Raw genomic sequence first — 55,446 nt, 5'->3', positions numbered from 1 at the left:
CGGTAACCCTCTGCCTGTCAGATCTAGAGGGCGATCCGATTGACCCTCAGGTGGTACGAAAGGCCTTTGAGGCTGCGGCTAAGGAAGCCAAGATGTATCTCTCCCCGTAGGAGGAGGAGAAATTTCTCCCAAAGATTCAGTCCTTTATTCAGTACCATTCGAACATTGATTTTTCCGTGGAGTGACTCATAAGGTGGCGCTTGGGTTCTCGCTGAGGTGGAGGCCTCGTATGAACGTTTGCACGGACTGTCGACCCGACAAGGTTACGGCCAAACACCTTGTTCACGAGCTAATCCTACAAGCCCGTCGCGGCCAAATCATCTCCGTAAAAGATACTATCGCTGCGGTGCGCCGAGACGGGCCACATTTGGCGGAAACTGACTGCGAGTTGGTGGAGCTTATTGTCAATGTTGCCCCAGCCTTTGGCCTGTTCGTGGCGTTCGACGTTCTCGCATAACCTGATGGCGCTCCATTGGTTCTCCCATCCAGTCTACGGCAGGACCGACAGCACCCTGGTTGTGGGACGAAAGGCGAATCGGGGCGCGCTCTATAGGTCGAGAGGGGTACGGGGTCTTCGCGCGAGCCAATTACCCGATCATCCGATCAGAAACCCCTTCGGCGTGCCCCTGGGGAGGGCTGGATGAGCGTCGCGCAAAGGGTCGGTCCACTTCTAGAGCAAGCAATCACTGTACTCCTCAACAGGGCGGACCGTCGCAACACGGTCTCGATCAAAGCGGCATTACGCGAAGCTCGGGAGGCTGCCTCATTTGGTGCCCTCCGACGAAGAACTAACCGAGGCGATCGTCGAGGCAGCAACTGCCATGGGCCTCTGCGTGGCTTTCGACGCCCAAGAGTAGCTGTCAGCCAACTTCAGTCACTGTGGCATCGCAACGGAAGCGCGCCGTCCTGCGCCATTTTCAACAGTCAGAGGTAATCCGCAATTACCTTCGCAAGCTGCTAAATCTGCCTGTAGAACGGAAGCTGCCGGCTGAGCAAAGGTATTTGCTGGAGAAACTTGATCGGGCCGACAAAGAGTGACGTATGGCTCTCCACTGGTTCAACCCTCCGGTCCCGGTCAAGACCGAGCGTCCCGGGATCATCCACAATGTCAACAACGCCGAGACAGCCGGCGAGGAGCTGATGAAGTGGACCAAGCGTGGCCCTTGTTGGGACCTCGCGGTGCGCGTTTGCATGGCCGTGATTTTCGACGAGATGGAACCTGAGGAGGCCCGCAAGGCATTCCTGGCTGCTGCAAAAGAGGAGGGGACATTACTCCCCCAATGAGAACTAGCTAAATTGGATGCGGTATAAGGTTCTAGGTGTCTATTACCAACACCGCCTTCGCGAAAGGAGCCCGCCGCCGGTGAGGGAGAGGCGACGGACCCCCCCCACAGCGGCTGCACATCCACGAAGAATCCCGCTGCCACCTCTAAACCCGCGAGGGCCTACATCGTTCCCTTAGCTGCGGCTAAAGCGGGGTTGGTCGGCGGGCTCTTGCCGCTCTAAGTTCCCCCTTATGGGTCCTGTCTGGTTCTCTCCGCCGGTCTACGTGAAGACGAAACATCCGGGCATTCGCAATGGGGTCAGCCACGTCGAGGGAGCCGCCGAGGAACTCATGGGGTGGGACACAAAGGGCCCGAAGTGGACCAAGGCGGTCCAGTCCTGCGTGGATGCATTCGAGGGCAGAGCCTCCCCCCAAGAGGTCCGTGAAGCCTTTGAGGCGGCTGCCAAGGAGGCCAACATGTATCTCTCCCCTGAGTAGGAGGTATCATGGCAACCCATTGGTTCGTCCCTCCGGTGTTCGTGAAGACTGAAACCGGCGTCAGGCATGGCTGCAACAATGCGAGGGCAGCCCTTGAGCAGCTCAAGACGTGGACCCGGAGAGGACCTCGCTGGCACAAGGCGGTGACCCTCTGCCTGTCAGATCTGGAGGGCGATCCGATTGACCCTCAGGTCGTCCGAAAGGCCTTTGAGGCTGCCGCCAAGGAAGCCAAGATGTATCTCTCCCCTGAGTAGGAGGTGTTGTGGCAACCCATTGGTTCTCCCCTCCGGTGTACGTCAAGACTGACCGACGTGGGGTCACCTACGGGTGCAACAATGTCGAGGGTGCCGCCGAGGAACTCCTGAAGTGGACCAAGATGGGGCCCAAGTGGCGGAAGGCTGTGCAACTATGCATCGAAGCCGTCGAGGATCGGGCGACCCCGAGGAGGCTCGTAAGGCCTTCGAGGCGGCTGCCAGGGAGGAGGGGGTGTTAGGCTCCTCGGGTTAGGTCTCCTGTGTCCCTGTGCCCCTCGGCTACACCCTGAGGAGAACTTCAGGGGAGCGTTGGGGATGCCGGCCTAATCGTCACTCCATGTCGGGCACGTCGCCCCGAACCAAAGAGCGTCGTTGGCTCCTCGTATTCGCCCAGCGCCGGGTTAGCATCACGCGACCACGCAATGACACCGGCATGTTTCGTCGCCAGAGCTTTTGGCGGTCCTTATCGCTCGGGCTTCGGTCTGCTGCTCGGCTGGCCATAGGCTGCCTGGAAGTCGCCGCTCTCATCGCGGGTCGAAGGCTGTGACGACAATCAGCTTGGGGGCCTTCTGCTGAAGAAGGAAGCTGTCTGACATGTTGGTGCCTTTTCGGATTGGTTAAGCCTAAGCAGAGGGCATGAAAGTTTCTCCAATCGCCCAAGTCCAGATCAAAGGCCGGCGACCAGATAATGCCAACGATCTGCTGATCGCATTCCGGTGAATGAGGGTGCTACACCGGAAGGGAAATCGGCCGCACACACGCATGTCGCAGGGGATGACCAGCAAAGCCGGCCTTGAAGTAATCTAGCGTCAAATAATCGTTGTTTGCAATTGCGCAGGCCGAATTTTCCAAATAGGAACGCCGGAGATCAACAAGGGAACGATTTTGATGGATGAAGCAATTGGGCAGCGAAGGGCTGATCTGCTAGGGATGACAGCAGATATCGTCGCAGCCTATGTCCAGAGCAACGCGATGCCCGTGGCGGATCTGCCGAATTTGATCGCCAGTGTTAATTCTGCGTTGTCTGGCCTGGCTAAGCCGGTCGCTGCACCATCGCCAATACTTACGCCCGCGGTAAATCCTAAGAAGTCGATCTTTCCCGAATACATTATAAGCCTTGAGAACGGGCGCAAGTTCAAGTCGATGAAGCGCCACCTTGGCTTGCTTGGCATGACACCTGATGAGTACAGAGCCAAGTGGGGTTTGGCGTGGGACTATCCTATGGTAGCGCCCAGCTATGCGGTTCAGCGGTCTGCGCTTGCCAAAGCTGCTGGTCTCGGCCGCAGGGCGGTTGCCAAAACGCCGCCAAAGAAAGCACCAGCAAAGCGCAAGGTCAAAGCCTGACAGTGCACGAATTCGGGTCATGCCATCAGGTCTAGATGGTCCAGGTGGCGTGGCTGGAATGAGCTGCATGGCTTCGCGGTTCAGTAAGCGCCGCTCACGCCACAACGCAAGCTTCAGCACGGCTTGCGTCTTCACGTCCTTGTATCCTAGCGGGGGGCAGGAGAGGTCGACCAATGTGCGATCGACAAATAGAGCCGATACATCGTCGCCCTCGACAGACAATCAAATCATATCGATAAAATCGCACTACATCGACACCTCACGCTCTGCTCGATGCCACAAAGCAACAAAGCCGCTGAATCCAGCACCGCTCCGTGCTTGAAGGGCATGGCCATACGGGTGCTGGGTAAGCCTAAATTTCTTCCCCGAGCAATATCCTGGCCTCCTTGGCAGCAGCGATGAATGCCTGGCGCGCTATCCTTGGTGGTTTTTCTCCACGGATTACGGCAAGGCATGCTTCGATTGCGGCGAGCCGCGACTTGCCCTCCGGCCTCGGCCAATCCCTCAGCAGAACTTCGGCCGCGTCGGATACCGACGTAACAACTCTGTCGCGATCGATCCGGCCGGGTTGAACGACGACGGGCTTTCTGAAACGTCTCGTACGCACGACAGCCTCCAAGAACAAGCTATGCTAGCTTCTGATGATCCTTTGCGCCACGTCAATTGTCGGCAAGTAGCAGAAGGCATGCGCTTGGCCAGAAGCTTTTCGTCGAGCCATCCCTGCATGGTCGCGGCATCGGTGGCGCTCTGATGAAAGCTGTCGCGGTCGGCCGACCAGAGAGATTTGCCGTCCTGAGGCTCTTCGAGAAAGCGCGCCAAGTCGTCGATGTCCGGCGCATATTCGCGCAGGCCGTTCAACGAGCGCACGCCCACGGTCGGGCACGATCGCTGCAAGTTTTGATTTGAGCCTGTCGCTTCGGATTGACAACCAGCGGACTGGCCTATTCAGGTCCTAAAGACTTTCAACAAACTCACCAAATTGTCCCGCTGGCGTCTGTCCCTTTCGCACGCGGTCGCGGTTGATCTGTACGACCATGCGCCTGGCACGCTTCCTTAACGCCCCACGGTCCCAGATCCTTCACACCAATGAAGTAGTCGATGAACACGAAAAATGCGGCTGGGCCAAAGGCCCGTCAGCGAATCGGGGCCCGCTGCCACCCCATCTGCCGCGCGTGGCGCGTGTTGCGACACAGTCCTTGGCAGAGCCAAGTCTTCCAACGCCTCGCGCCCCATCATCCCCAATGAGACACTGAAGAGCATAGCAATACCTTGAGATGCGCGCCTCGCCGGGCTCAGTCGGTATGCATGAGCTGGGCCGCCGCTCGTATGGCGTTGGGTGGCATGCTATCTGCATTTCACACCTGCGCCTTCCAGATAGATGATGATCGCCGCGCGCTGGGCGGCATTGGAAACGCCGACAGTCATTGTGGTGCCAGGCACCATCTGGCGCGGCGCTGTGAGGAAGGTGTCGAGCGACTGACTGTCCCAGACGATATTCGACTCCCGCAACGCGGCTGAAAAGCGTGCTCCCTCGATGCTGCCGGCCAGGCGGCCGATGACGCCAGACAGATGCGGACCGGCTCTGTTCTGGCCGGCTCCATGCTGTGGCAGGCTCCGCAGCGCTGCCGGAACAGCCGCTCGCCCTCGGCCTGCTGCGCGGAAGTGGCGGCAGGCAACAGCAGGCCGGCGGCCAACAGCGTAGCCAGGGATGTACGCGCTCGCACGATGGACGTCGCCAGGGATGCGGTTGCAACTCCAGCGGACATGAGGGCGTTGCGTGTCGTGGCTTGTGAATGGTTCATCGGATGACCTCTGCGAAACGTTGAGGGAAGGAGCTTTGCTGCAGGCCGGAGGCTTCCGGCAGGACCATCCGCTCAACAGCGGTGGCTGGGCAGGCAAGGTGCTGGAGAGGATCCAGGTGGTGACTTGTCCTTCGTTGCGGCGGCGATGATCTAATCGTGGCGCGGCAGCGCGCGAGTTCCGATCGCGGGACGGTTTCGGTCAAACCGGCAAGGATCGTAGTCCGGTCGGAGGGTTCGTCTCAGGCACAGGCGCCGGGGCAAGGTGCTTGGCCATGTCGATGAGCGGCAGCCTGATGACAGCGCGAAGGCCCTCGCTCCGGTTCTCCAGCACGATATCGCCGCCGTGGTGACGGGCGATGGCACGGGCGATTGACAGGCCGAGCCCGACGCCGCCAGTATCCCGGTTGCGCGACTGCTCCAGGCGGAAGAAGGGAGCGAACACCTGTTCCATCTTGCTTGGCGGAATGCCGGGTCCTGCGTCCTCGACCACAATGTCCAGGCTGTCGGCACTCCGGACCAGGCTCACCCTTGCCTGTTCGCCGTAGCGGATGGCATTCTCGACGAGGTTGCGGATCGCCCGGCGCAGGGAGTCCGGCCGGCCGCGGTACAGCACCTTGGGTCCATCGCTGACGGTGATGTTTTGGCCGAGCTCAGCGAGATCGTCGCAGAGGCTGCCGACCAGCGCCGAAAGATCGACGGTTCGCGTCTCCTCTACCGTGGCGTCCTCGCGCGCGAAGGCGAGCGCCGCTTCCGTCATCGTCTGGATCTCCTCGATGGTCTTCAGCATCTTTTCCTGGAGTTCGTGATCCTGGACAAACTCCGCGCGCAGCCGGAGCGAGGTCAGCGGCGTACGCAGGTCGTGGCTGATCGCCGCCAGCATGCGCGTGCGGTCCTCGACGAAGCGCTGCAGGCGCTCCTGCATGCGATTGAACGCCTCGGCGGTCTGGCGGATATCGTCCGGCCCCGATTCCGGTAGCCGCGGCACGGCCTCGCCGCGGCCGAACAGTTCAGCGGCATTGGCGAGCCGTCGCAGCGGACGGGCGATTGCCTGCGCCCCCAAAATCGCTATGGCGGACAGGATGAGTGCGGTGAGAGCCAGCGATATCGCCGATTGCGTCGTCCAGAAGGCGTTTGGCATCGCCTTGGCGTAGGCGGCATTCAGCCAGGTGCTGTCATCGAGGCGGACCGAAAGGCCCATGCCGTTTGGGGCGGCGTCCATATAAATAAACTTGGCCGGCCGCGAGAAGGGTTGGCCACTGCCGGACAAATCCATCATGCGCGGCGGCACGGAAGGATCGGCGGCATCGACGGCGGTCGAGGCCTGTCCGTTCATATAGCCGGCATACTTGCCGGCAATCCCGGGCAGCGGCTTGGCGAGCTCTGTCAGGGCCTCCTGTTGCCAGGCGAGGGGATTGTTCGGTCCGTCGTCCGAGGTCCAGAAACGCGTATAGGCGGTGCCGCTGACGTTGAGTATATCAGGCCGAAGCGAGGGCGGCGTCGTGTCAAGCAGAAGCGCAAGCGAGGACGTGCGGCTGACGAACTCGCCCTTGGCCGCCGCGTGCAGGGCCTGGCCGCGCTCGTCCCACGAGATCAGGAAGGTGATCGCCTGCGACAGGGCGAGCGCAAGCAGTACTAGGATGAGGAAGCGGGCCGCCAGGCTGCGTCTCCACAACAGCATCATGCCTGGGCCACCTCGGCGGTGAAGCAGTAGCCGCCGCCCCAGTGGGTCTTGATCAGCATCGGACTCTTCGGATCCGCCTCGATCTTCTTGCGTAGCCGGCTCACCTGGTTGTCGACGGCCCGATCGAAGCCGTCGGCAGTGCGCCCGACCGTGAGGTCGAGCAACTGATCCCGGCTAAGCACGATTCCGACATGCTCGATGAAGGCAGTGAGAAGGCGGAATTCAGCCGTGCTGAGCGCGACCGCCACGCCGTCGAGCCCAACCAGCTCGCGGCGGCCGACATTCAGCGTCCAGCGGTCGAAGCGCAGCGCGTTCGATTTGAGCCGACCGCGCTGCGGCGGCAGGCTGTGGACGCGCCTGAGTACGGCTTTGATCCGCGCCAGCAGTTCCCGCGGATTGAACGGCTTGGTCAGGTAATCGTCGGCCCCGATCTCGAGGCCCACGATCCGGTCGATCTCCTCGGCCATGGCGGTGAGGAAGATGATCGGAACGTCGACCGTCCCGCGCACGTGACGGCAGGCGGCAATGCCATCCTCGCCAGGCATCATGACGTCGAGGACGATGAGATCGGGCAGGCTGCGGTCGAGCAGCCGCTTGAGCGCGGCCGTGCTGTCGGCGACGCTGACGCGATAACCCTGCTGGGTGAGGTATTTCCCGACCAGGTCGCGGATGTCCCTGTGGTCGTCGACGACCGCGATGTGCCGCGCCCCTTCCATGCAATGCTCCAAAAGCCGCTACCAAATAGTCGGTCAGTATCGACGACATCTAGTTTGCGTCTACACGGATGATCACCTTTCGCACATGGCGGCAACTCGCGCGACATCAACAAACCGTGAGAAGTGTAACGAAGTGTAACAGAATGCCTCGTCTGCGACAGCTTGCGATGAACTGCCGTTCAACGGGACAAGGTTCTGCGACAGGTCCTGGCTAATTTTGGCCTCGTCGCTAGCCGGGACTTCCAGTCTCTGCCGCCGGGCCACGCCGCGCGGCATCCAGACGGGCGGTCCTCGCCAGCCTTTGATCGAAAAGGGTTGCACAATGGCCAGATTGATCGTCAACGGCACGCCAAGGGACATCGAGGTGGATCCGGACACGCCGCTGCTGTGGGTGATTCGCGAGCAGATCGGACTTACCGGGACGAAGTACGGCTGCGGGGTTGCCGCCTGTGGAGCCTGCACCGTCCATATAGACGGCGCCGCCACGCGCTCCTGCGTGCTTCCGGTGAGCGCGGTCGGGCCGGATCAGCAAATCACCACTATCGAGGGGCTTTCACCGGACAGTTCGCATCCGGTCCAGCAGGCATGGCTGGCGCTCGATGTGCCGCAATGCGGCTATTGCCAGGCCGGCATGATCATGGCTGCGGCGGGGCTACTCATGCAGAACCCGAACCCCACGGACGAGGACATCAACGGCGAGATCACCAACATCTGCCGCTGCGGCACCTACAACCGGGTGCGCGCCGCGATCAAGCTTGCCGCCAAGGGCGGCGAAGCCACCCAACGCGGTTGAGGAGGACGATCATGACCGCCATAATTTCCATCTCCCGCCGCAGCTTCATCATCGGCGCGGCCTCCACGGCCGGCGGCCTGTCCCTCGGATTCAACGTGCCGTTCATCAAGCCGGCACTTGCCGAGGCCGCCGAGACCGCGCCGGAGATCAATGCCTGGGTGGTGATCAGGCCCGACGACACGGTGGTCATCCGCATCGCCCGCTCCGAGATGGGGCAGGGGACGCTGACCGGCCTGGCGCAACTCGTCGCCGAGGAGCTGAATTGCGACTGGTCCAAGGTCACGACCGAATATCCGTCGCCGGCCCAGAATCTCGCGCGCGACCGCGTATGGGGCAATTTCTCGACCGGCGGCAGCCGCGGCATCCGCGAATCGCACGAATATGTGCGCATTGGTGGCGCCGTCGCGCGCGAGATGCTGATTGCCGCTGCGGCCGCCGAATGGGGGGTGCCGGCCAGCGAATGCACCGCAAGGATGGGCATGGTCACGCATGCAGCATTAAATCGCGCCACCTTTTATGGACAGTTGGCCGCTGCCGCCGCGCGGATGACGCCACCCACCAACGTCACGCTGAAGGACCCGAAGGACTGGACCATAGCCGGCAAGCCGCTGCCGCGGCTCGACACGACCGACAAGCTCAATGGCAGCCACGTCTACGGCGTCGATCTCAAACTGCCGAGCATGCTCAACGCGGCGATCCGGGCCTGCCCGTATTTCGGCGGCAAGGTGAGGAGCTTCGACGCGGCGGCGGTGGCTGAAATGCCCGGCGTGCACACCGTCGTTCAGGTCGACGAAACCGCTGTTGCGGTTGTCGCCGACACGTGGTGGCGGGCGAAGACCGCTCTCGATGCCCTGCCGGTCGTCTGGGACGAAGGTCCCAACCGGCAGGTCACCAGCGCCTCGATAGCGGCGATGCTCGAAGAGGGGCTCGGGGCCAATGACGCCTTCATCGGCGCCGCGCAAGGCGATGCGGGTGCTGCCCTGTCCGCCGCTGGTCGGACGGTTACCGCGACTTATGCATTTCCCTATCAGAACCACGCGACCATGGAGCCGATGAACGCGACGGCACTCTACACGCCGGAGCGCTGCGAGGTATGGGTGCCGACCCAGAATGGTGAGGCGAGCCTGGCTGCAGCGGCCGAAGCCGCCGGCTTGCCAGTGCAGCAATGCGAGGTGCACAAGATCCATCTCGGCGGCGGTTTCGGCCGGCGCGGCAACTTCCAGGACTATGTGCGCCAGGCGGTCAGCATTGCCAAGCAGGTGCCGGGAACGCCGGTAAAGCTCATCTGGTCGCGCGAAGAGGACATGCTGCACGGCGCCTACCACCCGACCACGCGATGCCGGCTGACGGGCGCGCTCGACGCGGACGGCAACCTGACCGCTCTGCACACGCGCATATCCGGCCAGTCGATCCTCGCCGCGGTGCGTCCGGAAGGCATGCAGAACGGCATGGACCCTGTCGTTTTCCAGGGCCTCGTCCTCGCCGGCATGGAAGGCACGCTTGGCTATACGGTGGACAATCTGCTTGTCGACCATGCCATGCGAAACCCGCCGATCCCGCCGGGCTTCTGGCGTGGCGTGAACCTCAATCAGAACGCGCTCTACGTCGAGTGTTTCATGGACGAACTCGCCCATGCGGCCGGTGTCGACCCGCTCGCCTTCCGACGCAAGCTGATGGCCAACCATCCAAAACACCTCGCCGTACTGGAGGCGGTTGCCGAACGGGTCGGCTGGGACACCCCGCCCGCAGCCCGCGTCCACCGCGGTCTGGCGCAGATCATGGGCTTCGGCAGTTATGTCGCGGCGGCAGCGGAGGTTTCGGTCACCGACGGGCAGCTCAGAATTCACCGCATCGTGGCGGCGACCGATCCGGGTCATGTCGTCAATCCCGCACAGGTGGAGCGGCAGGTCGAGGGCTCCTTCGTCTACGGCCTTTCCGCCTGCCTCTACGGCGAATGCACCGTCAATGGCGGCCGCATGGAGCAGGAGAACTTCGACAGCTACGAGGTCTTGCGCATGGCCGAGATGCCGGAGGTGGAGACGATCATACTGCCGTCCGGAGACTTCTGGGGCGGCGTCGGTGAGCCGACTATCGCAGTCGCTGCGCCGGCCGTCCTCAATGCGATCTTCGCCGCTACCGGAAAACGCATTCGCACGCTGCCGCTGAAGAACCATGACCTGGCATGACATGAGGCGCTCGAAGAACAGGCGCGGTGGACGATCGTTCGCGCCCGTTCTGCTTGCGGGGCTCGTGGCCAGCGCGTCGGCATGGGCCGAGGCGGTGCCCGGCGCGACGGCGTGCACCGGCTGCCACGGACCGGCGGCATTCGGCTCGGCCATCCCTTCGCTCGACGGCCACGCTGCCGACGACATCGTCGCCCAGATGCAAGCCTTCCGTTCCGGTGAGCGTGAGGCAACGCTCATGGGCCGCATCGCCAGCGGATATACCGACGAAGAGACGCGCGCCATCGCCGAATGGCTCGCCAAACCGGAGGCGGCACGCCATGCCCAGCCGTAGAGCCGTGATCGGCGGTGCGGCGGCCAGCGTCGCCGCGGCCGTTCTTGCCACGCCGCAGGTGCGGGCACAGGCGCGGCCCCGGGTCGTCGTGGTCGGCGGCGGCTTCGCAGGCGCAAGCTGCGCACGCGCACTAAAACAGCTGGATCGCGACCTTGCCGTGACGCTGATCGAGCCAGAGACCGCCTATCTGGCCTGTCCGTTCAGCAATGCCGTGCTTGCGGGTCTGCGCGGCCTCGAGGCGCAGACCTTCGGTTATGACCGGTTCGGCGACATCGAGCTCATCCGCAAGCGCGCTGTCGCCGTCGATGCCGAGCGCCGGCTCCTTCGGCTGGATGACGGTACGGATATTGGCTACGTCAGCCGCGCGACGGCCTGCTTGCCGAGGTGGAGGGTGCGGGCGGCACCAGCCCGCTCGAAGCGCCGTCCTCCGTCCGCGCACTGGAAGCGGCCTATGCGGAGGACTGGTTCCGGACGATCACCAGCGAAGTGTTCGGATGACGAGGACGACTTGCCTCACTCTCACGGGATTGCTGCTTGCCGCTTCGCCCGGTGGCAGCGAGGAGGTGGGATCCTACGTCGTCACCGGCGATGCGATAATGGAGCCTCTGGTCGACAGCAGAGGCGATCCGGCTCGCGGCGCCGCGCTGATCTCGGACCGGCAGCGCAGTCTCTGCACGCTCTGCCATAGCGGTCCGTTCCCCGATGCGCATCTGCACGGCACGCTGGCGCCCGACCTGACCGGCGTCGGGACAAGGCTTTCGGAAGGCCAGATCCGGCTGCGCGTGGTCGACATGAAGCGCCTCGCGCCGGATACGATCATGCCTTCTACTGCCGTGTCGCGAAAAGCGGAAGGCCGGCGCGTCGCCACTGTCTGGCGCAGCAAGCCGATACTGACCGGCGCCGACATCGAGGACATCGTCGCCTATCTTACGACGCTGAAAGGGTGATCATGCGCGAAGATCCGCTTCGAGTTCATGCAGGCCCGGTCGGGCGGCGGCAGTTTCTTCGGGCCGGAATGACCGGACTTCTGGTGATCAGTCTGCCGCGCTGGGCCGTTGCCCGTCCGAGCCTCGATGAGGCAATCAGTACCTTCACCGGCGGAGTCGACGTCCTCGACGGCCGTGTCCGGCTCGATCTGCCGCCTTTTGTCGAAAACGGCAATGCGGTCGGGATCACGGTCACCGCCGAGAGCTGATGACCACGGACGATCATGTCAGGCGCATTGCGGTCTTCAATGAAAAGAACCCGGCGGCGAATGTCGCGGTTTCCCATCTCGGTCCGCGCTCGGGCCGCGCCGCCGTCTCGACGTGGGGCCAGCTCGCGACCTCCCAGGTCGTTGTCGCGGTCGCTGAGATGAGTGACGGCAGCTTTTTGGTCGAGCAAGGCGAGCGCGATCGTCACGCTGGCCGCCTGTATCGAGGACCTCTCATAATGGCGCGCGCTCGTCAACGTGCCGAAAGCGGCCAGGCAGGGCGAGGTCGTCGAGATCCGAGCGATGATCGCCCATCCGATGGAAACCGGCTACCGTGTCGGCCCGAACGGCATCAACATCCCCCGCGACATCATCCGCAGGTTCGCCTGCACCTATAATGGCGAGGAGGTGTTTTGGGCAGATCTCCATCCGGCAGTGTCGGCCAATCCGTTCCTTGCCTTCACGCTCGTCGCCGCGACGAGCGGCACGATCGAGTTCGCCTGGACCGACGACGCCGGGAAGACTCAAACGGCATCGGCCGGAATCACGGTGCGCTGATGCGCGCCCTTTGGGGCCTGGTGGGGATCATCGCGGCGGGCGTCTGCAGCATGGCCATCGCTGCCGGCATCGAAGACGGCGAAAAGCGCTCCGGCTTCGATTTCATGACACCGGAGACGCAGGCGCTGCAGGCCGACGACATGAACAATCCCGGCATGCTATGGGTGCTGCAGGGCGAGCAGCTCTGGCGCCAGTCGGAGGGCAGGGCGGATGTCGCTTGCTCCGGCTGCCATGGCAATGCGTCCCGGACAATGCGCGGCGTTGCCACGCGCTACCGGCTTTTGACGAGGCGACGGGACGGCCGATCGACCTTGCCGGGCGTATCAACTCCTGCCGAGCGGAGCGGCAGCAGACCAAGCCGCTGGCGCTGGAGTCTGACGCATTGCTTGCCCTGACAACCTATGTGGCGCATCAGTCGCGCGGCATGCCAATAACAGCGGCAACCGACGCCCGGCTCGCGCCGTTCCGCGACAACGGCCGGCGTCTGTTCCGGAGCCGCATCGGCCAACTCGATCTTTCCTGCGCCTCCTGCCACGACGACAATTGGGGCAAACGGCTCGGTGGCAGCGCCATCCCGCAGGCGCACCCGACCGGCTATCCGCTCTACCGACTGGAGTGGCAGACGGTCGGTTCGCTGCAGCGGCGCTTGCGCAACTGCATGATCGGCGTGAGGGCCGAGCCCTTCGCCTTCGGCGCGCCCGAATTCGTCTACTTGGAACTCTACCTTATCGAGCGGGCGCGCGGCCTGCCGGTCGACACGCCGGCCGTGCGGCCGTGACGCTGGCCGGGGACTCCGCGCAACCTTGGGAAGCAGCGTCCTGGTGGGACTGCGACAGTTTCGCACCTTGGGCGGCGCTCTCCTAGCGGACCTGATGACGGCCCCATCCGTATGTGACGGCCCACACGGATAGGCGGCCGAGGAAAATTGTATCCAAAATTGTCGAAACGAGCGGAATCCAAGGACTGCGAGGCTCTCGCGTACATTCGCATACATCTCGATGCTACTCGGGCAAACTCCTGCGACAGGCTCAGCATAAGGTTCAATCGTGAGCAGGAGCCTCGTCATGGTGACGAGACAGAAAGCCGACAGCGGTCTCGCAAGATTCAATGCTGCGCGAGATGCTGATTGGCGGTCTGCTCATTCTAAGAAAGGAAAAATACAATGAACAAACTCGTAGCGGCTTTCGCCCTCCTCACCTTGTCGACAGGAGCGTCTCTCGGCGCCAATCAAAACCCGGACCGTGACCCTACCCGCGGATTCGCTAGTGGTATCGAGAACAGCGAAATGACCTTGGATGCCAATCACACGGCTTCCTTGCCTCTACCCGTGGTAGCCACGGAGGAAGGACAACCACAGTCCGGCAAGGTTCCTAACGAGCGTGCACCATGGGCCGGCCGTTAGTATACTGAACTTGTCTTTCGCAAAAATGTCCAATCACCCGCCGTGCAACGAGGGTGGTTGGACAGGCGGCGCACGAAAAACCTGCCCATCTATGGTTGGATTGAACGTCTTCAATTAATTGCTGGTGGCGCTGAAGCCGGCGCTGCGAAGTGATTGAGCAAACCCGGCTTGGCGTTGCGCCCAGCAAGTCAGGAGCCGCCCCATTTTTTGGTTGCATCTTGTAGCGATACACGATACACAAACCTATGATCGCCAGCTTTCGGCACAAGGGCCTCGAAGCCTTCTACCGCACCGGCGCGACGAAAGGCATCCAAGCGGCCCATGCCCGAAAGCTCGGGATGATCTTGGCCATGCTAGATGTGGCCAAGGAACCGCAGGACCTGAATCAACCGGGCTTGCGGCTGCATCCCCTGAAAGGCGACCTGAAAGGGCATTGGTCGGTGTGGGTGAACGGCAATTGGCGCATCACCTTTCGCTTTGACGGGGCCGACGTCGAGCTGGTCGATTATCAGGATTACCACTAAGGACACGAACCATGATCCATACCCATCCTCATCCGGGCGAAATCCTCAAGGAAACGGTGTTCGAGCCGTTGGAACTGTCCGTAACGGAGACCGCCGAGCGGCTGGCCATGTCGCGGGTGGCCCTGTCGCGGGTGCTGAACGGCAAGGCCGGCATCAGCCCGGATCTGGCACTGCGCTTGGAGAAGGCCGGTGTCAGTACGGCGCGCTTCTGGGTCAATCTCCAGGCGAACTACGATCTATGGGTGGCGATGCAGCATGAGCAGCCGCCAGTGCGGCCGCTCCAAAAGGCGGCGGCCTGAAATGGAACCCGGCGACCCTTGGACCGGGAGAGGTCCGCAATAGCCGGCCAGTTCGACCCGGGCACACTGACTGACGCCCAGGGTCTTGAGGGTTCTGCGGATCTTTTCAAGCGGGAGAAAATGCTGAGCGTCTGGCCCAACGGGTGGCAGGTCTGCCGCCGCGCTGCCGGCATTCTGGGCGAATTTTTGGAGCGCGATATTCCCGCAAACACCTTCAGCCCAGTTCGTCAAACCAGAGAGCGGCATTAATGCAACACATGACACAGAGATGAGGGAAATAACGGATTTGCTCGCGGGGCCTGACGAAGCCATAAGGGGGTCAAAGACCATCTCGCGACTATGAATCGCTCTGAGTTCGACACATTCGCGTCGCTGCTTCGGCCGACATCGCCCGCGGGCAGTGCCGAAATGATGTTGGCTCTCTTGGTCTACTGCGAACTAAAGACACGAAATTTCGAAGTGCACTGAGGCCCGAGTTCCAGGGCATTGCTACCTTCATAGGATAGCCACCGTTGCGCTCGACTCATCGGCTCAGGAGGTTTTGGATCGCTTGCCGTGATAGCGATCGGTTGATTCAATGGCGAGCAACGAGATGCAGATCAACGAGAAGAACTGACACTGCACGCTTCTCGGCTCGTTCAGTGTTCCCATCTCATGTCGCGCCATAGCGAGGGTGTGCTTCGCGTCCCCGACCCAAGCGGGAGTCCGACAGGCAAATCGTCCGGCCTCGATAAAAGTCCCACCGGACCCTTGATCACCAGAAAATGAGTCCCCAAGTGGGTACCAACCCGCTGGTCCGGGCCCCTCTGGTGAGAGCCTCGGCACTCTTGCGATGTCGGACCGATTTTCTGACAGCCCGTGCCGACAGGGGATTGCCCTTGAGTTTCTCATTTCTGTTCGTCGAGTGGCTGGAAACGCCGCTGTGGATGTGGTCGAGTTTTTTTGTCCTCGTCATCGCTATTCTGTCGTTCGACCTTGGAATTCTTCACAAACAGGACAAGGAAATCGGCGTCGGCGAAAGCGTGATACTTTCTGCTCTCTATGTCACGCTCGGGCTCACCTTCGGTGGCTGGGTATGGTGGTATCTCGGCGCCGACGCCGGCCTCGCCTATCTGACAGGCTTCATCATCGAAAAGACGCTGGCGCTCGATAACGTCTTCCTCATTGCCCTGATCTTTTCATTCTTTGCTGTGCCGCGAATCTATCAACACCGGGTGCTCTTTTGGGGCATCCTCGGCGTCCTCGTGCTGCGTGCCATCATGATCGGTGTCGGCGCGACGCTGGTCGCTGAGTTCGCTTGGGTTCTTTATATCTTCGCCGCATTCCTGATTGTGACCGGTATCAAGATGCTGATCGTCAAGGAGGCAGAACCCGACGTATCGAACAACGTCCTCGTCCGCTTTATGCGCGATCGCTTTAACGTCACCGACGGGCACCAAGGCAAGCGGTTTTTCGTCAAAAAGAGAAATCCCGGGACGGGCCAGAAGAGCTGGTTCATCACGCCGCTCTTCATGGCGCTGGTGATGATCGAGGTGGCCGACGTCATCTTCGCCGTGGATTCCGTCCCTGCGATTTTCGCGATCACAACCGATCCGTTCATCGTCTACACCTCGAACATTTTTGCGATCCTTGGCCTTCGCGCCCTCTATTTCGCGCTTGCGGCGATGATCCACCGCTTCCGCTATCTGAAGCCTGCGCTCGCTATCGTTCTGATCTTCATCGGCTCGAAGATCTTCGTCGCCGATCTCCTGGGCCTTGAAAAATTCCCGGCCGCCTTCTCGCTCGGCATTACCTTTGCCATCATCGGCGCCGGCGTGGTCTGGAGTCTTCTCAAGACGCGGGATCAGCAGCGCCAGTCTGCGTGACCTGGCGCGGCAAAGACGAACACCGCCACCTAAGGAACAGAAGGAAACAGATATGATTTCTGACTTCATCAGCTGGATTTTTGCCATGCTCGTCATCGGCCCCCTGCAAACCCAGATACAGGAACAAGCTGAGCGCGCGAGGCTTCCGGTGGAAATCCTTCACCAGTCCCAGAACTGCCTGACGTCTCAGGGCCCGCAACTGATTGAGCGCGCCGCTGGCGACTACGGCTGGGCGGCGGTCACCGCCATCAACATAGCGATTGGCCGTACCGCGCCGGTGGAGCTTCTAGATAGCCAGGACCCGCAATGCGCAGCCCTTGTCCGGGCTCTGAACAGAGCCGGCGAGGATGCGTAAGGACCGGCTGCGTGCGCGAGACGTCCGATCAGGATGCGAACAGAAGACCGGCGCAGGGTGCGGCCTCCGCGCGGTTGAACGAAATGCTGGAACTCGCCCACGCGAAAGGCGGCCTCTCGATTGGGGTGGCTCTGGAGGCGATGGGCCAAACTGGCATCGGCTTCACAATCCTGATTCTGGCCATTCCGGCGCTGACGCCGATCCCGGGGCCGTTCGGCATGGTTTTCGGCAGCGGGCTCGCGCTGGTCTCGCTCCAGATCGTCGCGGGCAGCCGGAGGGGTCTGGTTGCCCGCCATCATCAGCGAGCGCCAGTTTTCGCCTGCAGCGTTCGGGTCCGTCATTCGGTGCCGATGATCGGCCGGGTGGAGAAAATGGTGCGCGCCGGTCGGCTGGAGATCCTGACGGGCCCGAAGGTGCAGACGCTGCTCGGCGTTTGGATCTTCCTGCTCGCCGTCGTTATCGCCTTGCCGATTCCCTTCGGCAATATCCTGCCGGTGTTCTCATCGGTAGTCTTGGCGGTCGCATTGATGGAGCGCGACGGCGCTCGCGGCAAACCCCTACGAGATCATGCGGTGCAATACGGGAAAGAGTCTGATTTTGTTGCCGACGTAGCGGCCAATCTTCCACCTGCTCATCAGCTCTTCTGGGAACGCCTTCATGAGATGTTCCGTTTCGGGGTCCGTCAGCCGGATCATGTAGTCTTCGGGCGCCAGTATGACCGGCACACGGTTGTGGAACGTCGCCATGAGCGGATTCGGCGGCGGAATGCGCGAGAGCCGCGTCTTGTCGCGCAGCAGCCCTTCAAAGCCTTCCTCAGCGAAGCGCTCCTGCCAGCGTCAGACACAGGTTGCCGGTCGCCCCATGATTTCGACCCTACCGATACCATCGGCGCTCAACAGCACGATCTCGGCGCGCCAGACATGCTTCTGCGGACTGTTGCGGTCGCTGACCAGCCAGGCGGCGGCCTCGCCCAGATGGCTCTGCGCCGCCATGCCGGCGCGGCATGAGGGCCGTTCCGACGTTCATGGCTCATCCCAAGATTGGCGGCGTGTCGTCGTTGGCGATCAACATCTCTCGGATACATTGATGGCAGCGGCGCAGCAGCAGCCAAGACTCAGATAACAGGACAGCTGTTTAGAAAACCAAACATCAGATTTGATATCCGGCAATCGATGTGCTATGGCTCTAGAGCAGAAGGAACTTGCGCCATGGCACGCTCGACCGCTCAAAGCGCTTTGCGCTATCCACTCACCATTATGCTCGGCACCGACGCAAGCGTGAGATTGCTCCGGGAATTATCCCGGCACGGCGGCTTGCTTTCTTCACCATTGCTTGCGGCTCGTAGCGGGCTTGCGAGGGCAAGCGTGTGGTCTGCTCTCGCAACCTTGGAGGGGATTGGCATCGTATCTTCAGAGGGAACGGGCAGGGCTCGTCTTTATCGGTTGAATGATCGCCATCCACTGGCGACATCACTGGAAGCCCTCTTTGAGCAGGAGGCGCTAAGGTATTCCAACATTCGCGCTGTAGTCACTGAGGCGGTCTCCGCGGTTCGGCCGAACGTACTCGCGGCCTGGATTTACGGCAGCGTGGCGAGGGGCGAGGACCGTCCAGACAGCGATCTCGACATCGCAGTGGTTACGCCATCCGAAAAGCTAGAAAGCGCGCTCCAAGAGATACGTGAGGCACTGGTGACCCACGGTGAAGAGCTTGGCTTCAATCCCTCGGTGGTGGGACTCACTCCGCAGGATGTGGCGAGGCTGTCGAGCACGGGAGACCCTTGGTGGGGCGGGGTCGAAGCTAATGCCCTGCTCGTCTTGGGCCCACGCCCGGACGAACTCGCAACAAAAACTCGCCAGAAGGCGTTGGCGTGACCAGAAGAGGTGCGACGAAAGCAGTCGAGACAGGCTTTGGCGAGGGGCGATTGCGCATCGCCCGCTCATATTTGAAGGCTGCCCGTTTGGAGGTGGCAATGTCTGAAACGGGTGACATTGGAAATCCGGCTATGTCGCAGATCGTGAATGCGGCAATAGCATACGCCGATGCGCTCACTGCCCGATTTGCAGGAAAGATCAACCGCGCGGATCATGCGGCCGTGGTGAAAACCATGCGCGATGCGCTTGGAAATCGCCTTCCTGCAGCGCAGGCCAGCAGGTTGCGGAGCATCCTCGATGAGAAGGACGAAGCTCAATACGGAATCAGGGCAAAATCATTACCCGAAGCCGAGAGCTTGCTCGACAAGTTGGAAAAGTTCGCAGAGTGGGCGGAAAAAGAACTCGAAGTCTGATCAGCAATGGAGGCGGCATGTCGCTTACGGTGACCTGAATGTTACTTCAGCAGTTTGATCAGCACTGTGAAAGCCGCGTCGATGTCAGCGCGAACCGCGGCCCGGACCGCTTCCGCATTGCGGTCTCGCAGCGCTGCAAACATCTGCTGATGGTGCTGGTTGGCGGTCGAATAGTTTCCAGAATCGTGCAGCATGTTGAAATAGGGACTGATCTGCAGCCACAGGTTCTCGATGATGTTGAGCATGTTTTCCGAGCCGGCGGCTCGATAGATGGAGAAATGAAAGGTGTAGTTAGCTCTGAGGTAGGATCCCGAGTGGAACAGCGGGTTTTGACGAAGGTTGGGCACCAGCAAAAAACGTAGGTGAAGCATGGCTGCTCATCAGGAAAGCAAGGACCCGCACTGAGCGTACGGCACGGGAGGCAAAAACGGCCAGACTACGGGAACAGCGGCTGAAGACTGGGACTGCTATGCAAGAGCGGAATGATGAGGGCGCAAAACGACCGTCAACACAGCGACGCCGCAATCGGTGACGCCTATCTTGTTGGCAGTTAGGACCTCGTTAGCTCCCGGGCCTGCTCCGGGGACAAGGCCGAATGGCTCAAGCCCGACCTTGTCGGTCGGGTGAAATTTTGCTGCTCAATTTCCTCGATGAGACCTGACTGCCTTTAGCACTTCGCGCCCATCAGTGTGAGCATTTCGAAAAGTCGCCACTACCGTTTCCGCCAGGATTTTGCCCTGTTGGCTTAAAGGGTCGAGGTCTTCGTCTGCGCAAATCCGATCGAAAACGCGCTGGCAAATAGCCAAATCATGAGGACTAAGGCAGGTGCGATTGGTACGCTGGCGCTGCGGCATGTGCGAACCCTCAGGCCCGCTGCCCGTGCAGAGCAGCGGGCCTTTACAGCCAGACTGGAGAACGGAGGAGAGTTCAGTCTCGCGCAAAAAAACGTTTGATGTAGAGTGCTTGTTCCCGGCTAACGAAGTTGGTAATTTTCGTACAGTGCGCCACCTGGGGCCGATTGCCTTCCCGCAAGCAGTTAGCCGTTCAACTGTGGCAAGCGCCTCACCCTCATGAATGGGAGCAGGAAGACAGCCTCCTCGATCGGCAGCACGCCGGCCGACAGGTCTCCTCGATGCCACGCGCACCAGAGCAAGGACGGCCAGGCCTTGCGGACTTGTCTTCGGCATCGATGGTTTGATCTGCGTTCGCTAATCCGCCTCATCTGTGAGCGACATCTTTTTGCGGCGGACAGGCGTCCAGTCGGTGATCGTATCGGCATCCACGGTGATTAGCCCGCCAGCTTTCACGGTCACCCTTCGATTTTCCTCGTCGACCCGCGTGACCTCGCCAGTGAGCTGGAGCTCGTCACCTGGTTTGGACTTTTTAGGAGCAGGGATCGAATGCGGAAAACCATAGGAGGGGATGCTGACGCTAGCTCTTCCGTCGTCCAGGAGCTTCAGCACCGTCACGGTGATCGCCACCTCATCGCCGATATTGATGTCCGCAATTTCCCAAGCCATGCCCATGAATCTGGAGCGGCTTTGACGGTAGGCAAGGGATTGGAATATGCGGAAAATGCCAACGCCGCCAGCGTGCACCTTGTTTTGGAACCGATTCGAACCAGCGATATTGATTCAAATCGTAGTGTCTGGAGTGCGGGCGCATGCTTCCGTCACAACGCATTTCGGGTAGGCTTGCAACCAAGGTCGCTTCTGGCGTGAACCGCCGTGCGGCAGTTAAACTGTTCGAGTTGAAAACGGCCGGAGCCCGATTGCTCAGCCGCTCAGCAACACGGTTGTCGCGCAGGATCACCGAAGCAGAGGAACGCTGGCCCTCTGTCTTTGCTTTGCGGAGAGCCTGCTTCGCGACGCACAAACTTTTCTGATGCAGTGCGGTTTTGGCCTTCGCACCTGCACAGAACTATGCAAAACCGTCACCGCTGGAACTTGACCCAAGGGAATGTGCCGATGAGTGTGGCGGTCGAAACAAAGGCGCTGACGCCGCCGGACATTGCGGCCCGAAAGCACAAGAAGCCGATTGTCTGCTTAACAGCGTATACAACGCCCGTTGCGCGCCTCGCCGATAGGCACTGCGACGTGGTCCTGGTCGGCGACAGCGTCGGCATGGTGCTTCACGGCCTGACGTCAACCCTCGGGGTTACGCTGGAGATGATGATCATGCACGGCAAGGCCGTACGCCGCGGTCTTAAACGAGCGCTGATGGTCGTCGACATGCCGTTCGGCTCCTATGAGGAGGGCTGCGAACAGGCCTTTCGCAACGCCGCCCGGCTGATGGCGGAGACCGGATGCGCCGCGGTCAAGCTGGAGGGCGGCGAGAGCATGGCTGACACGATCCGCTTTCTCATTGCCCGCGGCATCCCCGTCATGAGCCATGTCGGGCTGACACCGCAAGCGATCAATGTGCTTGGCGGCTACAAGGTCCAGGGCAGGGGCAGAGACGGCGACAGGATTTTGCGGGACGCTGTTGCTGTTGCCGAATCCGGCTCATTCTCCGTCGTGCTGGAAAAGGTGGCCGAGCCGCTCGCACGAAGAATAACCGAGGAGGTTACGATTCCAACCATCGGGATCGGCGCCTCCGCCGCCTGCGACGGCCAGGTTCTGGTCGTCGACGATATTCTCGGCATGTTCACCGGTTTTCGTCCGAAATTCGTCAAGCGCTATGCCGAACTGGGCTCAGAGGCCGAAGCTGCCATTGCGGCTTACGCGGCTGATGTGCGGGAAGGGCGCTTTCCGGCGGCCGAACATCTCTTCGCCGACGCGCCGCAGGCCGGAGACGCCGCGTGAGCGTGCCGATCGTCCGCACCATTGCCGAGCTTCGTACCGTTGTGGCGGGATGGCGCCGTTCTGGTGCCAATATCGCCGTGGTGCCTACGATGGGAGCCTTGCATGAAGGGCATTTGAGTCTCGTGCGTTCTGCGCTTCAAAAGGCCGATCGTGTGATCGTGACGCTGTTCGTCAATCCCAAGCAGTTCAACAGTGCCGCGGATCTTGCCGCCTATCCCCGCACGGAAAACGAAGACGCTGCAAAGCTGACGCCGCTGGGCGCCCACCTGCTTTATGTTCCCGATGCGACTGCGATGTATCCTGACGACTTCGCCACGACCGTGTCCGTGTCCGGCGTCAGTGAAAGCCTGTGCGGTGCGTTCCGGCCTGGCCATTTCGATGGGGTGGCGACCGTCGTTGCAAAGCTCTTCCTCCAGACCGGCGCTGATTTCGCCTTTTTCGGAGAGAAGGACTTCCAGCAGCTTCTACTTATCAGGCGCATGGTCCGGGACCTTGATATTCCGATCACCGTCGTCCCCTGTCCGACAGTCCGGGAAGCCGATGGTCTCGCTTTGTCATCGCGCAATATCCGGCTCTCGCCGGCAGAGCGCGCCGTTGCCCCAAGGCTAGCATCGGTCCTACTCGATACAGCGTCGGGGCTCTCGAACGGCTCTCCCGTCCTGCCAACGCTTGCCGAAGCGCGCGCAGCGATCCTGTCCGCGGGCTATCGCGAGGTCGAGTACCTGGAACTCCGTGGCGAGGCAGATCTGCAACCGATAGCAAGCCTGGATCGGCCGGCACGCCTGTTTGCAGCGGCCTGGCTCGGCGAGACGCGGCTCATTGATAACGTCAGAACACTGCCGTCTCCCGTTCTTGTTGACAAGCCGCTCGGGCATGCCCTCACCCGTGCCGACGGTCACACCGCAACGCCAGTGATTAAGGATGAGCTTGTAGGCTCTAGCAAGCGCTACACCTGACCAACTCGGCCCTGTGAGCGCTGGATCGTCCCCTCTGGATGAAATCTCGCCACGCGTTTTCGGAAAAGAACAAAAAGTGAACCATTTTTCTGCGGCTCCATGAAGTCCATGTGATCGGCGATGTATCTGCGCGTGCTGACTGAGAAGGCGAGGGCCCGGGAGTTTTCGGTCGGGCCTATGCTGATGGCTGCTTTGAAAGCTCGTGGGTCACCGACCAGGATGGCCGGTAACGGAATCGCCTAGCCTTGCTCTAATTTAGCTTGGGCCATATTTGCTGTGACTGAGTGGTGATCCCACAGGAATCGAACCTGTGACCTACAAATTAGGAGTTTGTCAGGCGACCTTTACTGTTGTTTCCCAATGCCGGTCTTTGTACGATTGCGCTGCCACTAACATGTTCAAGTTGTTGTAGTTTTCGTACTGCACGGCTATAATAGCGTAGACAAACCAACAGAGCGCGTGGCATTGCTTACTATGCGTCGGCCAAACCGGACTGCCGCAACTGCGCGACGGCGTCGACCTCCTCTTACCACCATGGTTGACGCCTGCGAGGTCCAGCAGCACGCCCCTTGTCATCGGTCCAGCGTGACCAAGAGTCCGGTGTGCGTCAAATCCCGAACAAGGCCATGGTTTCTTCTTATTCCTTTTTGGGTCAGGGCGGGCAGGCGCTCTCGATTATCCTTGCCGACAACCAATCCAGGCCAACGTCCGACGTCGATCGTGCATGCCGCACGAGGCTGAACGTAAACGGATCAATGGCGAGTGGCGTTTTCAGGACCGCAAGCCCGAACTGATCGGCGTATTTGGCGGCGAGCCGGGCCGGGACCGTTGAAGAGAGATCGCCGCTCGCCACAACGCTCATGGCCGTCATGAACATCGGGACGCTGGCGACAACCCGGCGCCGAAGCCGGCGCTTCTTCAGAGCCTGATCGACCATCCCATGAAATCCACCCCTGAATGAGACGAGGATGTGATCGAGCGATAGGTATTCTTCGAGCGACATCGCCGCGTCGTGAGCGACCGGATGGTCTTTCCTGACAACAACGACAAAGTCTTCTTCGAAGACTGGCACGGCCCGGAACTCGTCGGGCAGATCCCAGACGCGCCCGATCGCCATCTCCATTTCGTTGGTGCGCAGGCCGTTCAGGCTTTCGGTTCCGACAGCGAATTGAAACGCCACCCGGCATCCAGGTGCCTCGGCACGCAACGTCCTTATCAGCGGCGGGGCAATCACGGCGCCGACAAGGTCGTTGCCGGCGAGCCGGAACGAGCGCGTGGATGTTTCGGCGTCGAAGTGCGTGGGAACCTTGAGTGCATCCTGGGCAAGTCGAAGAATGACTTCGACTTGTGGGAGAAGCTGTGAGGCACGCTGTGTCGGTTCCAGACCGTTCGGGCGCCTGACGAACAGGGGATCGTCGAAGAGTTCCCGTAGCCGAGCCAGCGCATGGCTGACGGCAGACTGGCTGACACCCAGCGTAGCCGCAACAAGCGTTGTCTTTTGCAATCGAACGAGATCCCGAAAGATCGTCAGCATGGTGAAGTCGAGCCGGCGCAGTTTCTGCTGATCAGTGTTGGCTTTGCTAGTCAACTGCATCTCCTACTTGCTGCACCAGCCATCCTGTTCGGCCATGATATCCGAATTGTTCATATCACATATCTAGCGATTTCAGTTGAACGAATAATGACCCATCCTATGATCGAAGGCGAGAGGTTCGGTCGTGGCAGTGGCCGGTCGCAAGAAGGGATCGCTGAACTTGATGGATAGTCCACTGGGCGCACCGACCAAGGTCGGATCGCTGGATCGAAGGCAATTGCTGGTCGCGACCGGCGCTCTGCTCCTGTCGGCGCAGGTCACCGTCAAAGCGCGGGCCGCATCTTCACTCCCCGACAAATTCATCAATGCCTGGCTGCGCATCGATCCAGACGACATGGTGACGATCATGCTCTCCCAGTCGGAAATGGGAAAGGGCATCCAAACCACCCTTCCTTTGGTGCTCGCCGACGAACTCGGCGCCGACTGGTCGCGCGTCGCGCTTGAATGGGCCGATTTCGATCCCGCATACCGGCACCCGCAATATCAATGGATGTTCACCGGCAACAGCGAATCGATCTCGACCTTCTTCCCGATCATGCGCACCGTTGGCGCCGCCGCACGCGAGATGCTCGTCGCCGCGGCCGCGACGCGTCTGGGGGTTGCCGCTGCGAGCCTTCGCGTCGACCAGGGCCGCATCCATCATGATCCGACTGACCGGGTGGTGAGTTTTGGTTCGGTTGCCGCTGACGCGGCAAGGCTCGATATCCCAAAGGATCCTCATCTCAGGCCGACAAGCAGCTTGGAACTGATCGGCAAGCCGCAGCCACGCGTCGACATACCCTCGAAGGTCGATGGCTCGGCGATTTTCGGCATCGACGTGAAAGTGCCCGGCATGGCGGTGGCCGCCATCCGCCGCGCTCCTTCGCAAGGGGGATCGCTGGCGGCCTTCGACCCAACGGCGATCAAGGCTGAGCGCGGTGTGCTTGCCGTCGTCGAAATTCCGTCCGGCCTCGCTGTCGTTGCCAATGACTACTGGACGGCGAAGCGGGCTCTCGATGGCGCAGAGCTTACATTCAAGCCGGGTCCAATCGCCGGATATTCAACCAGTGGCCAAAGGGCCGAATATAGCGCGCTGCTGAAATCCACGTCGTTCGACACGAAAGTCAAAGCGGGCGACGCTTCTGCCGTTCTGGCGGCTGCCGACAGCCCGCTGGAGGCTATCTTCGAAATCCCGGTGCAGGCGCACGCGACGATGGAGCCGATGAACTGCACGGCCCATGTGACGGACGATCGGTGCGAGTTGTGGATCCCGACACAGGGCGTCGAGATCACCCACGCTGTCGCCAAGCAGATGCTGGGTCTCGCCGACGACCAGATCATCATCCACAGAACGTTGCTGGGCGGCGGCTTTGGGCGGCGGCTGCTCGCGGATTTCGCGAAGATCGCGATCCTGGTTGCAAAGGCCGCCGGCCGCCCGGTCAAGGTCATCTGGAGTCGGGAAGAGGATTTCCGCTACGACGCCTACCGCCCGCCAATGGTCCATGCGGTGAAGGCGTCTCTCGGCAATGACGGGTTGCCGGCGGCGATGACGCATCGTGTCGTCTCGCCGTCCCACATGCTCTACATTTTCCCGCGCGGTGTCATCAAGGCACAGGGCGACTGGGCGCGGCCGATCATGCCGCCGGCGGCATACGATGGCATGGCCGTCGAGGGCCTGACCGAGACGCCTTACGCCATTGCGAACTATGCGGTCGAACAACATCGCGTCGACACGCCGCTCTCGGTTTCCGTCTGGCGCACAACTGGCCACGGACCGAACAATTTCGTCCTGGAAAGCGTCATCGACGAGTTGGCGCACCGCGCAAATGCCGACCCGCTTTCGTATCGGCTGAGACTTGCCGCTTCCGATCCCCGCGCGGTCGCGGTGCTGAACGCTGTCGGCGCGCTGTGCGGCTGGCCGGCTGCATTACCGGCGGGGCGATTCCGCGGTCTGGCGCTCGCCAAAGCATTCGGCGGCTATATCGCGCAAGTCGTCGAACTCTCCGTCAAGGACAAGACCATCAAGTGTCACCATGTCTGGAGCGCCGTCGATATCGGCCAGACCCTCGACCCAGGCATTGCCAAATCCAACATCGAGGGCGGCGTGGTCTGGGGACTTTCCGGCCTGCGCACCGAGGTAACCTTCGCGGACGGCGAGATCGAGCAGACGAATTTCGATCAGTTTGACCCGCTGCACGTGTCCGAGACGCCTGTCATCACGACTCGGTTCGTCGAGAGCGGCGCCAAGCCGACAGGCGTCGGGGAGATTGGTCCCGTGCCGACGCACGCCGCTTTCTGCAACGCCGTGTTCGCCGCGACAGGCGAGCGCATCCGAGCCCTGCCGATTTCGCGCAGCGGCTACCAGCGGATCTGACGGGAGCAACGCAATGACACGATTTTCCGTCAATGGTCGCGCGGTCACGGTCGACGCCGAGCCGGACATGCCGCTGCTTTGGGCATTGCGCGATCACCTCGGCCTGACGGGCACTAAATTCGGTTGCGGCATCGCTGCCTGCGGCGCCTGTACAGTGCATGTCGATGGCCAGCCCGTGCGCTCCTGTTCCTTTTCGCTCGGTGAAGCTGAGGACAAACATGTCACGACGATCGAGGGACTTTCGGATAACCGCTCGCATCCCTTGCAGCAGGCCTGGATCGCAGAGCAGGTTCCACAATGCGGTTATTGCCAGTCCGGCATGATCATGGCCGCCGCCGCGCTGATCAACGACAAGCCGCATCCGACGGATGAAGACATCGATGCGGCAATCACCAATCTGTGCCGCTGCGGCACCTATGCCCGCATCCGCGCCGCGGTGCATCGTGCTGCGGGTGATGCGTGATGACTGGCCGTCGGCTTGCGCTGGGAGCGCTCGTCGGCGTGACGATTGCCGCCGTCTCGGCGTTCGTGCAGCCGCTGTGGTCGCAAACGAACGGCGGCAGTACGGCCTCAGCCGACGCCTTCGCGACGGTCGCCCGCGTCATGACAAGCCCGCGTTGCCAGAATTGCCACACATTGACTGACTATCCGCGCCAGGGCGACGACCGGCATCGACATCTGTTTCGTGTGGCGCGTGGACCCGCGGATCATGGTGCGGCGGGCCTGCCATGTTCATCCTGTCATGGAAAATCGAACAATGCGGCCAGCGGCGTCCCCGGCGCCGACGAGAACTGGCGCCTCGCGCCACTCAGCATGGGCTTGGACGGCCTTTCGACAAATGAGCTCTGCGAACATTTGAAAGACCCGCGGCACAACGGAAACCGCACTGGCGATCAGGTCATCAACCATCTCAGATCGGCGCTTGTGAGATGGGCCTGGTCACCAGGTACCGATCGGACCGGGCAAGCACGAACGACCCCGCCGATCCCCTATGATGAATTCGTGACGGATGCCGAAATCTGGATGAGGAGCGGAGCCGAGTGTCCGAAATAGCCAAGCCTGAGGATCTGCCGGATCGCAACACACTGAACAAAGGCGCCGCCGACCGAGGTCGCCGCCACTTTCTGCAATATGTGGCCGGTGCGACAGCCGCCCGGGCCGGGTTGTGCGGGTGCGGCATTCATCCCGCCCTTGCGGCCAGCAGCACGACTACGACGCCTGGTGCGGGACCTGTGGTCGACCCTGGCAAAGGCTACCTTGTCCAGCAGATTGGCGATGGGCTTTATTGGGTTACAGATGGTGCCTACAGCACCATGTTTCTTGTCTCTTCGACCGGGGTGATCGCTTGCGATGCGCCACCCAGCCTTGGGGAAAACTACTTTAGGGCTATCGCGGACGTCACGGACAAGCCGGTGACGCATCTGGTCTACAGCCACGAACATGTCGACCATATCGCCGGCGCGCATCTGTTTGCAAAGGACGTTACGATCGTCGCCCACGCCCGGACAGCCGAACTGCTCTCATCGCGGAAGGACCAGCGGCGCCCGGCTCCAACTGTAACCTTCGAAACGACCTATACCCTTGAGCAGGGAAACCAACGCCTCGAACTGGCCTACAAGGGCATCAACCATTCGATCGACAACATCTTCATCTTCGCGCCACGCCAGAAGACCCTGATGTTCATCGACGTCGTTTATCCCGGCTGGATGCCTTACAAGAATCTCGGCGTCGCCGTCGATATTCCCGGCTTCGTCGAAGCACACCGCACTGTTCTTGCCTACGACTTCGAGACGCTGGTCGCCGGCCACGTCAGTCGTCCTGGAAACCGCGCGGATGTCGAGACCCAGGTCGAACTGGTGAAGGACCTCGTCGAGGCGGCGGAACAGGCCTACGCGAGCCTGTCCTTTCCCGCCTTCCTGAAGCAGCATCCGCCAGGGCGCAGTGGCAAAACAGCCTGGGACCTTCATCAGGGCTATGAGCAGGCCCTGGTCTCCCAGATGCATGATGGGCTGCTAACGAAATGGCGCGACAGGCTCGCCGGGACCGAAACCTACCTGCGCGACAATTGCTGGGCGATGCTCGAAACATTCGTCGTCCAGGGCAAGCCGGATATCTCCGGGCTGTAACGCAATACTGTTTGTGGATTCAACCTTCACGGCCTGCGAACCTGAACAGGTATTGGCAATGGTCGAACGTCAGAACCTATCCACAGCAAAAGCCTTCGCAATTGCACGGCGGCAGGGCTTGACGTGCCCCACGGCAGGGCATTGACGAGGAGTTGACGGATGGCGAACGTTGTTATCGTGGCGGGCGGCTGGCATGGAGGCTGTGAGATCACGCCTTTCGCGCGCAAGCTGCGTGAACTTGGACATGAAGTCGTTTCTGCAGCTATGCTGGACCGACGTAGCAGACCAAAGTGGATTGTCACAGCCTTCGGAGTCACCCAAGGCAGGCGCGCATCAATGTGGCGCATATCTAGCCCGGATATCTCACACAGTCTTTCGGCGCGAGGCTGGCGGCGGAGATTTGCCGGCGCTTGAGCTGCGGGCAAAGGATGTCGGCCGCTTGGAGCGGACACCGCCGCGCTCAAGGCCGAGTGCGAGGCTGGCGACCGGGCGAAGGATCTGCTGGAAGCGTTCTCAACGACGCCTGCCACGACTGTCGCCGGCGTGGCGGGCAAGCTTGAGGCCGTGTTGCACGAGGGTAAGGCCTGGGGGGAATGCTCCGAGTTCCCCTGGCCGCAAATCCGCTCGGCGCTTAGCGATCTGGTGCGCATCGCCCGGCAGAACATGCCGGAACAGTTCTTTTCACGGCGAGCAGCGTCCTAAGATCCTGAGGCGGCGGGCTGGCTGCTGTTTCCGCGGCTGAAAAATGGAGGCGCGATATTAAGATCCCGTCCAACCCAACTTCCGGCTTCAGCCGAGAACCCCTCAGCTTGCAGTGAAGCGTCTGCCTCACGTCACCCTTCAACCGCCATGGAATTGCCAGCGCAGAGCCCTCTTGCGGCATCTCACCATCGGGCGGTGAGCGATCCCAATCTGTTGGATGCCTTCAACCGCGATGCCGCCGTGCAGAAACGGACCGTGCCTGAAGCTGCAGAGGCAGCGACTGCCCTGTGGGGAAAGACAGCCGCAACCGCAATCGCCTGGTGCGCGGTGTCGGCGTATTGCTACGGGCGGATACGGGAGTACCGGTTCTGGTTTCGGGTATTCGCCTATCTTTGCCGAAGTGGGAGCAGAGTCGGAGAGAGTTCGTCCAGGCTTTTCCCGATAGGGAAATCATGTTCGACGAGGGAACTGCCTGCTTGTCGAGAGAACGCCGGACCGAAGTCAGCCCGTCAAGGCCAGAGCCGCATCGCTGTGGCGCGTGCTGCGCCAGCCTTGACTGGCAGTCTTCGGCCCGGCGGCCGCTTTGGACGCAGGCGAAACTCCGGTACGAGCCGTACCGCTCTACCCCTCGGGGTACATTACTCCGGCAATTCGTCGCCCTTGATCGGCGCCTTCCCTTTGCCGGCCCGTTTCAGGATATGCAGCGCCTTGGGAAGGTCGGCACGGGCGGCGCGTTCCTGAAAGTAGCTTTCCGTGCGCAGCGCCGAAAGCTTTTCAGCGACTGCCACGTTAATGAACTGGTTGAGCGGCACGCCTTCGCTCTCCGCCACCTTGCGCGCCTCATCCAAAAGCGAGAGCTGAAGCCGCAGTGCGAAATTGCTTCTCCTCATGTCTTTCTCTCCAATCGTCTCAGCGCCTCGCCCGGCGACAGGACCAAGATACCGAAGCGCTCGGCCACTTTGCCGAAATCGCGTAGGTTGAACTTCACTATAGCATCCGCCCGTCCGTTTACCGCAGCTTCCAGCACCATGTCGTCGTCCGGGTCGCGAACGGCGGGTCGCCAGAGGAAGAGAAGGCGAACCGGCTCCGCGACGGCCGCCACGGCATCTAGCAACGCGTTCACATCCTCAGCCGACCGGCCGGAAGCCTCAAGGTGCTCGGGCCTCGTCATGACCGCCTCGTACTCGATCATCAACGTCACCGAAGCGATGAGCGTCAGCCGGCGCTCCAAAGCCGCCACCAACAGTTGGCGCGAGGCACCAGCGTCACTTCGGATCGCCGCCACCATGGTCGCCGTATCGAGAAGCAGTCTCATGCAGGCATATTGGATATCGCGTGCGATATTGCAAGAGGACCGAGCTTTTGGTAATTTGGCCCGGCTTCGGGATCCCAAATCGCAGCGCGCAAGTATTTGCACGCCACACTACGGCCGCGCGGCAACTGAACTTGTCTTGCCGATCATCACGCCGCTCAATGCCCTCGATCTATACAGAAGAGCGGGCATGCCATGGTGGACGAGGCCAAACCTGGGAACGACAGCGCAAGTCACGATTACAGGGCTGACATGTCGGCACGAGATATGGTTGAACGAGCCGTCCTGTCGATCGCCCGTTTGTTGGGTCGGCGGGCTGCTCGGGAGCATTTCGAGGAATTGCAGGCGGCCAACGACAACAATGTCCACCTCTTGAGAAAACACCGTCAGAAGGGGAGGGTGGGGCGCGAGGAGAGGGCGTAGGGGCGCCCCGCGCTCCGGTGCTGGCCCGTTCGATGCGGGTAAGGACCGGAGGCCCGCCAAGAAATCAGTCCGGCTATTTGCGAACGATGCCGCGCAATCGACGCTGCGCCGCCGTCTCTTTGATCACGCCAGCAATTTTGCGGACAAATGCGGGGCTGAACGCGCCGATCGGCGTCGTCGTCACCAGATCATAGGCTTCATCGACCGGCACCCGGTTAAATTCGTCCAGGATCAGCCATGACGGATAGTCGAGGCCGCCGCGGCGGCATTCGATTTCGCTGATGGCGAGATGCGGGCGCGACCGGTCGGGTTTTTGCGAAGTCAGCGGAAAGAGAAACAAGGCTGCGGGCGTTGCTAGCGTCCGGACAACGATGCAAACCGGCCTCGCCTTGCGTCCGGATTCCTCGCCGGCGTCTGCTTCCCGCGCCCATAGGTAATAATATCGGAGCAGATCGCCAGCTTTAAGCATCGGGCGTGTCGCCGGAAATTATGGCATCCAGTCCTGTCATGAGTTCATTGTGGACATCATCCGGTGCGTCCTCGATCGTATAGGCGACCGAATGCGGCTGGCCGACGAGCTGGTGGTACTGAGCAGCGGACAGGATGACGAGCTTTTCCTTGCCGCGCTTGGTCAGGGCCACCGGCTCGATCAATGCCGTTTCGAGGATTTCGCCTGACACGCGATTCATGTCGGAGAATGTGAATTGCTTCATCGCCGTACTTCCTTTTAAAGTACCTATAATAGGTAATTCACGTAAGAAAAGCAAGAATGGTGGCGCCCACGCGCCACCTTTCCTATCAGCATCGACCCGCTCGAAAGAGCGGCATTGTCCGTTCATTGCTGAGTGCGGCGCGGTTGGTCTGGAACGTGTGGCCGTCCCAATCCTTCCATGCCTCCCAGCCTGGGGTCGGAGCAAGAACAGTTCCCAGCGACACGAGGTTGAACGGAGCATGAACGTCATGCGGCGTGGCGTAACCGAGCCGGAAGTCTGAGCGACCGGAAGCTTTCACGCATCTGATGTTCTGTATCCCAGGTATAGATGCCGGTCAGATTGATGTGTTCCCAGCTCAGCGGCGAGACGTGCTTGAGCGGATGATCCGGGATGAACAGGGGCGAAAATAACGGAGTGGGCGGCTGCGCATAACGGGCGGCGCGCTATAAACTTGGAGCCAATGTTTAATCACTGGGCTGCCTATGCAGCGTTTGAGGGCAACTGTGAAGCGGCTTTTTATCGCGGTTCTGGTCGCATCTGCGGTTCTTAGTTCTCAGGCTAGGTCCGCAGTCGATCCAATGATCAAGGCCGAACAGAGCGCGCTAATCAGATGTAATTTGGGGTGGGCCGCAAAACTAGCGGTCCAGCCTGGCGCCCCGAGTACCTTAGCAAGAAAAGCGCAGCAATTGTGCGCGGGAGAAGACGCAACGTACGACCGCGTGGTGCGATTGTCCCTTCGTTACAAGGTGATCGCCGACAGATACATGCGCAAAATACATGCCTCTCAATTGAGGTCTAATGCAGCGATGATTGTTAAAGTCCGCGCTCTGATGAAAAAGAGAAGGCCATAACTCCCCTCGGCTGCTATGCGCAGATCGGCTTGCGGATGATAGTCTCAGTGATCGCTGCGGCCTTACTCAATGCTCTCTGAAGTCCTGCAGCGAAGCGTGACGTAGATCCTCTTCGCCGCGCATATGCTTCACGCGGCCGATTAGCCCAGCTTGACGGGTCGTGACCTAGGAGAATCCGCTGACTAATTTCTTTGTCCAGCTTGCAATTGCGAGCCCGCAAGCGACGCCGACACAATCGGCAAACCAGTCGAACATATCCATGTCGCGGCCTATCATTTGCATGCCCTGGAGGATCTCGATCGCGGCGCCGGTAAGAGCAAGAAAAATGGTCAGTCTTGCCCTGTGCTCTGGCCAACCGAGACTGCCGATAGCCGTCAACACGACGAAAGCTGCGGCGTGATTGAGCTTGTCATCATGAGAGGTGAAGCCGAAGCCAAAATTCTGCAAAAGCCACTCCGGTGAGAGTGCGAGCACGAGGACACCGGCCAGTGTGACCAGAAAAGCAGTCCTTGCTGCGATGGGAAAAGATCTTGCACGCAAAAAAATGGGGTCACTCCTTTTCCGACGTTACAGGCCGGTACTTCGAACATAGCCGTCCGCACGTAGCGGCACATCGGAACAGAGTCCACTGCCGCGGGAGGGCTAGGCAAAGCCATTAGCTGGCCTTCCGCGTTCAATGCGGCAGGATCAGGGCGGGCGCCAACTACCCGAGAGCTGAGCCGGTCATGCTCCAGCATTTTCGGCACGCGCCGTCTGCACCATTTGCGAAGTTCGTCGCGGGAGCCCGAGAGCTGCTCTCGTTGGCGACCGGGTGGGCATCATCGGCGGAATGAACTCGGGACGGCCGGCGCCGGTACTACAACTTTACGCACCCAGTCAATACTAGGCACAAAGCTTATATTAGCCAGAGCGAACGGAACGTGATTCTGGAAGGGAAGCCGCGATGCTGCGGACCGCGTCCTTCATCTACGACCGCACAAGATTGTCAACAATCTGTAAAAGTTTTGTTGACAGATAATAGATTTGAGCCCTCACTCACAAAACTCCGCGTATCGGTCGAGTTCTGTCGCAACAATGCGCGGCCTCCAAAGGGGAAAGAACAATGATCAATAGACGTTCAATAATCACATTCGCCGCGCTCGGCACCGTCTCTGCGCTGGCAATCATGGCCGGCGGCACAATCACGGTGCACGCCGCCAACAAGGAACTCAAGATCGGCTTTGTCGGCGTGACGAGTGGCGCGGCCGCTGCGTGGGGCACATCCAACGTCCGCTCGATGCAGACGCGCGCCGCCTGGATCAACGAAACCGGCGGTGTGAAGATTGGTGACGAGACCTATGACATCAAAATCGTCACCTTCGACGATCAGAAGGACCCCAAGCGGGCGATCGCCGGCATGGAGAAGATGGCCCAGGAGGGCATCCACTATGTCGTCGGTCCGAATGTTGACGATGGCGCGGCGGCGGTGCGTCCCGTGGCAGAATCCAAGGGCATCATCTATTTTCCCTACGCATTCCCGAAGGAACTCTACACCCCACCGGCGTCCAACGCTGTGCTCGGCATGATCGCCAACTACCAGTCAGCTCCGGCGATCTACAAATATCTCATGGAAAACAGGGGCGTGAGAAAAGTTGCCTTTGTCGCCGCCAACGAATCCGATCCGCTGAGCCAGCGGGATGGCGGTGTTGCCGCGGCAAAGGCGCTCGGACTTGAGGTTGTGGCTGCCACGGACGTCTACCAAAACGATACCCGCGATTTCACACCGGTACTGACGCCGATCGTTCTGCAAAAACCGGACCTGCTGGTGCTTTCGGGTGTCGCGCCCGGCAATGCGCCGCTGCTGATCCGCGCCGCGCGCGAGCTCGGCTACGAAGGTCTGATCTCCACCGAAACGGCGCAGGATGCCAAGGTGCTGGAAGAGGGCGCGGGTGAGTTGGCCAACGGCTTCATCTCAGTCGGCGGCGCATCGACGCCCGAAATCGCGTCCGACATGATGAAGGAGTTCGTCGACCGCTATACGAAAATGTTCGGCGAATACAATGACGAGTCCAACACCAAGGTCTACGCGCTCGAATACATCATCGAGACGCTGAAGGCGAACCCGGCCGCGATCGACAATGTCGAGGAGTTCAAGAAGACGATCGACACTTTCTCGGCGCCCAATCCCTATCTGAAGGGCGATGCCAAGCTGACCTATGTCGGAATGACGTCGTTTGGCCAGAAGCGCCAGCTTTCGGTCCCGATGGTGGTCACGGAATACCGCGACGGCAAGTTCGAGACGCTCTTCGTCGCTCAAGTCGATTGACGCAACTGCACTGAAGCGGATTGCCGCAGAGGCTCGTGCATTCGTCTTGAGCCTCTGAATGGCCGGGGAACCATCCTGATGGAACAAGTCATCGCCAACGGGCTCTATCTTGGCGCGCAATACGCCTTGATCGCGCTCGGTCTGACCCTGATCTTCGCGCTGATGAACGTGCTTAACTTTGCCCATGGGCAGATGTACGTTCTCGGCGGCTTCATCACCTACACCGTCTATGGCCAGCTCGGCATGCCTTTCGTCGTCGCGCTCGTTGCGTCCGGGATCACGCTGCTGGTTATTGGAGCGCTGGTCGAGAAATTCCTTTTCAGAACGGTGATCAAGCGAAGCGTGCGGGAGGAAAGTACGATGCTTCTCGCGGCGGCGGTCGCATTCTTCCTCGACGCCGTGATCCTCCTCCTGTTCGGTGAAAAGCAGCGCGGCGTGCCGAAGATCGTCAACGGCGTCTTCGTCTCCGACAGCCTCATAATGCCTTACGACCGGCTGCTGGTCGGCGCACTCGCCATACTGTTCATCGCCTCCTTCGTGCTTTTCATGCAGTACAGCAAGCCGGGACGCGCCATGCGGGCGCTGGCGCAGGACCGGGTCGCGGCGCAGCTTATGGGCGTCGAGGTCGACCGCTATTCGATGATCGGCTTTGCGCTCGGCGCCATGCTTGCCGGCATAGTCGGCGGGCTGCTGGTCGCCATCACCGGCGTCAATTCGGGCATCGGCGGCCCGATCTCGATCAAGGCGTTCTTGATGGTGATGATCGGCGGGGCCGGCGTGGTCAGCGGAGCGATCGCCGGCGGCTTCATCCTCGGCATGATGGAATCGGTCGGCCTGACGGTGCTACGCCAATATGGCGACGTCACTTATCTCGTCATCTTCGCCGCGCTGATGGTGTTCCTGAGCATCCGCCCGAACGGGCTCATGGGCAAGCCGTGGGGGTGATCGACATGAAGCGTACACGCAACATCCTCGGCGTCGCTGTCTTCCTGCTGGTCGTACTCATCGGCGTGCCCTGGCTGATCGAGGCGACCGGTCGGCTCGACCTCTACTACACGCTGACTTCGGTCGCGCTGCTCAGCATCGCCAGCGCCGGGGTGTGGGTGACTTTCTACATCGGCCGCATCAATATCGGCCAGGGCGCCTTCGCGCTTATGGGCGGCTATGTTTCGGCCATCCTTGTCGTCCAGCATGGTGTGTCGTTCTGGCTGACACTGCCGCTGGCTGGGCTGTTCTGCGCCGCTGCAAGCGTGCTGATCGGGCTGCCCATCCTCAGGCTTCGCGGCGTCTATTTCGCCATGGTCACGCTGGTTTTGACCGAAGTGGCGCGGCTGCTCGCGCTGGCACTGCCGATCACCAACGGAGCCAAGGGCATGGTCAGCATTCCGCTCCCCGGCGGCATCTCGATCTTCGGGCTGAGCATCCTTCCGGATTTCGCGACGCTCGCCAATCCGCGTCCCGCCTTCTATCTCGTCTCGGTTGCGCTGATGGTGCTGTGCTTTGCCGGGCTTTACCGCCTTGTCCATTCGCGCATCGGCAAACTCTGCCAGTCGTTGCAGCAGAACGAGGAACTGGCCTCCTCGATCGGCGTCAACATCGCCTATTTGCGCGTCATCGCCTATGCCATCTCCTCATTCCTCGGCGGTCTCGGCGGTGCGATGTTCGTCGCCATCTCGCAATCGATCTATCCGTCGAGCTTCACCGTCACCGACTCGGTGAACTTCATGCTGAACTGCTTCCTCGGCGGGCTCGGCCACGTCTTCGGGCCGATGATCGGCACCTTCGTGCTCTATTTCGGCTGGGATTTCCTGTTCGAGACCGGCGAGTTCCAGTTGCTGATCTTCTCTTCGGTGCTGATCGCGCTGATGCTGTTCCTTCCCAACGGCCTGCTCAGCCTCAGGCTGTTCGGCAAGAAGCAGGGCTAGGACCATGACTGAGCTTCTCCAGATCAAGGCAGTGACCAAACGCTTCGGCGGGCTGGTCGCGGTCAACAATGTTTCCTTCGCGGTCCGCGAACGCGAGATCCTTTCCGTCATCGGCCCCAACGGCGCCGGCAAGTCGACGCTGTTCAAGCTGATTTCCTCTTTCCTCAATCCGACCTCGGGCGAAGTGCTGTTCCGGGGAGAGCGGATTTCAGGCCTGGCGCCGCATATCGTCGCCCGGAAGGGCGTGGTGCGCACGTTCCAGGAGACGACGATCTTCAAGGGCATGACGGTGCGCGACAATGTCATAATCGCGCATCACCTGCGTTCCAATGCCAGCCTTGCCGGCTTCTATCTCGGCACGAATACCGCACGGCGCGACGAGGATGAATTCGGCCGCTCGGCCGACGAGATCATCGACTTCCTGGGTCTCGGCGCGCAACGGCATGAGATCGCTAGCACGCTGCCGCACGGCCATCTGCGCGCGCTCGGGATTGCCATCGGGCTCGCCACGAACCCGACCGTGCTTCTGCTCGACGAGCCCTTCGCCGGCATGAACCATGACGAAACCGTGCGCGCGGTGGAGATGGTGCGCGGCGTGCGAAAGCGCGGCGTGACGGTCCTGCTGGTCGAGCACGATATGCCCGCCGTCATGAACATTTCCGACCGCATCGTCGTCCTGAACTTCGGTGTGAAAATCGCCGAGGGAACGCCGAAGGAAATCCAGGAGAACGAAAAGGTCATCGAGGCCTATCTCGGCGCCGAAGATGAGACGATCGGATTTTAGCCATGAGCGAACTGCTGAAAGTCTCGGACGTCGAACTCTACTACGACCATGTCTATGCACTGAAGGGTGTGTCGCTGAGCGTCAACGAGGGCGAGACGGTAGCGCTGATCGGCGCGAACGGCGCGGGCAAATCTTCGATCCTGCGCGCCATCACCGGCCTGAAGAAGGTCCGCAGCGGCGAGATTCATTTCCAGGGCCACCGCATCGACGGAACGCGCCCGGACGAGCTGGTCAGGATGGGCATCGCCATGGTACCTGAGGGTCGGCGCGTCTTTTCCTACATGACGGTGCGCGACAATCTGATGATGGGCGCCTTCACCCGAACCGACAAGGCCGAAATCGCAAGGACGCTGGACATGGTGCTCGGGCGCTTCCCGCGCCTGAAGGAACGCTATTCCCAGACGGCGGGTACGATGAGCGGCGGCGAACAGCAGATGCTGGTGATCGGGCGGGCGCTGATGGCCAAACCGAAGCTTCTGCTGCTCGATGAACCCTCGCTCGGCGTCGCGCCGAAGCTCGTTCAGGACATCGCCCGCTCGATCGTCGCGATCAACCGCGACGAAAAGGTCAGCGTGCTGCTGGTCGAGCAGAATTCGCGCATGGCGCTGCGCATTTCGCAGCGTGCCTACGCACTGACGACCGGAAAGATCGCGCTGGCCGGACATTCGGCTGAGCTGCTTGGCGACGACCGGGTCAAGAAACTCTATCTCGGCGGCGAACTATGAAAGCGCAAATGGACGTACTCGTCGTCAATCCCAACACCACCGCGTCGATGACCGAAAAGATCGGCGAGGCGGCGCGCCGCGCGGCTTCGGCCGGCACCAGGATCATCGCCGTCAATCCGAAGGACGGGCCGCCGAGCGTCGAAGGCTATTTCGACGAGGTCTTCGCCATCCCGGGAATGATCGGCGAGATCCAAAAACATCCGGCGGCGAGCGCCTGCGTCATCGCCTGCTTCGACGACACCGGCCTCGACGCAGTACGCTGCGTCGGCGAGATGCCGGTGGTCGGTATCGGCGAAGCGGCGTTTCACATGGCGAGCCTGATTGCCGGCAAGTTCAGCGTGGTGACGACACTGTCGCGTTCGGTGCCGGCGATCGAGCACAATCTGGTGCGGTACGGCCTCGCCAGCCGCTGCGCCAGGGTGCGGGCCAGCGACGTTCCCGTTCTGGAGCTCGAAGTGCCCGGCTCCAACGCCCGCCATCGAATTTCGGAGGAGATCGAGCGCGCCATCCGCGACGACCGGGCCGAAGCGATTGTGCTGGGATGCGCCGGCATGGCCGACCTCGCCGCCGCGCTCAGCCGCGAACATAGGCTTCCCGTGCTCGACGGCGTCGCCTGCGCAGTAAAACTCTGTGAGAGCCTCGTCGGCCTTGGCCTGTCGACCTCAAAGCGCGGCGGCTACCAGGTTCCACTCGAAAAATCCTTCGCCGGAATCTTTGCGTCCTTTTCGCCCTCCGGCCGTGTATCCTGATGCGTGCAAAATTGTTGACATTCCCACACAGGATGTTCGATGTCAGGCCGGAAACGCGGTGTTCGCGCCGCTAAGCGATCCGGCCGCCGGGACAATGAGACGATGGACCTGCTTGGGCCAAAGCCACGGGATGGCGACAAGCCGACGATGCGCTGGTTTCCGGTCTATGCCGGCCTGCGCGACGCCATCGTCAGCCACCGCCTCGCACCGGGCACAAAACTACCCGAGGACGAGCTCGCCTCGATCTATTCGGTGAGCCGCGCGGTGATACGCGCGGCGCTGCAGGCGCTGTCGCATGACCGCTTGGCTCGGCTCGAGCCGAACCGCGGCGCGTTCGTCGCCCAGCCGACCAAGCAGGAAGCGCGCGAGGTGTTCGAAGCGCGGGCGCTGATCGAGCCCAAGGTCGCGGCGCTTGCCGCCGAAGTGGCAAAGCCGGCCGAGATCGCTCAACTGCGGCTTCATCTCGAAAAAGAGCACGAGGCCCTGCATGCCGGACGCGACAGCGACGCCATCATGCTGTCGGCAAAATTCCATGTCGGCATCGCCGAAATCGCCGGCCATTCTATCCTGACCGGTTTCGTCAAAGACCTGCTGTCGCGGTCGTCGCTGATCATCGCGCTCTACTGGGGCCGCCGCGACACCACCTGCGAAAGCCACGCCCATCACGCCCTCGTCGATGCCATCGAAAAGCACGACGCACAAAACGCGTCCGACCTGATGCAAAGCCATCTCGTCGAACTTCTGTCGGGCCTTGATCTGTCCCTTGGCGAGAAGAAGCCCAAGAGCCTGTCGGACATCTTGCGCTGATCTGCGCTGTCAAACTCTTCGCCAAGCTTCGCATTGCAGATGTCGTCGCGATGCTGGACGAATATCGGATCACCCGCAACCGACACCGGCCAACGAAGCTCGCGCGTAAGTGGCTCTCAAAGCTAGTAAAGCCGAAGTGCCATACTGGATCGCCCCGATCGGGCGCTCACGGCGACGCCAGGATGCACGTTACCCCGCAATCCTGACCTGGCGCCTACCTCTGAAACGTCCCAATGCGACATTTCTACTTGCCAGTAACGCGACGTTCGAACTTGGTTGCAACCTGATCCCGGGTTGATTGGCGATCCTGCCCCCGGTCCACCCGGTTCCGAAACGGCACCATGCGCCATCTCGGGACGTTCGCCAATGCGGCGGGGAACTTCGCGATCCGATCCTTCTCGGACCTTCCCTGAATGCAAGATCACGGGCAGGTTCTGACCCTATTCCCGACCTTGACAGCCAAGTGCAATATGCGCCGGTTGCGTCTTCGGTCGTTGCAAGCCTTGACACGATATGATTCAGCATTGTTGGGCGGCAGCCCGAGGATTGAAACCGATATTCGTCTCGCTGGAATGTCTAACGCGACTCCGTCATGATGTCCCAGCCCTGTCGAGCGACGCTGCCAAAGCCGTTGACGCCAACTCAGGTGATGAGGGCAGGCTAGACCAGTGCAGCAGATCCGCCCGGCGACTTTTCTTTTTGCGGCCCGAGCCCTGCGCGACATGGGCGATGGCTTCGTGGCCGTTCTGTTGCCGGTCTATCTCCTCGCATTAGGCTTCGCGCCTCTGCAGGTCGGCATCATTGCAACCGGATCGCTGCTCGGTTCAGCGCTCTTGACCATCGCCGTCGGACTCCTTGGTGCCCGACACGATCACCGCCAACTCCTGCTTGCCGCCGCCAGTCTGATGGTGGCCACGGGTGTGGCCTTTGCTGTGGTCCGCGACTACGCGCTGCTTTTGGTGATCGCCTTCGCAGGCACCATCAACCCGTCGGCCGGCAGCGTCAGCGTGTTCGTGCCCTTAGAGCATGCCGTCCTCACACGCGAAGTCACCGACGCCGCGCGGACCAAGATGTTCGCGCGCTACAGCCTTGTGGGTGCGCTCGCAGCCGCGGTTGGCGCGCTCGCTTCGGCAACCCCTGATCTTCTGGCGCAAGCCGGCCTCGACCAACTCACCGGCATCAAGGCGATGTTCGTGCTCTATGCGTTGCTGGGCCTGCTCGGCGGTCTCCTTTACGCGCAGATCCCGCGGCGCCGTCCAACGTCGGACTCCGGCAGCACGTCCGCGCTTGGCCCCTCGCGGAGTATCGTTTTCAGGCTTGCGGCCCTTTTTAGCCTTGATGCCTTTGCCGGCGGCTTCCTCGTCCAGTCGCTGCTTGCCCTGTGGCTTTTCGAAAAATTCGACCTGTCGCTTTCGGAAGCGGGCTTTTTCTTCTTCTGGTCCGGGGTGCTTTCGGCGTTCTCATTCCCCGTTGCCGCCTGGCTGTCGCGGCACATCGGACTCATCAACACGATGGTGTTCACACACATTCCGTCCAGCATCGCCCTGATGCTGGCGGCGCTTGCGCCGACGCTTCCTCTGGCGCTCGCCCTGCTGCTGATCCGTGCCGCGCTTTCACAGATGGACGTCCCGACGCGCTCATCTTACGTCATGGCGGTCGTCACGGAGGCGGAGCGGGCAGCCGCCGCGAGCTTCACATCGGTACCGCGCAGTTTGGCTGCCGCAGCCAGTCCCGCCCTGGCGGGCGCTCTGTTCGCTGCCTCGTTCCGGGCATGGCCCCTCCTGATCTGCGGCACACTCAAAATCATTTATGATCTGCTGCTACTGATGCAGTTCCAGAACGTCAAGCCGCCAGAGGAACGCTGATATTTGGGTTGCTTGACCCGGAGGGGTCAAGCGCGAAGGCAAACGTTGGAAAGGTCGTCGATCACTTCGGCTCTGACTCCGGACTTGTCGAATGCCTAATGTGACCCGCACATCCTCGACGCGATGCCTGCAGACCATCACCCGCAGCGCAGCAGACAATGAAAGTCTCCGCTGGTTTCTGCCGATCAGGCAGGCCGTGCTTTGTAAAAGCGGGACCAGCCATCGGGGCTGATTTCACCCGCGACAATCTCGGATGCATTCGGCTTCAGGAAATGGGTGCACCCGGCGCAGCGGCGACCTTGTTTGGAACATCCTAATAAAGCGCCACAGGCTTTGGGGTTGTTTCGGCGCCGCGCGCCGCAGGCTGACCTGTCATGCAGGAAGCAAGCCCACCTGCACCGGCAAATCGCCGCGCCGGTCGTCGACACCTTAAGAAATTTCCGGCGAGACAGCGCTTGGCCTGGCTCACGTTGTGCCGACCCGCAATCTATCTCACCACGATCTTCTTTAATGATCTTTCCTCCCAATCGAACCCAAAGAAGCGCCGAGTGCTGATCAGATCGATTTGAGGTACTCGATCACTCTTTTCCTGATCGGTCAGATCAAAGCCGAGATGGCCGTCATAGTGCTCCTTCCGCGCAAGACGTCGATCGGTTCACTCCTCCTGCCAGCGGTCGATCAAGTTAAGGACCGGACGTCTCCTCCCGGCTCGAGGTCTATTTCAATAAAACCGTGCGTCACCGTCCTGCTTCCTTGATCCCTTGCCTTCCCTTACAATCCCTTCCGGACACAGAGGAGTTCCGCCATGAGCGAAGACGCCGTCAACATGTCGATCCGCAAGTTCCTGAAGGAAGTCGGCGTCACCTCCCAGCGCAAGATCGAGGAGACGGTGCGCGAAGGGCAAATCGGCGGCAAGAAGCTGAAGGTCCGCATGACGCTGACGGCGGAAGGCACCGGCCTCAACCACGTGGTGGACGGCGAGATCGAACTTCCATAAGCCGGGCGAAGCGACCTAGCGAAACGGCCGACGCGGCCGAAAGCGGTCGAGACGGATCAGCGGTTGGAATGGCGTCTGGCCGGGTCGATGTAGTACCGCTCACCCCACGCTCCTGCGACTCTGAGGGAACGCGAAAGACCGACCCTAAGCGGAAGCTCGCTCGCTCCGGGTCAATTCACGGCCATCACCCTTTACGTGTTTGAGCGTGAACCGCTGGAGGCTTCGTCGCCGTTGTGGACTCATCCCAGGGTGACCATCACACCTCATGTCGCGAGCTTCTGGGTGGATTCTGGAATCGACCAGGTCGCCGATCTCTGCGGTCAAGGCGGGAAGCGGAGCGGCCGTTCAGGCCTCTACTACTATTGTCGGCGCGCCGGGCCTGGCATGGCCGATGATGCGAGCCGAAGCATAGCCGTCCGCGACGATCCTCTCGACGAGCGCCGCTGCGTGGTCGGCCGCGCAAGCAACCAGCAACCCGCCCGAAGTCTGTGGATCCGTGAGAAGATGGCGTCGCCACTCGGGCATGCCGGGAGGTAAGCTTACCGCGTCGCCATAGCTCGCCCAGTTGCGCCGCGATGCGCCGGTGACGTGGCCGTCGACTGCGAGCGAGGCAGCTTCGGAAAAGAGCGGCACGTCGTGGCTGCAAATTATCAGCGTGCACCCGGAACCGCGTGCCATCTCGAGGCCATGTCCGAGCAAGCCAAATCCGGTCACGTCGGTGACGGCGTGGACGCTCGCGTCCTGCGCCAGCTCCGATCCGATCCGGTTGAGAAGGGTGGTGGAGGCGATCATTTCGCGATAGCCGCTCTCGGAAAGCGCCTGCTTCTTGATGGCGGCGGAATAGATGCCGACGCCGAGCCCCTTCGTCAGGATCAAGGCGTCACCCGGCTTGGCGTCAGAATTGCGTCGGATATCTCCGGGTCGGCATATGCCGATGACTGCGAGGCCATAAATCGGCTCCGGCGAGTCGATCGAGTGGCCACCTGCAACCGGGATTCCGGCGTCGGCGCAGACAGCTTCGCCACCTTTCAGGATTTCGCGGACCATGAGCGTCGGGATCTTGTCGAGAGGCATCCCGAGGATCGCCAGCGCCATGATCGGCCGGCCACCCATCGCATAGATATCGGACAGGGCGTTGGTTGCGGCAATCCGGCCGAAATCGTAGGGGTCATCTACCATAGGCATGAAGAAGTCGGTGGTCGCAATGACGCAAGTCGCGCCGTCGAGTTGCCAGACTGCAGCATCGTCGCCGGTCTCCGTGCCGACGAGAAGCTGATGATAGGGACTGGCAGCCGCCGGATTAGCGAGAAGCTGCTGCAGCACTGACGGTGCCAGCTTACAGCCGCAACCGCCGCCATGGGCGAGGCTGGTCAGGCGCACAACGGGCGCTTCGGTGATTTCAGGCGAGAGGGCGATTGCCATGGCCGTCGAGCCTCCTCTGCTGGCACGCTTTAGTAGGGATCAAGGTCAACCGGAATGGAAAATACGATCGCGCCAACGCACGGCGCGTTTGGAGCACGCTTGCTCTCAGCGGATTTCATTAAGTTGGGAAAGGCAAGGGCCCAATCCGGCGTGCGAGGCATCGCCGTCATTGGGTATCGATCGAAAGGCGCCCCGACCCGCGGGAGCTGTTTCATCACCACGCTTTACTGTACGGTAATGCGTTCGTTTTCGTCAATCGCAGTCGCGGTCACGAAAAGATGACGAGAATATTCAACAATAATACACAATGCCGATTTGCGGGCACAAACCTGCTGCAGGAAGGCGGTTCGGAGGGGCACTTTTGCTGCACCGTACGCACCTCGTTCTTTGGCATTGATTTTATTTGGTCCGAGACTAGTTACCCGGATTAAACCGTTGGTTCGAGTTGCCTTGTGGGGCACCGGCTTCGGGAGGAACCCATGAACATCGATCTTTCTCGACGCGCGTTCCTGCAAACAGCAGGCGCGGGTCTCGCCGGTACTACGCTTGGAGCCCTCGGCTTCGGCGATAGCGAGGCCGCACACGCGGCGGCTATACGGCCCTTCAAGCTCGCGAACACCACCGAAACACGCAACACCTGTCCATACTGCTCGGTGGCTTGCGGCATAATCTTGTATTCGAAGGGCGATCTCAGAAAGGGCGAGCCGGCCGAGATAACTCATATCGAGGGTGACACTGATCATCCGACCAATCGCGGCACCTTGTGCCCCAAAGGGTCGGCCCTGCTCGGATTTGTCAAGTCGCCGACCCGTCTGCAACATCCGATGATCCGCAAACCGGGCTCGGACAAGTTCGAGCCGATAAGCTGGGAAGACGCGCTCGGCCGCATCGCCCGCCTGATGAAGGACGATCGCGACAAGAACTTCGTCGCGACGAACAATGACGGCGTGACGGTCAACCGGTGGATCACCACCGGCTTCCTCGCCGCCTCGGCTTCGACCAATGAAACCGCGTTCGCGACCTACAAGGTGGTCCGCAGCGCGGGCATGCTGGTGTTCGACAACCAGGCACGTGTCTGACACGGCCCGACGGTGGCGAGTCTCGCCCCAACATTCGGCCGCGGCGCAATGACCAATTCCTGGACCGACATCAAGAACACGGATCTCGTCGTCATCATGGGCGGCAATGCCGCGGAAGCGCATCCTTGCGGCTTCAAATGGGTCACAGAGGCGAAGGCCAACCGCGGCGCCAAGCTCATCGTCATCGACCCGCGCTTTACGCGCTCGGCTTCGGTGTCGGATCTTTACGCGCCGATCCGCCAGGGAACGGACATCGCCTTCCTGCTCGGGCTGATCAACTACTGCATCCAGAACGATAAGGTGCAATGGGACTATCTGAAGGCCTTCACCAACGCGACATATGTCGTCAAGGAGGGCTTCACCTATCAGGACGGCCTCTTCTCCGGCTATAACGAGGCGAAGCGAGACTATGACAAGTCCAGTTGGGACTATGACATAGGCACGGACGGCTTTGCCGTTGTCGACGCGACATTGGCCAATCCCCGCTGCGTCTGGAATCTGCTCAAGAAGCATGTCGCGGTCTACACGCCGGAGATGGTCGAGCGCATCTGCGGCACACCGAAGGACCGGTTCCTGAAGGTGGCCGCGATGGTCGCCGAGACATCGGCTCCGACCAAGGCGATGACCTCGATGTACGCGCTCGGCTGGACCCAGCACTCGAAGGGCTCGCAGAACATCCGCGCCATGGCGATGCTGCAGCTTGTTCTCGGCAATATCGGTATACGCGGCGGCGGCATGAACGCGCTTCGCGGTCACTCCAACATCCAGGGGCTGACCGACCTCGGGCTGATGTCGAACCTGCTGCCCGGTTATCTGACGCTGCCGACTGAGAAGGAGGTCGATCTGGCAGCCTACATGTCGACCCGGGGCTTCAAGCCGCTCCGGCCGAACCAGATGAGCTACTGGCAGAACTACAGGAAGTTCTTCGTAAGCTTCCAAAAGTCAATGTGGGGCAACGCGGCAACGCCGGAGAACGGCTTCGCCTATGACTACCTGCCGAAGCTCGACCTGCCGGGCTACGATCTGCTGCGGGCTTTCGAGTTGATGCACCAGGGCAAGATGAACGGCTATTTCTGCCAGGGCTTCAACCCGCTACAGGCAGCTCCGAACAAGAAGAAGGTGATCGAGTCCCTCTCGAAGCTCAAATACCTCGTCATCATGGATCCGTTGGACACGGAGACGGGCCGGTTCTGGGAGAACCACGGGCCGTACAACGATGTCGATCCGTCGCAGATTCAGACGGAAGTCTACCAGCTTCCCTCCACCTGCTTCGCCGAGGACGACGGCTCGCTGGTCAATTCGGGGCGCTGGCTGCAGTGGCATTGGGCCGGCGGCACGCCCCCCGGCGAGGCCAAACGCGATACCTGGATCATGGCGCAGCTCTATCTGCGCCTGAAGGAGCTCTACACCAAGGAAGGTGGCGCCTTCGCGGATCCGATCGTCAAGCTCAACTGGCCTTATGCCGATCCCGGCGATCCGAAGGCCGAGGAGCTTGCCCAGGAGATCAATGGTAGGGCGCTCGCCAGGGTAACCGACACGGCCGACCCGACAAAGGTGTTGGCCGAGGCCGGAAAGCTCTTGCCGGGCTTCGCCGCGCTGCGCGACGACGGCTCCACCTCCTGCGGCTGCTGGATCTATTCCGGCTGCTTCAACGAAAACGGCAACAACATGGCCAGGCGGGACACCACCGATCCTGACGAAACCGGCGCCTATTCCAAATGGGCGTTCTCATGGCCCGCCAACCGCCGCATTCTCTACAACAGGGCGTCGGCTGACCTCACCGGAAAGCCTTGGGATCCAAGCCGCAAGGTGATTGAATGGGACGGCACGAAATGGTCGGGCTACGATGTCCCCGACATCTTGCCAACGGCAAAGCCCGATCAAGTAGGCCCGTTCATCATGAATCCGGAAGGCGTCTCGCGCCTCTTCACCCGGGGCATGATGCGCGACGGACCATTCCCTGCGCATTACGAGCCATTCGAGTCGCCCATCGCGAACCCGATAGCTCCCAAAGTTCGCGGCAACCCCGCAGCGCGGGTGTTCGAAGGCGATATGGCCCAGTTCGCCGAATCGGCTTCGCCGGAGTTCCCCTACGCGGCGACCTCCTACCGGCTGACCGAGCATTTCCACTTCTGGACCAAGCACGTCATCACCAATGCGGCGATGCAGCCGGAGTTTTTCGTGGAAATTTCGGAACAGCTTGCGGCCGAGAAGGGCATCACCAAAGGCGGCTGGGTGCGCGTCTGGTCGAAGCGCGGTTCCATTGTGGCGAAGGCCATGGTGACCAAGCGGATCAGGCCGCTCACCTGCGATGGCAAGACCGTCCACATCGTCGGAATACCATTGCATTGGGGCTTCACGGGAGCGGCGAAGAAAGGCTTTGGCCCGAACATGCTCACCCCCTTTGTCGGTGACGCCAACATCGAGACGCCGGAATACAAGGCGTTCCTTGTCAATATCGAGCCCATCGCCGGGCCGGTAGCGTAGGAGGAGTAAGCGATGTTTCCTCCACTTCCAAATCCTTCGACGACGGATACCGCACCCCGTTTTTCCGACAAGGACCTCATCCGCCGCTCTGCCTCGACGGTTCCCGCGCCCGAGCAGCAATTGACGGAAGTCGCCAAGCTCATCGATGTTTCGAAATGCATCGGCTGCAAGGCGTGCCAGACGGCCTGCATCGAGTGGAACGACACGCATCCGGAGATCGGCTTCAATACCGGCGTCTATGAGAATCCTGCCGATCTGACGCCGGACATGTTCACGCTGATGCGCTACAGCGAATGGGACAATCCCGAGACGAACGAACTCGAATGGCTGATCCGCAAGGATGGCTGTATGCATTGCGCTGACCCGGGCTGCCTCAAGGCTTGTCCGGCGCCAGGCGCCATAGTGCAGTATTCGAACGGCATCGTCGATTTCGTCCATGAGAACTGCATCGGCTGCGGCTATTGCATCAAGGGTTGCCCGTTCAACATTCCGCGCATCTCCAAAGTCGATCACACGGCCTACAAATGCACGCTCTGCTCCGACCGCGTGGCTGTCGGCCAGGGACCAGCCTGCGCCAAGGCCTGCCCGACCCAGGCGATCGTGTTCGGCACAAAAGACGAGATGAAACAGCACGCCGACGGCCGCATCAAGGACCTGAAATCGCGCGGCTATTCGAACGCCGGCCTCTACGATCCGCCCGGCGTCGGAGGGACGCATGTGATGTATGTGCTGCACCATGCCGACCAGCCGGAACTCTATTCTGGTCTGCCGAAGGAGCCGAAGATCAGTCCGCTCGTGGAGGCGTGGAAGGGCGTGACCAAATATGCCGGCCTCACCATTCTCGGCGTGGCGGCCGGCGTCGGCCTGCTTCACCATCTGGTGATGGGACCGAACAGGGTGTCCGAGGCGGATGAGGAGCATGCCGAAGAGCTGACGGAAGGCGACAACGATGGCCGCATATGACGTGAAGCCGAACGAGCAGGTACATCCCGGCAAGCCGGTCATCGTGGACCGCTATACGGTGAGCGCGCGGATCAACCATTGGATCACGGCGGCCAGCCTGATCCTGCTCGCCTTGTCCGGCCTTGCCATGTTTCACCCGAGCCTGTTCTTCCTCTCGGGGCTGTTTGGCGGCGGCCAGTTCACGCGCTTCATTCACCCATGGATCGGCGTCTTGCTCTTCTTCAGCTTCCTTGGGCTTTTCCTTCGGTTCTGGAAGGCCAATTTGTGGAGGCCCGAGGACGGAACGTGGCTCGCCCGTTTCCGTGACGTATTGTCCAATCACGAGGACAACGTCCCCGACGTTGGCAAGTACAATGCCGGCCAGAAGCTCGTCTTCTGGTCAATGTCGATCCTCATCATCATCCTGATTTCGAGCGGCATCGTCATCTGGCAACAATATTTCGCCGCTTACACTACAATCGGCCAGCAGCGGGTGGCGCTTCTTGTTCATTCGATCGCTGCCGTGGCGATCATCGGCGTCTGGATTATCCATTTCTATTCGGCCATCTGGGTACGCGGCACCATTCCCGCCATGACGCGCGGACGGGTGACCGGCGGCTGGGCTTGGCGGCATCATCGCAAATGGCTGCGTGAACTGATCGCAGGCAAACCGGACGGACGTTCGGGATCGAATCCTGCCGAATGAGCGGGTATTTGTTTTTACGCAATTCCGGACGGAAAACCGTGATACACTTTTCGGTGGAATTGCTCTGGAGCAGTATCAAGCCGACCACGTGGCCCGTGAGGTTCGTGAGGTTGAAATGCCAAGGCAACAAGATCCGTCACGCCCTGACCCGACTGTAATCGGCGAGGTCTCGGCCCCACCCTTTGCGCGCCTGCCTGATCCGCGGACCTTGTTCATTCGCCGCTCCGAGCGATTGAATGTGTTGGCGGATGACCACCAGCTCGGCCCCTATCTCCGCTTCCTCGCTGCACTGACGGATGCGCAGCACCGCATCCAGGACGGCTTGCCGGATGTCAAATTGCCGACCGCGGAGGCGCGCGAGCGCGCACGAACCTTCGGTATGCCGCCGCTCGATCGCAGCCAATTCACTTCGGATGCCGCCCTTGGAATGACGCTCGGCCGCCTGTTCGAAGTGGCAGCCACGATCGAAAAACCCGAGGCGGCCGCAGCCGCCTTGGACGGGCTGGCGAATATCGATGCGTCCGGGGTCGAATCCATGGTGCGCAATGTGCTCACCGATGCGATCCCAATGAACGCGCTTGCCGAGCATGTCTATGTCGCGGCCGCGCTGCAGGTTCACTTCGCCCGCCTCGCGGCATGTCTCGACAGCTCGACGCTGGTTCCGGTTGCCGACGGCGCCTGTCCGGCCTGCGGTGGGCCGCCCGTATCCTCGATCATCGTCGGTTGGCACGGCGCACACGGGGCGCGGTTCTGCGTCTGCGCGCTGTGTGGAACATTGTGGAACCACGTGCGTATCAAATGTACGCTGTGCGGCTCGACCAAGGGGATAGGCTATCAGGAAATCGAGGGAGGTCCTGGCACGGTCAAGGCCGAGACCTGCGATGCATGCGGCTGCTATGTAAAGATCCTATACCAGCACAAGGATCCGGCTCTCGATCCGGTGGCCGACGACGTGGCGACGCTCGGCCTCGACCTGCTCGTCCGCGAGGGTGGCCATCGCCGCGGATCGTTCAATCCGTTCCTTGTTGGCTATTGATACGATGACCGCTTCATCCGCAAACCCTTTGCGCAATCTTCCGTCGGTCGACCAAGTGCTGAGGACCCCGCTGGCGGCGGCCGCAATCGAGCGCTTCGGACGGCAGGCCGCGACGGAGGCCATTCGCCGAGCCGTCGCCGATGCACGAATGGCCTCCCGCAATGCCGGAGCCGTCGTGCCGGAGGCAAACGATCTTGCCGGCGACGCGCTCGTGCAACTCAGGGACGGCGAACGCTCTTCCCTGCGCCCCGTTTTCAACCTGACCGGAACGGTGCTGCATACCAATCTCGGACGAGCCCTCCTCGCGAAAGAGGCGGTCGAGGCTGTTCGGCTGGCGATGCGCGAAGCGGTGGCTCTCGAATTCGATGTCGAGAAAGGCGAGCGCGGCGAACGGGACGATCATCTTCGATCGCTCGTTTGCAAGCTGACCGGAGCCGAGGATGCAACCGTCGTCAACAACAACGCGGCTGCCGTCCTTCTCGTCCTCAACACGCTGGCGCTCGGTCGCGAAGCGATCGTTTCGCGAGGCGAGTTGATCGAGATCGGCGGCTCTTTCCGGATGCCCGAGATCATGACGCGCGCTGGCGCCAGGCTTGTCGAGGTCGGCACCACCAACCGCACGCATCGCAAAGACTATGTCGCGGCGATCGGCCCGGAGACCGGGCTCATCCTCAAGGTGCACACATCGAACTACCGGATCGAAGGATTCACGGCCGAGATCCGGGCACCCGAGCTCGCTTCAATCGCCAAGGCGCATGGGATACCGCTGGTCCATGATCTCGGTTCGGGCACGCTGGTCGATCTAGCCCGCTACGGCCTTGGGCGCGAGCCTACCGTGCGCGAGGCGGTCGCCGACGGCGCCGATCTCGTCACATTCTCCGGCGACAAGCTGCTTGGCGGTCCGCAGGCGGGGTTCATCGTCGGCCGCAGGGATCTGCTCGCAGCGATCAGCCGCAACCCGATGAAGCGGGCGCTCAGGGTCGACAAGCTTCGTTTGGCAGCGCTCGAGGCGACGTTGAAGCTCTACCGCGACCCCGACCGCCTGGCCGAGCGCCTGCCGACGCTAAGGCTGCTCTCGCGCGCGGTGAGGGAGATTGCAGCGCAGGCAAAGCGCCTTGCTCCCCTGGTTGCTGATGCCGTGGGCGAAGCCTTTGCGGTCGACACGGTGGAGTGCCGGAGCCAAGTCGGATCCGGCGCGCTGCCGCTCGAAACTATGCCAAGCGCCGGGCTTGCACTCAAGCCGCGCTCAGGGAGCGGCCGGTCGCTCGACGCGCTTGCGGCTGCGCTGCGTGGGCTGGGCGTCCCCGTAATCGGGCGCATCGAAAACCAGGCGCTCGTGCTCGATTTCCGCTGCCTGGAAGACGAGGCGAACTTCGTCGCCAATCTAGCCGGCTTAAATCCGGGAGGAACCGATGCGCTGGCTTGACCGCCTTGCGCGCCGCCCAGCCGAGACGCCTGTGGCCGCACGCATGACCGAAGCCCTCGAAGCCGCGCGGCGAGGCGACCATGCCGTGGCTCTCTCCATATGGGAGCCGCTGGCTCACCGGGGCGTTGCCCGCGCTCAGAACAATATCGGCGCCTGCTTCGCCGCAGGGCTCGGCGTCGAGCGTGATGCGGATATGGCCTTTCGCTGGCTGGCGCTCGCCGCCGAGGCAGGGGATCCTGTCGGACAAAGGAACTTGGCGTCGCTCTATTTCCGCGGCGAAGGAGTCGAGCAGGACTTTCGCCGGGCGGCCGAGCTCTATCGGGCCGCAGCGGAAACTGGCGACGGACCGGCGCAGGATATGCTGAGCTGGATGCTGCTGGAGGGCGAAGTGATGGCTCCCGATGTCGGCGAGGCGCGACGTTGGGCGCTTGCCGCGGCCGATCAAGGCATCGCATCCGCGATGACCCGGATCGGCATGCTTTATCACAATGCGCTCGGCGTGCCGCGCGATCCGGACGAGGCTGTCCGCTGGTGGCGCCGTGCTGCCGTGCGAGGAGACGCCGAAGGGCAGGCAATGCTCGGTGCCGCCTGCCATCTTGGCACGGGCGTGCCGGCTGACGCGGTCGAGGCGCTGGTTTGGCTCCTGCGTGCCCAGGCAGGCGGCAGCGCCCTTGCCAGCCGCTATCTGGCTGCGGTGCGGGCCGAATTGAGCGCGGGCGATGCGGCCGAGGCCGAGCGTCGCGCCGCCGCACCGTGGCCGGAGACCGCATCATCATGATCGTAGGCACGGCGGGACATGTCGACCATGGCAAAACTGCGCTGGTGCATGCGCTGACCGGTATAGACACCGATCGTTTGCAGGAGGAAAAGACACGCGGCATGACGATCGATCTCGGCTTCGCCTATTTGCCGGTGCCGGGTGGCGATAGCATCGGTTTCGTCGATGTTCCCGGGCACGAGCGTTTCGTACACACGATGCTCGCCGGCGCCAGCGGCATCGACTTCGTGTTGCTCGTGGTGGCCGCCGACGACGGCGTCATGCCGCAAACCCGGGAGCATCTCGCCATCGTCGACCTGCTCGGTGTCAAGCGCGGCGCCGTCCTGCTCACCAAATGCGACCTGGCCGATCCAGAGCGCCGCACTGCGGTGGCGAACGATATCCGCTCGGTGCTTGCCGGGACGATGCTTGCCGAGGCCCGCCTGATTCCCGTCTCGGTCGTTACAGGCGAAGGTATCGATGAACTCAGGTATCTCTTGTTCGAGGAGGCGTCTCATCTTGCCCGGCGTGCAGTTTCGGGCCGTTTTCGACTAGCGGTGGACCGCTCGTTCACGCTGCGCGGCGTGGGCACCGTCGTGACGGGCACCGTGCTTTCGGGTTCTCTCGGTACTGGGGACAACGTGGTCGTAAGCCCGTCGGGATTGCTTGCGCGGGTCCGATCGATCCACGCCCAGAACCGGCCGGCTGAACGTGGTCGGGCGGGAGACCGCTGCGCGCTCAATGTGACCGGCGAAAGGGTTTTCAAGGAGGCGATCCGGCGCGGCGACGTAATTGTCGATCCGAAGCTTCACGCGCCGTCGGACCGGATCGATGCAAGCCTTCGCGTTCTGCCGGGTGAACGCAAGCCGATCGGCCAATGGTTTCCCGTGCGGCTCCACCATGCCGCGACGGAGGTCGGGGCACGCATTGTACTCCTCGGAGACGAACCGATCGGGCCTGGCGGCACGGCCAAAGTTCAATTGGTGCTGGACAGTCCGATCGCGGCCGCTGCCGGCGACGTTTACGTGGTGCGCGACACCTCCGCGCGGCGAACCATCGGCGGCGGACATTTTCTCGATCTGCGGGCGCCCAGCCGCAAACGCCGCGCGCCGGAACGGCTGGTCCAACTCGATGCCCATGCGCTATTGGCGCCCGAACTGGCCGCCGCCGCACTCCTTGATGCGCCGCCCCACTATTTCGATCTGAAGGCTTTCGCGCGCGACAGGGCGCTCGGTGACTGCGAGACGGAAGGCCTGATCGATCAACTCGGGCTTGTCCGTTTTGCCGTCGGAGAAATGCTTCTCGTGCTGTCGCCAGAGCGCTGGTTGCGATTCAAGCGCGACTTGGCCGCGACCCTGGAGACCTTCCATGCCGACAATCCGGATTTGCCGGGCGTAGGAATGGAGAGACTGCGTATTGGGCTTGATCCACGTCTGCCGGCCCCCTCTTTCATAGCAGTTCTGCGGAGCCTTTCGCACGCTGGAGAAGTTGCCTTGGACGGCGCCTGGGTGCGGCTGCCCGGTCATGAGGCGCACCTGACGGCAAAGGATGAAACTCTCTGGCTGCAGATCCAGCCTCTCATCGGCGGACCCGAACGATTCCATCCGCCGAGAGTGTGGGATATTGCCGAGGTGCTGGCCGCGCCGGAGACGGAAATCCGGCGGCTTCTGAAACTTGCCGGCCGCATAGGGAAGGTCCATGAGGTCGCTCATGATCACTTCTTCCAGCGCCAGGCGTTGGCGCAGATCGTCGAGATCGCGCGCGACCTCGCTGCGTCGATGCCCACAGGCGAGTTCACCGCTGCTCAATTTCGCGATCGCGTGGGCAGCGGACGCAAGGTCGCCATCCATATCCTCGAATTTCTCGATCGGCACGGCGTGACACTGCGGCGGGGAGACTTGCGCCGTCTGAACAGGCGCAGGCTGGACCTGTTCCGCCTGACAGGCGAGGGTGAGCCGCCGATGGCGCAAATTTCTGGAGGAGCATCGTCCCCGGTGGGGCGTCCGGACTTCAAATCCGGGAGGGGCCGCGAGTCGGTCTCTGGTGGGTTCGACTCCCACTCTCTTCCGCCATCCTAGTGAGCCAAGATGAACCCGACGGCTTCCTTTCTCAATGACCTGAAAACGACGGCTGAGACCGCCAGGACAACCGAGGCAAGCTTCAGGCGACAAGCGGCCAATCAGATCGCGGTTCTGGAACAGGAGCGCGCCTTCGCCTTCAGGCGGCTCAACCTCATGCAGGCGATCTCGGAC

Annotated in this window: 54 protein-coding genes, 1 tRNA gene and 6 pseudogenes; 46 read left to right on the top strand and 15 right to left on the bottom strand. The window is 61.4% G+C overall.

What is annotated here, in order from left to right; all coding sequences use genetic code 11:
• Positions 1 to 1,041 precede the first annotated feature (1,041 nt).
• The 4 genes from NKH93_RS03395 to NKH93_RS03380 all read left to right on the top strand — a co-directional run bounded on the left by NKH93_RS03395 (position 1,042) and on the right by NKH93_RS03380 (position 3,360).
• Positions 1,042 to 1,284 (top strand): DUF982 domain-containing protein, encoded by a 243-nt coding sequence (locus NKH93_RS03395; protein ID WP_352450353.1) that lies wholly within the window; start codon positions 1,042 to 1,044, stop codon positions 1,282 to 1,284.
• 232 nt (positions 1,285 to 1,516) lie between these two features.
• Positions 1,517 to 1,762, top strand: coding sequence for a DUF982 domain-containing protein (locus NKH93_RS03390; RefSeq protein WP_352969107.1), 246 nt, complete (start codon positions 1,517 to 1,519; stop codon positions 1,760 to 1,762).
• An 8-nt stretch (positions 1,763 to 1,770) separates the two neighbouring features.
• Entirely contained in the window at positions 1,771 to 2,016 is a 246-nt protein-coding gene (locus tag NKH93_RS03385; protein WP_352969105.1) for a DUF982 domain-containing protein, read from the top strand.
• A gap of 888 nt (positions 2,017 to 2,904) precedes the next feature.
• Entirely contained in the window at positions 2,905 to 3,360 is a 456-nt protein-coding gene (locus tag NKH93_RS03380; RefSeq protein WP_352969103.1) for a Ros/MucR family transcriptional regulator, read from the top strand.
• A gap of 352 nt (positions 3,361 to 3,712) precedes the next feature.
• On the opposite strand, the gene NKH93_RS03375 is transcribed toward NKH93_RS03380, so the two are convergent.
• The 5 genes from NKH93_RS03375 to NKH93_RS03355 all read right to left on the bottom strand — a co-directional run bounded on the left by NKH93_RS03375 (position 3,713) and on the right by NKH93_RS03355 (position 7,559).
• Positions 3,713 to 3,967, bottom strand: coding sequence for a DUF982 domain-containing protein (locus NKH93_RS03375; RefSeq protein WP_352529719.1), 255 nt, complete (start codon positions 3,965 to 3,967; stop codon positions 3,713 to 3,715).
• Positions 3,865 to 4,218 (bottom strand): hypothetical protein, encoded by a 354-nt coding sequence (locus NKH93_RS03370; protein WP_352969474.1) that lies wholly within the window; start codon positions 4,216 to 4,218, stop codon positions 3,865 to 3,867. The genes NKH93_RS03375 and NKH93_RS03370 overlap by 103 nt, the downstream gene beginning before the upstream one ends.
• A gap of 486 nt (positions 4,219 to 4,704) precedes the next feature.
• Entirely contained in the window at positions 4,705 to 4,869 is a 165-nt protein-coding gene (locus NKH93_RS34295) for a c-type cytochrome (RefSeq protein WP_502896422.1), read from the bottom strand.
• Positions 4,870 to 5,361: 492 nt separating this feature from the next.
• On the bottom strand, positions 5,362 to 6,843 hold the full coding sequence (locus NKH93_RS03360) for an ATP-binding protein (RefSeq protein WP_352773507.1): 1,482 nt from the start codon (positions 6,841 to 6,843) through the stop codon (positions 5,362 to 5,364).
• Entirely contained in the window at positions 6,840 to 7,559 is a 720-nt protein-coding gene (locus tag NKH93_RS03355; protein WP_352773504.1) for a response regulator, read from the bottom strand. The genes NKH93_RS03360 and NKH93_RS03355 overlap by 4 nt, the downstream gene beginning before the upstream one ends.
• Before the next feature lie 322 nt (positions 7,560 to 7,881).
• On the opposite strand from NKH93_RS03355, the gene NKH93_RS03350 reads away from it, so the two are divergent.
• The 15 genes and pseudogenes from NKH93_RS03350 to NKH93_RS03280 all read left to right on the top strand — a co-directional run.
• On the top strand, positions 7,882 to 8,352 hold the full coding sequence (locus NKH93_RS03350; RefSeq protein ID WP_352969100.1) for a (2Fe-2S)-binding protein: 471 nt from the start codon (positions 7,882 to 7,884) through the stop codon (positions 8,350 to 8,352).
• An 11-nt stretch (positions 8,353 to 8,363) separates the two neighbouring features.
• Positions 8,364 to 10,538, top strand: a complete 2,175-nt coding sequence (locus tag NKH93_RS03345; RefSeq protein WP_352969098.1) for a xanthine dehydrogenase family protein molybdopterin-binding subunit — start codon at positions 8,364 to 8,366, stop codon at positions 10,536 to 10,538.
• Entirely contained in the window at positions 10,525 to 10,869 is a 345-nt protein-coding gene (locus tag NKH93_RS03340) for a c-type cytochrome (protein ID WP_352969096.1), read from the top strand. The genes NKH93_RS03345 and NKH93_RS03340 overlap by 14 nt, the downstream gene beginning before the upstream one ends.
• Positions 10,856 to 11,140: pseudogene (locus NKH93_RS03335) on the top strand (FAD-dependent oxidoreductase); the annotation flags it as partial. The gene NKH93_RS03340 and the pseudogene NKH93_RS03335, both read left to right, overlap by 14 nt.
• A gap of 113 nt (positions 11,141 to 11,253) precedes the next feature.
• Positions 11,254 to 11,367 carry an FCSD flavin-binding domain-containing protein gene (locus NKH93_RS03330; RefSeq protein WP_352969094.1) on the top strand — a complete coding sequence of 38 codons (114 nt, stop codon included), beginning with the start codon at positions 11,254 to 11,256 and terminating at the stop codon, positions 11,365 to 11,367.
• Positions 11,364 to 11,816 carry a sulfur oxidation c-type cytochrome SoxX gene (soxX, locus tag NKH93_RS03325; protein WP_352969092.1) on the top strand — a complete coding sequence of 151 codons (453 nt, stop codon included), beginning with the start codon at positions 11,364 to 11,366 and terminating at the stop codon, positions 11,814 to 11,816. The genes NKH93_RS03330 and soxX overlap by 4 nt, the downstream gene beginning before the upstream one ends.
• Positions 11,817 to 11,818: 2 nt before the next feature.
• Complete coding sequence (locus tag NKH93_RS03320; protein ID WP_352969090.1) at positions 11,819 to 12,064, top strand: hypothetical protein; 246 nt, start codon at positions 11,819 to 11,821, stop codon at positions 12,062 to 12,064.
• Positions 12,064 to 12,459, top strand: coding sequence for a thiosulfate oxidation carrier protein SoxY (locus tag NKH93_RS03315; protein WP_352969088.1), 396 nt, complete (start codon positions 12,064 to 12,066; stop codon positions 12,457 to 12,459). Before NKH93_RS03320 ends, NKH93_RS03315 begins: the two co-directional genes overlap by 1 nt.
• Entirely contained in the window at positions 12,365 to 12,619 is a 255-nt protein-coding gene (gene soxZ, locus NKH93_RS03310) for a thiosulfate oxidation carrier complex protein SoxZ (RefSeq protein ID WP_352969086.1), read from the top strand. The genes NKH93_RS03315 and soxZ overlap by 95 nt, the downstream gene beginning before the upstream one ends.
• Positions 12,619 to 13,397, top strand: a pseudogene (soxA, locus tag NKH93_RS03305) (sulfur oxidation c-type cytochrome SoxA). The gene soxZ and the pseudogene soxA overlap by 1 nt, the downstream one beginning before the upstream one ends.
• An 869-nt stretch (positions 13,398 to 14,266) precedes the next feature.
• Positions 14,267 to 14,545 (top strand): type II toxin-antitoxin system RelE/ParE family toxin, encoded by a 279-nt coding sequence (locus NKH93_RS03300; protein ID WP_352969085.1) that lies wholly within the window; start codon positions 14,267 to 14,269, stop codon positions 14,543 to 14,545.
• A gap of 11 nt (positions 14,546 to 14,556) precedes the next feature.
• Complete coding sequence (locus tag NKH93_RS03295; RefSeq protein ID WP_352969083.1) at positions 14,557 to 14,844, top strand: HigA family addiction module antitoxin; 288 nt, start codon at positions 14,557 to 14,559, stop codon at positions 14,842 to 14,844.
• Positions 14,845 to 15,722: 878 nt separating this feature from the next.
• Complete coding sequence (locus tag NKH93_RS03290) at positions 15,723 to 16,709, top strand: TerC family protein (RefSeq protein ID WP_352969081.1); 987 nt, start codon at positions 15,723 to 15,725, stop codon at positions 16,707 to 16,709.
• Positions 16,710 to 16,761: 52 nt separating this feature from the next.
• On the top strand, positions 16,762 to 17,064 hold the full coding sequence (locus tag NKH93_RS03285) for a hypothetical protein (protein ID WP_352969079.1): 303 nt from the start codon (positions 16,762 to 16,764) through the stop codon (positions 17,062 to 17,064).
• Positions 17,016 to 17,597 (top strand): annotated as a pseudogene (locus tag NKH93_RS03280) (exopolysaccharide biosynthesis protein); the annotation flags it as partial. The gene NKH93_RS03285 and the pseudogene NKH93_RS03280, both read left to right, overlap by 49 nt.
• Positions 17,598 to 17,840: 243 nt before the next feature.
• Here the strand turns inward: NKH93_RS03280 and NKH93_RS03275 are convergent.
• A pseudogene (locus NKH93_RS03275) lies at positions 17,841 to 18,056 on the bottom strand (hypothetical protein); the annotation flags it as partial.
• A gap of 216 nt (positions 18,057 to 18,272) precedes the next feature.
• Here NKH93_RS03275 and NKH93_RS03270 point away from each other — a divergent pair.
• Complete coding sequence (locus NKH93_RS03270; RefSeq protein ID WP_352775248.1) at positions 18,273 to 18,935, top strand: nucleotidyltransferase domain-containing protein; 663 nt, start codon at positions 18,273 to 18,275, stop codon at positions 18,933 to 18,935.
• A gap of 98 nt (positions 18,936 to 19,033) precedes the next feature.
• Positions 19,034 to 19,348 carry a hypothetical protein gene (locus NKH93_RS03265; protein ID WP_352969077.1) on the top strand — a complete coding sequence of 105 codons (315 nt, stop codon included), beginning with the start codon at positions 19,034 to 19,036 and terminating at the stop codon, positions 19,346 to 19,348.
• 41 nt (positions 19,349 to 19,389) lie between these two features.
• On the opposite strand, the gene NKH93_RS03260 is transcribed toward NKH93_RS03265, so the two are convergent.
• A complete protein-coding gene (locus NKH93_RS03260) occupies positions 19,390 to 19,719 on the bottom strand; it encodes an FCD domain-containing protein (protein ID WP_352969075.1) in 330 nt (109 codons plus the stop codon).
• A gap of 837 nt (positions 19,720 to 20,556) precedes the next feature.
• Positions 20,557 to 20,868 carry a hypothetical protein gene (locus NKH93_RS03255; RefSeq protein ID WP_031212213.1) on the bottom strand — a complete coding sequence of 104 codons (312 nt, stop codon included), beginning with the start codon at positions 20,866 to 20,868 and terminating at the stop codon, positions 20,557 to 20,559.
• A gap of 447 nt (positions 20,869 to 21,315) precedes the next feature.
• Here NKH93_RS03255 and panB point away from each other — a divergent pair, with 447 nt between their 5' ends.
• Positions 21,316 to 22,152: a 3-methyl-2-oxobutanoate hydroxymethyltransferase gene (gene panB / locus NKH93_RS03250; protein ID WP_352969073.1), complete on the top strand. Its 837-nt coding sequence runs from the start codon at positions 21,316 to 21,318 to the stop codon at positions 22,150 to 22,152.
• Positions 22,149 to 23,108 (top strand): pantoate--beta-alanine ligase, encoded by a 960-nt coding sequence (gene panC / locus NKH93_RS03245; protein WP_352969071.1) that lies wholly within the window; start codon positions 22,149 to 22,151, stop codon positions 23,106 to 23,108. The genes panB and panC overlap by 4 nt, the downstream gene beginning before the upstream one ends.
• A 652-nt stretch (positions 23,109 to 23,760) precedes the next feature.
• Here the strand turns inward: panC and NKH93_RS03240 are convergent.
• Positions 23,761 to 24,642 (bottom strand): LysR family transcriptional regulator, encoded by an 882-nt coding sequence (locus tag NKH93_RS03240; RefSeq protein ID WP_352969069.1) that lies wholly within the window; start codon positions 24,640 to 24,642, stop codon positions 23,761 to 23,763.
• A gap of 184 nt (positions 24,643 to 24,826) precedes the next feature.
• Here NKH93_RS03240 and NKH93_RS03235 point away from each other — a divergent pair, with 184 nt between their 5' ends.
• The 5 genes from NKH93_RS03235 to NKH93_RS34290 all read left to right on the top strand — a co-directional run bounded on the left by NKH93_RS03235 (position 24,827) and on the right by NKH93_RS34290 (position 30,624).
• Positions 24,827 to 27,055: a xanthine dehydrogenase family protein molybdopterin-binding subunit gene (locus tag NKH93_RS03235; RefSeq protein ID WP_352969067.1), complete on the top strand. Its 2,229-nt coding sequence runs from the start codon at positions 24,827 to 24,829 to the stop codon at positions 27,053 to 27,055.
• A 13-nt stretch (positions 27,056 to 27,068) separates the two neighbouring features.
• Positions 27,069 to 27,518: a (2Fe-2S)-binding protein gene (locus NKH93_RS03230; protein ID WP_352542524.1), complete on the top strand. Its 450-nt coding sequence runs from the start codon at positions 27,069 to 27,071 to the stop codon at positions 27,516 to 27,518.
• 38 nt (positions 27,519 to 27,556) lie between these two features.
• The gene (locus NKH93_RS03225; protein WP_352969065.1) at positions 27,557 to 28,108 is read left to right on the top strand and encodes a hypothetical protein; all 552 of its coding nucleotides are present in this window, start codon (positions 27,557 to 27,559) and stop codon (positions 28,106 to 28,108) included.
• Positions 28,096 to 29,181, top strand: coding sequence for an MBL fold metallo-hydrolase (locus NKH93_RS03220; protein WP_352969063.1), 1,086 nt, complete (start codon positions 28,096 to 28,098; stop codon positions 29,179 to 29,181). Before NKH93_RS03225 ends, NKH93_RS03220 begins: the two co-directional genes overlap by 13 nt.
• A gap of 849 nt (positions 29,182 to 30,030) precedes the next feature.
• Positions 30,031 to 30,624 (top strand): Y4oE-related protein, encoded by a 594-nt coding sequence (locus tag NKH93_RS34290; RefSeq protein ID WP_502896421.1) that lies wholly within the window; start codon positions 30,031 to 30,033, stop codon positions 30,622 to 30,624.
• Here the strand turns inward: NKH93_RS34290 and NKH93_RS03215 are convergent.
• The 5 genes from NKH93_RS03215 to NKH93_RS03195 form a co-directional block, all read right to left on the bottom strand.
• Positions 30,522 to 30,773, bottom strand: coding sequence for a hypothetical protein (locus tag NKH93_RS03215; protein WP_023722511.1), 252 nt, complete (start codon positions 30,771 to 30,773; stop codon positions 30,522 to 30,524). The genes NKH93_RS34290 and NKH93_RS03215 overlap by 103 nt on opposite strands.
• Positions 30,770 to 31,198, bottom strand: a complete 429-nt coding sequence (locus NKH93_RS03210) for a putative toxin-antitoxin system toxin component, PIN family (protein WP_352969061.1) — start codon at positions 31,196 to 31,198, stop codon at positions 30,770 to 30,772. The genes NKH93_RS03215 and NKH93_RS03210 overlap by 4 nt, the downstream gene beginning before the upstream one ends.
• 493 nt (positions 31,199 to 31,691) lie before the next feature.
• Positions 31,692 to 32,087, bottom strand: a complete 396-nt coding sequence (locus NKH93_RS03205; protein WP_352618550.1) for a hypothetical protein — start codon at positions 32,085 to 32,087, stop codon at positions 31,692 to 31,694.
• Positions 32,080 to 32,331 carry a type II toxin-antitoxin system Phd/YefM family antitoxin gene (locus NKH93_RS03200; RefSeq protein WP_352474563.1) on the bottom strand — a complete coding sequence of 84 codons (252 nt, stop codon included), beginning with the start codon at positions 32,329 to 32,331 and terminating at the stop codon, positions 32,080 to 32,082. Before NKH93_RS03200 ends, NKH93_RS03205 begins: the two co-directional genes overlap by 8 nt.
• Before the next feature lie 1,016 nt (positions 32,332 to 33,347).
• Entirely contained in the window at positions 33,348 to 33,629 is a 282-nt protein-coding gene (locus NKH93_RS03195) for a VanZ family protein (protein ID WP_352503771.1), read from the bottom strand.
• Positions 33,630 to 34,284: 655 nt separating this feature from the next.
• Between NKH93_RS03195 and NKH93_RS03190 the strand changes: the two genes are divergently transcribed.
• The 10 genes and pseudogenes from NKH93_RS03190 to NKH93_RS03145 all read left to right on the top strand — a co-directional run.
• Positions 34,285 to 35,487, top strand: a complete 1,203-nt coding sequence (locus NKH93_RS03190) for an ABC transporter substrate-binding protein (protein ID WP_352474565.1) — start codon at positions 34,285 to 34,287, stop codon at positions 35,485 to 35,487.
• 78 nt (positions 35,488 to 35,565) lie between these two features.
• A complete protein-coding gene (locus tag NKH93_RS03185; protein WP_352452194.1) occupies positions 35,566 to 36,432 on the top strand; it encodes a branched-chain amino acid ABC transporter permease in 867 nt (288 codons plus the stop codon).
• A gap of 5 nt (positions 36,433 to 36,437) precedes the next feature.
• A complete protein-coding gene (locus NKH93_RS03180) occupies positions 36,438 to 37,412 on the top strand; it encodes a branched-chain amino acid ABC transporter permease (RefSeq protein ID WP_352503770.1) in 975 nt (324 codons plus the stop codon).
• Between the two features lie 4 nt (positions 37,413 to 37,416).
• Positions 37,417 to 38,196: an ABC transporter ATP-binding protein gene (locus NKH93_RS03175; RefSeq protein ID WP_352474568.1), complete on the top strand. Its 780-nt coding sequence runs from the start codon at positions 37,417 to 37,419 to the stop codon at positions 38,194 to 38,196.
• Between the two features lie 2 nt (positions 38,197 to 38,198).
• Positions 38,199 to 38,921 (top strand): ABC transporter ATP-binding protein, encoded by a 723-nt coding sequence (locus NKH93_RS03170; protein ID WP_352969059.1) that lies wholly within the window; start codon positions 38,199 to 38,201, stop codon positions 38,919 to 38,921.
• 8 nt (positions 38,922 to 38,929) lie between these two features.
• Positions 38,930 to 39,670, top strand: coding sequence for an aspartate/glutamate racemase family protein (locus NKH93_RS03165; protein WP_352618539.1), 741 nt, complete (start codon positions 38,930 to 38,932; stop codon positions 39,668 to 39,670).
• 102 nt (positions 39,671 to 39,772) lie between these two features.
• Positions 39,773 to 40,477: a GntR family transcriptional regulator gene (locus NKH93_RS03160; RefSeq protein ID WP_352969440.1), complete on the top strand. Its 705-nt coding sequence runs from the start codon at positions 39,773 to 39,775 to the stop codon at positions 40,475 to 40,477.
• A gap of 722 nt (positions 40,478 to 41,199) precedes the next feature.
• On the top strand, positions 41,200 to 42,342 hold the full coding sequence (locus NKH93_RS03155; RefSeq protein WP_352969438.1) for an MFS transporter: 1,143 nt from the start codon (positions 41,200 to 41,202) through the stop codon (positions 42,340 to 42,342).
• Positions 42,343 to 43,147: 805 nt separating this feature from the next.
• Positions 43,148 to 43,339 carry a DUF6494 family protein gene (locus tag NKH93_RS03150; protein WP_023679340.1) on the top strand — a complete coding sequence of 64 codons (192 nt, stop codon included), beginning with the start codon at positions 43,148 to 43,150 and terminating at the stop codon, positions 43,337 to 43,339.
• Between the two features lie 120 nt (positions 43,340 to 43,459).
• A pseudogene (locus NKH93_RS03145) lies at positions 43,460 to 43,600 on the top strand (hypothetical protein); the annotation flags it as partial.
• 84 nt (positions 43,601 to 43,684) lie between these two features.
• Here the strand turns inward: NKH93_RS03145 and selD are convergent.
• The gene (selD, locus tag NKH93_RS03140) at positions 43,685 to 44,761 is read right to left on the bottom strand and encodes a selenide, water dikinase SelD (RefSeq protein ID WP_352779758.1); all 1,077 of its coding nucleotides are present in this window, start codon (positions 44,759 to 44,761) and stop codon (positions 43,685 to 43,687) included.
• Between the two features lie 479 nt (positions 44,762 to 45,240).
• On the opposite strand from selD, the gene fdnG reads away from it, so the two are divergent.
• The 8 genes and pseudogenes from fdnG (at position 45,241) to NKH93_RS03100 (ending at position 55,266) form a co-directional block, all read left to right on the top strand.
• Positions 45,241 to 48,327, top strand: a complete 3,087-nt coding sequence (fdnG, locus tag NKH93_RS03135; protein ID WP_352969057.1) for a formate dehydrogenase-N subunit alpha — start codon at positions 45,241 to 45,243, stop codon at positions 48,325 to 48,327.
• A gap of 12 nt (positions 48,328 to 48,339) precedes the next feature.
• A complete protein-coding gene (gene fdxH, locus NKH93_RS03130; protein ID WP_352774620.1) occupies positions 48,340 to 49,290 on the top strand; it encodes a formate dehydrogenase subunit beta in 951 nt (316 codons plus the stop codon).
• Positions 49,277 to 49,975 carry a formate dehydrogenase subunit gamma gene (locus NKH93_RS03125; RefSeq protein ID WP_352451684.1) on the top strand — a complete coding sequence of 233 codons (699 nt, stop codon included), beginning with the start codon at positions 49,277 to 49,279 and terminating at the stop codon, positions 49,973 to 49,975. The genes fdxH and NKH93_RS03125 overlap by 14 nt, the downstream gene beginning before the upstream one ends.
• Before the next feature lie 115 nt (positions 49,976 to 50,090).
• Positions 50,091 to 51,011, top strand: coding sequence for a formate dehydrogenase accessory protein FdhE (gene fdhE / locus NKH93_RS03120; protein ID WP_352969055.1), 921 nt, complete (start codon positions 50,091 to 50,093; stop codon positions 51,009 to 51,011).
• 4 nt (positions 51,012 to 51,015) lie between these two features.
• Positions 51,016 to 52,437 (top strand): L-seryl-tRNA(Sec) selenium transferase, encoded by a 1,422-nt coding sequence (selA, locus tag NKH93_RS03115; RefSeq protein ID WP_352969053.1) that lies wholly within the window; start codon positions 51,016 to 51,018, stop codon positions 52,435 to 52,437.
• Positions 52,424 to 53,215: a tetratricopeptide repeat protein gene (locus NKH93_RS03110; protein ID WP_352969050.1), complete on the top strand. Its 792-nt coding sequence runs from the start codon at positions 52,424 to 52,426 to the stop codon at positions 53,213 to 53,215. Before selA ends, NKH93_RS03110 begins: the two co-directional genes overlap by 14 nt.
• Positions 53,212 to 55,047 (top strand): annotated as a pseudogene (selB, locus tag NKH93_RS03105) (selenocysteine-specific translation elongation factor); the annotation flags it as partial. The gene NKH93_RS03110 and the pseudogene selB, both read left to right, overlap by 4 nt.
• Before the next feature lie 123 nt (positions 55,048 to 55,170).
• Positions 55,171 to 55,266, top strand: a tRNA-Sec gene (locus tag NKH93_RS03100).
• Positions 55,267 to 55,446 lie beyond the last annotated feature (180 nt).

The sequence above is a fragment of the Mesorhizobium sp. M0954 genome, assembly GCF_040319155.1.
In the GTDB taxonomy this organism is placed as follows: domain Bacteria; phylum Pseudomonadota; class Alphaproteobacteria; order Rhizobiales; family Rhizobiaceae; genus Mesorhizobium.
This window is presented reverse-complemented; position numbering and strand designations above follow the sequence as displayed.

What these genes read in the sequence shown, in the direction of transcription:
- NKH93_RS03395 (WP_352450353.1), top strand. Translation starts at nt 1,042, where the DNA reads ATGGCTCTCCACTGGTTCAACCCTCCGGTCCCGGTCAAGACCGAGCGT.
- NKH93_RS03390 (WP_352969107.1), top strand. Translation starts at nt 1,517, where the DNA reads ATGGGTCCTGTCTGGTTCTCTCCGCCGGTCTACGTGAAGACGAAACAT.
- NKH93_RS03385 (WP_352969105.1), top strand. Translation starts at nt 1,771, where the DNA reads ATGGCAACCCATTGGTTCGTCCCTCCGGTGTTCGTGAAGACTGAAACC.
- NKH93_RS03380 (WP_352969103.1), top strand. Translation starts at nt 2,905, where the DNA reads ATGGATGAAGCAATTGGGCAGCGAAGGGCTGATCTGCTAGGGATGACA.
- NKH93_RS03360 (WP_352773507.1), bottom strand. Translation starts at nt 6,843, where the DNA reads ATGATGCTGTTGTGGAGACGCAGCCTGGCGGCCCGCTTCCTCATCCTA.
- NKH93_RS03355 (WP_352773504.1), bottom strand. Translation starts at nt 7,559, where the DNA reads ATGGAAGGGGCGCGGCACATCGCGGTCGTCGACGACCACAGGGACATC.
- NKH93_RS03350 (WP_352969100.1), top strand. Translation starts at nt 7,882, where the DNA reads ATGGCCAGATTGATCGTCAACGGCACGCCAAGGGACATCGAGGTGGAT.
- NKH93_RS03345 (WP_352969098.1), top strand. Translation starts at nt 8,364, where the DNA reads ATGACCGCCATAATTTCCATCTCCCGCCGCAGCTTCATCATCGGCGCG.
- NKH93_RS03340 (WP_352969096.1), top strand. Translation starts at nt 10,525, where the DNA reads ATGACCTGGCATGACATGAGGCGCTCGAAGAACAGGCGCGGTGGACGA.
- soxX (WP_352969092.1), top strand. Translation starts at nt 11,364, where the DNA reads ATGACGAGGACGACTTGCCTCACTCTCACGGGATTGCTGCTTGCCGCT.
- NKH93_RS03320 (WP_352969090.1), top strand. Translation starts at nt 11,819, where the DNA reads ATGCGCGAAGATCCGCTTCGAGTTCATGCAGGCCCGGTCGGGCGGCGG.
- NKH93_RS03315 (WP_352969088.1), top strand. Translation starts at nt 12,064, where the DNA reads ATGACCACGGACGATCATGTCAGGCGCATTGCGGTCTTCAATGAAAAG.
- soxZ (WP_352969086.1), top strand. Translation starts at nt 12,365, where the DNA reads ATGATCGCCCATCCGATGGAAACCGGCTACCGTGTCGGCCCGAACGGC.
- NKH93_RS03300 (WP_352969085.1), top strand. Translation starts at nt 14,267, where the DNA reads ATGATCGCCAGCTTTCGGCACAAGGGCCTCGAAGCCTTCTACCGCACC.
- NKH93_RS03295 (WP_352969083.1), top strand. Translation starts at nt 14,557, where the DNA reads ATGATCCATACCCATCCTCATCCGGGCGAAATCCTCAAGGAAACGGTG.
- NKH93_RS03285 (WP_352969079.1), top strand. Translation starts at nt 16,762, where the DNA reads ATGATTTCTGACTTCATCAGCTGGATTTTTGCCATGCTCGTCATCGGC.
- NKH93_RS03270 (WP_352775248.1), top strand. Translation starts at nt 18,273, where the DNA reads ATGGCACGCTCGACCGCTCAAAGCGCTTTGCGCTATCCACTCACCATT.
- NKH93_RS03265 (WP_352969077.1), top strand. Translation starts at nt 19,034, where the DNA reads ATGTCTGAAACGGGTGACATTGGAAATCCGGCTATGTCGCAGATCGTG.
- NKH93_RS03260 (WP_352969075.1), bottom strand. Translation starts at nt 19,719, where the DNA reads ATGCTTCACCTACGTTTTTTGCTGGTGCCCAACCTTCGTCAAAACCCG.
- NKH93_RS03255 (WP_031212213.1), bottom strand. Translation starts at nt 20,868, where the DNA reads ATGGCTTGGGAAATTGCGGACATCAATATCGGCGATGAGGTGGCGATC.
- panB (WP_352969073.1), top strand. Translation starts at nt 21,316, where the DNA reads ATGAGTGTGGCGGTCGAAACAAAGGCGCTGACGCCGCCGGACATTGCG.
- NKH93_RS03240 (WP_352969069.1), bottom strand. Translation starts at nt 24,642, where the DNA reads ATGCTGACGATCTTTCGGGATCTCGTTCGATTGCAAAAGACAACGCTT.
- NKH93_RS03230 (WP_352542524.1), top strand. Translation starts at nt 27,069, where the DNA reads ATGACACGATTTTCCGTCAATGGTCGCGCGGTCACGGTCGACGCCGAG.
- NKH93_RS34290 (WP_502896421.1), top strand. Translation starts at nt 30,031, where the DNA reads ATGGAATTGCCAGCGCAGAGCCCTCTTGCGGCATCTCACCATCGGGCG.
- NKH93_RS03215 (WP_023722511.1), bottom strand. Translation starts at nt 30,773, where the DNA reads ATGAGGAGAAGCAATTTCGCACTGCGGCTTCAGCTCTCGCTTTTGGAT.
- NKH93_RS03210 (WP_352969061.1), bottom strand. Translation starts at nt 31,198, where the DNA reads ATGAGACTGCTTCTCGATACGGCGACCATGGTGGCGGCGATCCGAAGT.
- NKH93_RS03205 (WP_352618550.1), bottom strand. Translation starts at nt 32,087, where the DNA reads ATGCTTAAAGCTGGCGATCTGCTCCGATATTATTACCTATGGGCGCGG.
- NKH93_RS03200 (WP_352474563.1), bottom strand. Translation starts at nt 32,331, where the DNA reads ATGAAGCAATTCACATTCTCCGACATGAATCGCGTGTCAGGCGAAATC.
- NKH93_RS03190 (WP_352474565.1), top strand. Translation starts at nt 34,285, where the DNA reads ATGATCAATAGACGTTCAATAATCACATTCGCCGCGCTCGGCACCGTC.
- NKH93_RS03185 (WP_352452194.1), top strand. Translation starts at nt 35,566, where the DNA reads ATGGAACAAGTCATCGCCAACGGGCTCTATCTTGGCGCGCAATACGCC.
- NKH93_RS03180 (WP_352503770.1), top strand. Translation starts at nt 36,438, where the DNA reads ATGAAGCGTACACGCAACATCCTCGGCGTCGCTGTCTTCCTGCTGGTC.
- NKH93_RS03175 (WP_352474568.1), top strand. Translation starts at nt 37,417, where the DNA reads ATGACTGAGCTTCTCCAGATCAAGGCAGTGACCAAACGCTTCGGCGGG.
- NKH93_RS03170 (WP_352969059.1), top strand. Translation starts at nt 38,199, where the DNA reads ATGAGCGAACTGCTGAAAGTCTCGGACGTCGAACTCTACTACGACCAT.
- NKH93_RS03165 (WP_352618539.1), top strand. Translation starts at nt 38,930, where the DNA reads ATGGACGTACTCGTCGTCAATCCCAACACCACCGCGTCGATGACCGAA.
- NKH93_RS03160 (WP_352969440.1), top strand. Translation starts at nt 39,773, where the DNA reads ATGGACCTGCTTGGGCCAAAGCCACGGGATGGCGACAAGCCGACGATG.
- NKH93_RS03155 (WP_352969438.1), top strand. Translation starts at nt 41,200, where the DNA reads ATGGGCGATGGCTTCGTGGCCGTTCTGTTGCCGGTCTATCTCCTCGCA.
- NKH93_RS03150 (WP_023679340.1), top strand. Translation starts at nt 43,148, where the DNA reads ATGAGCGAAGACGCCGTCAACATGTCGATCCGCAAGTTCCTGAAGGAA.
- selD (WP_352779758.1), bottom strand. Translation starts at nt 44,761, where the DNA reads ATGGCAATCGCCCTCTCGCCTGAAATCACCGAAGCGCCCGTTGTGCGC.
- fdxH (WP_352774620.1), top strand. Translation starts at nt 48,340, where the DNA reads ATGTTTCCTCCACTTCCAAATCCTTCGACGACGGATACCGCACCCCGT.
- NKH93_RS03125 (WP_352451684.1), top strand. Translation starts at nt 49,277, where the DNA reads ATGGCCGCATATGACGTGAAGCCGAACGAGCAGGTACATCCCGGCAAG.
- fdhE (WP_352969055.1), top strand. Translation starts at nt 50,091, where the DNA reads ATGCCAAGGCAACAAGATCCGTCACGCCCTGACCCGACTGTAATCGGC.
- selA (WP_352969053.1), top strand. Translation starts at nt 51,016, where the DNA reads ATGACCGCTTCATCCGCAAACCCTTTGCGCAATCTTCCGTCGGTCGAC.
- NKH93_RS03110 (WP_352969050.1), top strand. Translation starts at nt 52,424, where the DNA reads ATGCGCTGGCTTGACCGCCTTGCGCGCCGCCCAGCCGAGACGCCTGTG.